Origin of the sequence: Rhodococcus sp. AG1013, assembly GCF_003350365.1 — a bacterium.
In the GTDB taxonomy this organism is placed as follows: Bacteria; Actinomycetota; Actinomycetes; order Mycobacteriales; family Mycobacteriaceae; genus Prescottella.
In genome coordinates this window covers 56,166-113,836 of the sequence record NZ_QQAT01000010.1, presented here as the reverse complement: position 1 = coordinate 113,836, position 57,671 = coordinate 56,166, and the positions used below count along the sequence as shown (strand labels likewise).

At 69.4% G+C, this 57,671-nt stretch carries 38 protein-coding genes and 2 pseudogenes (1 of these 40 only partly in view); 20 read left to right on the top strand and 20 right to left on the bottom strand.

From position 1 onward, the window contains the following. On the top strand, nucleotides 1-14,067 hold the 3' portion of the coding sequence (locus DEU38_RS14440; protein ID WP_397484716.1) for a non-ribosomal peptide synthase/polyketide synthase. Its footprint begins 10,470 nt before the window's first position; 14,067 of the gene's 24,537 nt are visible here — the last part of the coding sequence; its start codon lies off the left edge, out of view; its stop codon occupies nucleotides 14,065-14,067. Between the two features lie 174 nt (nucleotides 14,068-14,241). On the opposite strand, the gene DEU38_RS14435 is transcribed toward DEU38_RS14440, so the two are convergent. Then, nucleotides 14,242-15,846, bottom strand: a complete 1,605-nt coding sequence (locus tag DEU38_RS14435; protein WP_114722094.1) for an acyl--CoA ligase family protein — start codon at nucleotides 15,844-15,846, stop codon at nucleotides 14,242-14,244. 147 nt (nucleotides 15,847-15,993) lie between these two features. On the opposite strand from DEU38_RS14435, the gene DEU38_RS14430 reads away from it, so the two are divergent. Continuing rightward, nucleotides 15,994-16,845, top strand: a complete 852-nt coding sequence (locus tag DEU38_RS14430) for a LuxR C-terminal-related transcriptional regulator (protein ID WP_114722166.1) — start codon at nucleotides 15,994-15,996, stop codon at nucleotides 16,843-16,845. Here DEU38_RS14430 and DEU38_RS14425 read toward each other — a convergent pair. After that, nucleotides 16,835-18,115, bottom strand: coding sequence for an MFS transporter (locus DEU38_RS14425; RefSeq protein WP_258557906.1), 1,281 nt, complete (start codon nucleotides 18,113-18,115; stop codon nucleotides 16,835-16,837). The two genes, DEU38_RS14430 and DEU38_RS14425, sit on opposite strands and share 11 nt — an antisense overlap. A gap of 74 nt (nucleotides 18,116-18,189) precedes the next feature. Here DEU38_RS14425 and DEU38_RS14420 point away from each other — a divergent pair, with 74 nt between their 5' ends. The 6 genes and pseudogenes from DEU38_RS14420 (at nucleotide 18,190) to ligD (ending at nucleotide 23,719) form a co-directional block, all read left to right on the top strand. Beyond that, entirely contained in the window at nucleotides 18,190-18,897 is a 708-nt protein-coding gene (locus DEU38_RS14420) for a FadR/GntR family transcriptional regulator (RefSeq protein ID WP_114722164.1), read from the top strand. Beyond that, nucleotides 18,898-19,357, top strand: a pseudogene (locus DEU38_RS14415) (gamma carbonic anhydrase family protein). It begins immediately after the preceding gene. Nucleotides 19,358-19,594: 237 nt separating this feature from the next. After that, a complete protein-coding gene (locus DEU38_RS14410; RefSeq protein WP_114722093.1) occupies nucleotides 19,595-20,755 on the top strand; it encodes a magnesium and cobalt transport protein CorA in 1,161 nt (386 codons plus the stop codon). Nucleotides 20,756-21,004: 249 nt separating this feature from the next. After that, a complete protein-coding gene (locus tag DEU38_RS14405; protein WP_114722163.1) occupies nucleotides 21,005-21,532 on the top strand; it encodes an OsmC family protein in 528 nt (175 codons plus the stop codon). A 63-nt stretch (nucleotides 21,533-21,595) separates the two neighbouring features. Next, nucleotides 21,596-22,669: an ATP-dependent DNA ligase gene (locus DEU38_RS14400; protein WP_114722162.1), complete on the top strand. Its 1,074-nt coding sequence runs from the start codon at nucleotides 21,596-21,598 to the stop codon at nucleotides 22,667-22,669. A 3-nt stretch (nucleotides 22,670-22,672) separates the two neighbouring features. Beyond that, nucleotides 22,673-23,719 (top strand): non-homologous end-joining DNA ligase, encoded by a 1,047-nt coding sequence (gene ligD, locus DEU38_RS14395; protein WP_114722092.1) that lies wholly within the window; start codon nucleotides 22,673-22,675, stop codon nucleotides 23,717-23,719. 32 nt (nucleotides 23,720-23,751) lie between these two features. Here ligD and DEU38_RS14390 read toward each other — a convergent pair whose 3' ends face one another. Continuing rightward, on the bottom strand, nucleotides 23,752-24,783 hold the full coding sequence (locus tag DEU38_RS14390; protein ID WP_114722091.1) for a phosphotransferase family protein: 1,032 nt from the start codon (nucleotides 24,781-24,783) through the stop codon (nucleotides 23,752-23,754). Further along, on the bottom strand, nucleotides 24,776-25,921 hold the full coding sequence (locus DEU38_RS14385) for a hypothetical protein (RefSeq protein ID WP_114722090.1): 1,146 nt from the start codon (nucleotides 25,919-25,921) through the stop codon (nucleotides 24,776-24,778). Before DEU38_RS14385 ends, DEU38_RS14390 begins: the two co-directional genes overlap by 8 nt. A 108-nt stretch (nucleotides 25,922-26,029) precedes the next feature. On the opposite strand from DEU38_RS14385, the gene DEU38_RS14380 reads away from it, so the two are divergent. After that, nucleotides 26,030-26,662 (top strand): TetR/AcrR family transcriptional regulator, encoded by a 633-nt coding sequence (locus DEU38_RS14380; protein WP_258557905.1) that lies wholly within the window; start codon nucleotides 26,030-26,032, stop codon nucleotides 26,660-26,662. An 86-nt stretch (nucleotides 26,663-26,748) separates the two neighbouring features. Here DEU38_RS14380 and DEU38_RS14375 read toward each other — a convergent pair whose 3' ends face one another. The 7 genes from DEU38_RS14375 to DEU38_RS14345 form a co-directional block, all read right to left on the bottom strand. After that, a complete protein-coding gene (locus tag DEU38_RS14375; protein ID WP_114722089.1) occupies nucleotides 26,749-27,000 on the bottom strand; it encodes a WhiB family transcriptional regulator in 252 nt (83 codons plus the stop codon). 25 nt (nucleotides 27,001-27,025) lie between these two features. After that, nucleotides 27,026-27,568, bottom strand: coding sequence for an HNH endonuclease (locus DEU38_RS14370; RefSeq protein ID WP_114722088.1), 543 nt, complete (start codon nucleotides 27,566-27,568; stop codon nucleotides 27,026-27,028). 402 nt (nucleotides 27,569-27,970) lie between these two features. Continuing rightward, nucleotides 27,971-30,574 (bottom strand): hypothetical protein, encoded by a 2,604-nt coding sequence (locus DEU38_RS14365; protein WP_114722087.1) that lies wholly within the window; start codon nucleotides 30,572-30,574, stop codon nucleotides 27,971-27,973. 21 nt (nucleotides 30,575-30,595) lie between these two features. Beyond that, nucleotides 30,596-31,432 carry an SMP-30/gluconolactonase/LRE family protein gene (locus DEU38_RS14360; protein ID WP_114722086.1) on the bottom strand — a complete coding sequence of 279 codons (837 nt, stop codon included), beginning with the start codon at nucleotides 31,430-31,432 and terminating at the stop codon, nucleotides 30,596-30,598. Then, entirely contained in the window at nucleotides 31,429-33,048 is a 1,620-nt protein-coding gene (locus DEU38_RS14355) for a class I adenylate-forming enzyme family protein (protein ID WP_114722085.1), read from the bottom strand. Before DEU38_RS14355 ends, DEU38_RS14360 begins: the two co-directional genes overlap by 4 nt. 34 nt (nucleotides 33,049-33,082) lie before the next feature. Next, nucleotides 33,083-35,326 (bottom strand): acyl-CoA dehydrogenase, encoded by a 2,244-nt coding sequence (locus DEU38_RS14350; protein WP_114722084.1) that lies wholly within the window; start codon nucleotides 35,324-35,326, stop codon nucleotides 33,083-33,085. Between the two features lie 42 nt (nucleotides 35,327-35,368). Then, a complete protein-coding gene (locus DEU38_RS14345) occupies nucleotides 35,369-35,974 on the bottom strand; it encodes a TetR/AcrR family transcriptional regulator (protein WP_254622661.1) in 606 nt (201 codons plus the stop codon). Nucleotides 35,975-36,099: 125 nt separating this feature from the next. On the opposite strand from DEU38_RS14345, the gene DEU38_RS14340 reads away from it, so the two are divergent. From DEU38_RS14340 to DEU38_RS14295, 10 genes are all read left to right on the top strand, one after another. Continuing rightward, nucleotides 36,100-37,593 carry an aldehyde dehydrogenase family protein gene (locus DEU38_RS14340; RefSeq protein WP_181818783.1) on the top strand — a complete coding sequence of 498 codons (1,494 nt, stop codon included), beginning with the start codon at nucleotides 36,100-36,102 and terminating at the stop codon, nucleotides 37,591-37,593. A 280-nt stretch (nucleotides 37,594-37,873) separates the two neighbouring features. Beyond that, nucleotides 37,874-39,022 (top strand): serine hydrolase, encoded by a 1,149-nt coding sequence (locus DEU38_RS14335; protein WP_254623049.1) that lies wholly within the window; start codon nucleotides 37,874-37,876, stop codon nucleotides 39,020-39,022. 13 nt (nucleotides 39,023-39,035) lie between these two features. Beyond that, complete coding sequence (locus DEU38_RS14330; protein WP_114722081.1) at nucleotides 39,036-39,242, top strand: dodecin; 207 nt, start codon at nucleotides 39,036-39,038, stop codon at nucleotides 39,240-39,242. A 132-nt stretch (nucleotides 39,243-39,374) separates the two neighbouring features. Continuing rightward, a complete protein-coding gene (locus DEU38_RS14325; RefSeq protein ID WP_181818782.1) occupies nucleotides 39,375-41,066 on the top strand; it encodes an FAD-dependent oxidoreductase in 1,692 nt (563 codons plus the stop codon). Nucleotides 41,067-41,179: 113 nt separating this feature from the next. Further along, a complete protein-coding gene (locus DEU38_RS14320; protein ID WP_114722079.1) occupies nucleotides 41,180-42,202 on the top strand; it encodes a L,D-transpeptidase family protein in 1,023 nt (340 codons plus the stop codon). 150 nt (nucleotides 42,203-42,352) lie between these two features. Next, nucleotides 42,353-43,285 carry a carbohydrate ABC transporter permease gene (locus DEU38_RS14315; RefSeq protein WP_114722078.1) on the top strand — a complete coding sequence of 311 codons (933 nt, stop codon included), beginning with the start codon at nucleotides 42,353-42,355 and terminating at the stop codon, nucleotides 43,283-43,285. Then, complete coding sequence (locus DEU38_RS14310) at nucleotides 43,282-44,184, top strand: carbohydrate ABC transporter permease (RefSeq protein WP_397484715.1); 903 nt, start codon at nucleotides 43,282-43,284, stop codon at nucleotides 44,182-44,184. The genes DEU38_RS14315 and DEU38_RS14310 overlap by 4 nt, the downstream gene beginning before the upstream one ends. A gap of 36 nt (nucleotides 44,185-44,220) precedes the next feature. Next, the gene (locus tag DEU38_RS14305; RefSeq protein ID WP_114722077.1) at nucleotides 44,221-45,552 is read left to right on the top strand and encodes an ABC transporter substrate-binding protein; all 1,332 of its coding nucleotides are present in this window, start codon (nucleotides 44,221-44,223) and stop codon (nucleotides 45,550-45,552) included. A 21-nt stretch (nucleotides 45,553-45,573) separates the two neighbouring features. Beyond that, nucleotides 45,574-46,668 carry an ABC transporter ATP-binding protein gene (locus DEU38_RS14300; protein ID WP_114722076.1) on the top strand — a complete coding sequence of 365 codons (1,095 nt, stop codon included), beginning with the start codon at nucleotides 45,574-45,576 and terminating at the stop codon, nucleotides 46,666-46,668. A gap of 22 nt (nucleotides 46,669-46,690) precedes the next feature. Next, nucleotides 46,691-47,017 carry a YnfA family protein gene (locus DEU38_RS14295; RefSeq protein ID WP_114722075.1) on the top strand — a complete coding sequence of 109 codons (327 nt, stop codon included), beginning with the start codon at nucleotides 46,691-46,693 and terminating at the stop codon, nucleotides 47,015-47,017. 64 nt (nucleotides 47,018-47,081) lie between these two features. Here the strand turns inward: DEU38_RS14295 and DEU38_RS14290 are convergent, their stop codons facing one another. The 8 genes and pseudogenes from DEU38_RS14290 to DEU38_RS14260 all read right to left on the bottom strand — a co-directional run bounded on the left by DEU38_RS14290 (nucleotide 47,082) and on the right by DEU38_RS14260 (nucleotide 56,478). Further along, nucleotides 47,082-49,040 (bottom strand): M13 family metallopeptidase, encoded by a 1,959-nt coding sequence (locus tag DEU38_RS14290; RefSeq protein WP_114722074.1) that lies wholly within the window; start codon nucleotides 49,038-49,040, stop codon nucleotides 47,082-47,084. A gap of 62 nt (nucleotides 49,041-49,102) precedes the next feature. Further along, nucleotides 49,103-50,034: pseudogene (locus tag DEU38_RS14285) on the bottom strand (intradiol ring-cleavage dioxygenase). 93 nt (nucleotides 50,035-50,127) lie between these two features. Then, a complete protein-coding gene (locus tag DEU38_RS14280) occupies nucleotides 50,128-51,060 on the bottom strand; it encodes a PaaI family thioesterase (protein ID WP_114722073.1) in 933 nt (310 codons plus the stop codon). 109 nt (nucleotides 51,061-51,169) lie between these two features. Then, entirely contained in the window at nucleotides 51,170-51,334 is a 165-nt protein-coding gene (locus DEU38_RS28480; RefSeq protein WP_181818781.1) for a hypothetical protein, read from the bottom strand. A 45-nt stretch (nucleotides 51,335-51,379) separates the two neighbouring features. Beyond that, nucleotides 51,380-52,144: a pirin-like bicupin family protein gene (locus DEU38_RS14275; RefSeq protein ID WP_114722072.1), complete on the bottom strand. Its 765-nt coding sequence runs from the start codon at nucleotides 52,142-52,144 to the stop codon at nucleotides 51,380-51,382. Between the two features lie 211 nt (nucleotides 52,145-52,355). Continuing rightward, on the bottom strand, nucleotides 52,356-53,321 hold the full coding sequence (locus DEU38_RS14270) for a pirin family protein (RefSeq protein WP_114722071.1): 966 nt from the start codon (nucleotides 53,319-53,321) through the stop codon (nucleotides 52,356-52,358). A 126-nt stretch (nucleotides 53,322-53,447) separates the two neighbouring features. Continuing rightward, a complete protein-coding gene (locus DEU38_RS14265) occupies nucleotides 53,448-55,904 on the bottom strand; it encodes a LuxR C-terminal-related transcriptional regulator (RefSeq protein ID WP_258557904.1) in 2,457 nt (818 codons plus the stop codon). A gap of 265 nt (nucleotides 55,905-56,169) precedes the next feature. After that, nucleotides 56,170-56,478, bottom strand: a complete 309-nt coding sequence (locus DEU38_RS14260) for a hypothetical protein (RefSeq protein ID WP_258557903.1) — start codon at nucleotides 56,476-56,478, stop codon at nucleotides 56,170-56,172. Nucleotides 56,479-56,483: 5 nt separating this feature from the next. On the opposite strand from DEU38_RS14260, the gene DEU38_RS28070 reads away from it, so the two are divergent. Further along, nucleotides 56,484-56,744, top strand: coding sequence for a hypothetical protein (locus tag DEU38_RS28070; protein WP_181818791.1), 261 nt, complete (start codon nucleotides 56,484-56,486; stop codon nucleotides 56,742-56,744). Here the strand turns inward: DEU38_RS28070 and DEU38_RS14255 are convergent. Beyond that, nucleotides 56,699-57,580: an alpha/beta fold hydrolase gene (locus tag DEU38_RS14255; protein ID WP_114722069.1), complete on the bottom strand. Its 882-nt coding sequence runs from the start codon at nucleotides 57,578-57,580 to the stop codon at nucleotides 56,699-56,701. The genes DEU38_RS28070 and DEU38_RS14255 overlap by 46 nt on opposite strands. Between the last annotated feature and the right edge of the window lie 91 nt (nucleotides 57,581-57,671).

Below are 57,671 nucleotides of genomic sequence, written 5' to 3'. Positions count from 1 at the left end.
ATGATCGGCCTGTTCATCAACACGGTGCCGGTGCGCGTCAGGCTCGATCCACGTGAAACCATCGGGGATCTGCTGGCCCGCGTGCAGGGCGAGCAGTCGGCGCTGCTGGACCATCACCACATCGGACTCGCCGACATCCAGCAGTCGGCCGGACCGGGCGCGGTGTTCGACACCCTCACGGTGTTCGAGTCGTATCCGGTGGACCGGTCGGCGCTCGAACACGGCACCGACATCGCGGGCCTGCGCGTCGTCGGGGTGGAGGGTCTCGATGCCACGCACTACCCGCTGACCGTGATGGCGGGTCTGACCGAGCGCCTCCAGGTGTCCCTGAAGCACCGCGTGGGCAGTGTCACCTCGGCCGAGGCCGAGTCCATCGGCGCGCGACTGCGATTCGCTCTCACGACGATCGCCCACGACGTCGCGCGTCCGGTCGCGGACATCGACCTGCTGTCCGGTCGGGAACGGGAGACGCGGGTGCCGGCGCGAGGCGGGCCCCCGCTGCCGCCGCGGTTGTTGCCGGATCTCCTGACCGCGGCCGTCCCGTGCCCCGTCGGCGCGCCGGACGCCGTCGCGGTGGACGCGAGCGACGGCCGCCTGACGTATCGGGACCTGGACCAACTGTCGAACCGATGGGCGCGCACGTTGATCGGTGCCGGGGCGTCGCAGGGCGCGGTGGTGGCGTGCGCGCTCCCTCGATCGGTGGAATCGGTGCTGGCGGTGTGGGCGGTGGCGAAGACCGGCGCGGCGTTCGTGCCCGTCGACCCGACCTACCCGCGCTCGCGTATCGAGCACATGGTCACCGACTCCGGGGCGAGCGTCGGTGTCACGGTTCGCGCCCACCGCGCGGAACTGCCGGACTCGGTGCGGTGGCTGGTCCTCGACGACCCGCCGGAGGGCGTTGCCGCGCAAACGATCTCCGCCGAGGAACGCTCACGCCCGATGCTCGTGGACGACGTCGCCTATCTGATCTACACGTCGGGGTCCACGGGCCGACCCAAGGGGGTGAGCGTCACCCACCGCGGACTGGCGAGCCTGCTGGCCGAGCAGCAGACGCGCTACCCGATCACCGCCGACGCGCGGTGCCTGCACATCTGCTCGCCGAGCTTCGACGTCTCCGTGCTCGAGATGTTGCAGGCCTTCGCGGCGGGGGCGACGCTCGTGGTGGCGCCGCCCGACGTCTACGGCGGCGACCCGCTCCGCGACCTGCTGCGCCGCGAGCGGATCACTCACGCGTGCATCACGCCGGCGGCCCTGGCGACCGTCGAACCCGAGCGCCTCGACCACCTCGATGTGCTGGTCGTCGCGGGCGATGCGGTGGGCCCGGAGTTGGTCGCGGACTGGGCGCCGGGGCGGATCATGCTCGACGGCTACGGACCGACGGAATCGACGGTGCTGTCCACGATCAGCGCACCGCTGGTCCCCGGCGCCGACATTCCCATCGGCACACCCGTTCGCGGTACCGACGCCATCGTGCTCGACGGGTTCCTGCGCCGGGTCCCGGCCGGGGTCCCGGGCGAGCTGTATCTGTCCGGGGCGGGCACGGCGCGCGGATACCACCGCCGGGAGGGACTGACCGCGACACGGTTCGTCGCGTGTCCGTTCGGACCGCCCGGCACCCGCATGTACCGCACCGGTGACGTCGTGCGCCGACGCCGGGACGGTGCGCTGGACTATCTGGGCCGCAGCGACTTCCAGATCAAGGTGCGCGGGTTCCGCGTCGAACTGGGCGAGATCGACGCCGTCCTCGTCACGCATCCCGCGGTGGCACACGCGGTGACGGCGGCGCACCGGCGCAGCGCCGGGGATCCGCTGCTGGTCTCGTACGTGGTGCCCGGTACGGGCGATGACATCGACGTGTCGGCGCTGACCGACTTCGCGGCCCAGCGGCTCCCGGGACATCTGCTGCCGAACGCTGTTGTGGTCCTCGACGAGATCCCGCTGACACCCGTCGGCAAGCTCGATCGCGACGCCCTCCCCGAACCCGACTTCACGTCGGCGGCGACGCGGTTCCGCGCCCCCAGCACACCGGCCGAGGAACACGTGGTGGCGGTCTTCTCGGAGGTCACCGACGTCGAGCGAGTCGGTGTGGACGACAACTTCTTCGCGCTCGGCGGCAACTCGCTCAGCGCGACCCGGGCGGTCGCGCGGATCAACCGGTCCCTCGGCTCGGGGCTCGACGTGCGGGACCTGTTCGAATGCGGCACCGCCGGCCGGCTCGCCGACCGCGCGGGCAGTGCCGCGGCCGACGACCGGCGGACGCTGCGCGCGGGCGTACGGCCCGAACGGATTCCGCTGTCGTGGGCACAGGAGCGGATGTGGTTCGTCAACCAGTTCGAGCCGGCGTCCGCCGCGTACAACGTGCCGATGGCGCTGCGGCTGTCGGGGACGATCGGCGTGGCCGCGCTGCGGTCCGCGCTCGTCGACGTCGTGGAGCGGCAGGAGCTGTTGCGGACGGTGTTCCCGGTGTCGGCGTCGGGGCCGACCCAGGTGACGGTGCCGGCCGACGACGTGGTGGGGACCCTCACTCCCCGGCTCGTCGCCGCCGAGGACGTGACGGCCCGGGTCGCTGATCTGGTGCGTGCTGGTTTCGATGTGGCGGAGCAGGTTCCGGTCCGAGTGACGCTGCTTCGGGTGGCGGACGACGTGCACGTGCTGGTCCTGGTGGTGCACCACATCGTCGCGGACGGGTTCTCGATCGGACCGCTGGCCCGCGACGTCGCGACCGCGTACGCGGCCCGGGTGACGGGCGAGGCACCGGCGTGGGATCGGTTGCCGATCCAGTACGCCGACTATGCCCTGTGGCAGCGAGAGGTCCTCGGGGCGCCCGACGAGCCTCAGTCGCGGCTCGCCCGGCAGGAGTCGTGGTGGCTCGAGCGGCTCAGCGGTGCGCCTCCCGTGTCGGCGTTGCCGCTCGACCGGCCCCGGGGTGTGCGCCGGTCGACGCACGGCGGGCGAGTCTCGTTCACGGTGGGGCCCGACATCCACCGCTTCCTGGTCGATATTGCACGGCAGCATGATTCGACCCTTTTCATGGTGGTGCACGCGGCGCTGGTGGCATTGCTGTCCCGGATCGGATCCGATCACGACGTGGTGGTCGGCACTCCCGTCGCGGGACGCGGCGAGGCCGAACTGGACGATGTGGTCGGCATGTTCGTCAACACCCTGCCGCTGCGCACCGAGGTCGATCCCGGGGCGTCGTTCGCGGATCTGCTCGACGTGGTCCGCGATGGCGATGTCGATGCGTTCGCGCACGCCGACGTGCCGTTCGAGCGTCTCGTCGAACGCATCGGCGCGGGACGCAGCACGTCGTACGCGCCGCTGTTCCAGGTGATGCTCGAGTTCCGCAACGTCGATCGACCACGAGTGCAGTTGCCGGGTCTCAGCGTCGAGGCGCTCGACGTGGACCCCGGCGAGGTGAAGTTCGATCTGCAGTTCGGGATCGGCGAGACCTCCGACGGCGGCGACGGGGCGGCCGGGCTGTCCGGTGAAATCCTGTACGCCTCGGACATCTTCGACCACTCGACGGTGGCGGGACTGGCCGATCTGACGGCCCGCCTGCTCGCAGCGGTCGCGGCCGACCCGGCGGGACCGGTCGGCGACCTCGACCTGACCGGTGCGCCCTCGCGAACCGCATCCGAGGACGCGGCGCCGATCGCGGCCGCAACGACACTCGCGGACCTGTTCGCGGCGTCCGCGGCCGCCACGCCGAACGCCGACGCGGTGGTCGCCGCCGCCCAGCGGATCAGCTACCGGGAACTCGACGAGCGTTCGAACCGACTGGCGCGGTGGCTGATCGATCGCGGAGTGGGGCCCGAATCGGTGGTGGCGGTCGTCATGGGCCGGACCGCGGACCTCGTCACGACCCTGGTGGGGATCGTGCGCGCCGGCGCAGCCTACCTCCCCGTGGACCCCGGATACCCCGCCGACCGGATCCGGTTCGTGATCGAGGACGCCGGGGCCGCGTGCGCGGTGGTGGACGAGGCGTTCCGCCGCGAGCGGGTGGACGTCGAGCTGCCCGACGACCTCCCGATCGTGTGCCTCGACGCGCCCGGCATCCGCGACGAGATCGACCGGCACCCGGCCGTGCCCGTCACCGACGACGACCGAACTCGCCCGCTGCACCCGGATTCGCCCGCGTATCTGATCTACACCTCGGGCTCGACGGGGCGACCCAAGGGCGTGACGGTGAGCCACCGCAACGTCGCGACGCTGCTGACCGGTGCCCGGGACGTCCTCGGGCTCGGGCCGGGTGACGTGTGGACGATGTTCCACTCGTTCGCGTTCGACTTCGCGGTGTGGGAACTGTGGGGCGCGATCGGATTCGGTGGCCGGGTGGTGGTCGTGGACTACCACACCGCGCGCGACCCGCACGCGCTGCTGCGACTGCTGCGGGACGAGTCCGTGACGGTGCTCAGCCAGACCCCGTCGGCCTTCTACCCGCTCGCGGACGCCGATGCGGATTCCGCGGGCGATCTCGCGCTGCGCCACGTGGTGTTCGGCGGCGAGGCGCTGGACGCGGCGCGGCTGTCCGACTGGATCGAGCGCCACGGCGACCGGACCCCCGCCCTGGTCAACATGTTCGGCATCACCGAGACGTGCGTGCACGTGACCTGGCAGCGGATCGACGCCGCGGCGGTGCGCGCCGACCGGGCGCAGCGTCCGCTGGGGTCGACGGTCGGTGTCGGGCTTCCCGGCGTCCGCGTCCGGGTGCTCGACGATCGTCTGCATCCCGTGCCGCCCGGCGTCGCCGGCGAACTGTACGTCTCCGGTCCGCAGGTGGCGCGGGGCTACCGCGGTCGTGCCGGTCTCACCGCGTCCCGCTTCGTCGCCGACCCGTTCGCGGCCGGACAGCGGATGTACCGCTCGGGCGACCGGGTTCGCCGAACCGCATCCGGGGCGCTCGAGTACCTGGGGCGCAGGGACTTCCAGGTGCAGCTGCGCGGGTTCCGGGTGGAGCCGGGTGAGGTGGAGTCGGCGTTGCTGGCGGTGCCGGGCGTGGCGACGGCCGTCGTGCTCGGCCGTGCCGAGGATGCCGGCGGTCTGAGGCTGTTCGGGTACGTGGTGCCCGAAGCCGGCCACGTGGTGGACCAGGAAGAGGTGCTCACGGCGGTCGGACAGCGGCTTCCGTCCTACATGGTGCCGGCCGCGATCACGGTGCTCGACGCGTTCCCGATGACGTTGAACGGCAAGGTCGATCGCGCCGCACTACCGGTTCCGGCACCGAGCGCGGGTGCAGGACGCGCACCCGCCACCGACGTCGAGCGGATTCTCGCAGGGTTGTTCGCGGAGATCCTCGGTATCGGATCGGTGGGCGCCGACGACTCCTTCTTCGGGCTCGGCGGCGACTCGATCATGTCGATCCAGCTGGTGGCCCGCGCCAAGTCCGCGGGAGTGACGCTGACGCCGCGGGACGTCTTCGAACGGCGCACCGTGACCGGTCTCGCCGAGGTGGCGGAGTTCGCCGAACGGGAGGGGCCGCCGCCGCTGCCGGAGCTTCCCGGTGCCGGGGTCGGCGACGTCGTCACCACTCCGATCGTGCACTGGCTCGCTGACCGGAGCGGGGACTTCGGCCGGTACTCGCAGTCGGTGCTGCTCGACATTCCGCCCGACATCGGAGCCGACGTCCTGGCCCGGGGCATGGGCGCGGTCCTCGACCGCCACGACATGCTGCGGTCCCGGCTGCGTCCCGACGAGCGATCCGGTACCGGCCGGCGGATCGAGGTGCGACCTCCCGGAGCGGTCGACGCAGGCGCGATCGTCCGGGTCGTTCCCGTCGATACGGTGTCCGGTGCCGGTTTCACCGAGGCCGCCCGCACCGCCCTGGACTCGGCGGCGGATCGACTGGACCCGCTGTCCGGCAGCATGATCCAGCTCGTGCGGTTCGCCGCGGCCGACGGCGCGCGGCTGCTGATCGTGGCTCACCACCTGGTGATCGACGGCGTGTCGTGGCGGGTCCTGGTCCCGGATCTGGCGGCGGCCTGCTCCGCGGTGGCGGCGGGCACCGATCCGGCTCTGCCACCGGTCGGGACGTCGATGCGGACGTGGGCGGACGGACTCGCGGCGGCCGCACCGTCTCGGGTGTCCGAGCTGGACCTGTGGAGATCGGCGACCGCCGCCGACGGGCGGTGCCCGGTCGGTCGCGACCTGGATCCGCACGTGGACGTCGCGTCCACGCTCGACCGCGTCGAGGTGGAACTGCCGGCCGACGTCACGCGCGCCCTCACGACCGCGGTGCCCGATCTCTTCCACGGATCGGTCGACGACGGGCTGCTCACCGCACTGGCCCTCGCGCTGGTCCAGTGGCGGCGCGAGCGCGGGGGTGACGGCGACACGGTCACCGTCGCTCTCGAAGGCCATGGCCGGGAGCAGCAGGTGGTGCCCGGTGCCGACCTGTCCCGGACCGTCGGCTGGTTCACGTCGCTGTACCCCGTGCGATTCGACCTCGCCGGGATCGACATCGACCGGGCGGCCGGCGGCGGCGATGCCATCGGCGCCGCGGTGAAGGCGGTCAAGGAGCAGCTGCGGGCAATTCCCGATCACGGCATCGGGTTCGGCATGCTCCGCTACCTGGACGACGCGACGGCGGCCGTACTCGCGCCGCGTCGTCTGCCGGACATCAGCTTCAACTACCTCGGCCGGTTCGACACCGGTACCCCCGATCGCGGCATCGGAACCTGGCTTCCCGTCGAGGATTCCGGCCTGCGTGGCGTCGTCGCTCCGGACCTGCCGGTGGTGTTCGCGATCGACGTCAACGCCGTCACGTTGTCCGGACCGGACGGACCTCGCCTGGCCGCGACGTGGGACTTCCCGCGGGGCGTCCTGACATCGGGCGAGGTGGAGCGGTTGGCGCAGCTGTGGAGCCGCGCGGCTCACGCGCTCGCCGCACACGCGCGCACACCCGGGGCGGGCGGATCGACCCCGTCCGACCTGGATCTGGTGGAACTGGGGCAACCGGCGATCGACCGTCTCGAACAGCGGTACCCGGGCCTGGCCGACGTGTGGCCGCTCTCGCCGATGCAGCGCGGCATGCTGTTTCACGCCGAACTGGCCGAGGAGTCCACGGACGCGTACCTGGTGCAGCTGATCCTGACCCTCGAGGGTGCGGTGGACGGACCCCGTCTGCGCCGCGCGAGCCGGACGCTGCTGGGCCGCCATCCGAACCTGCGGACGGCCTTCACGCGACTACCGAGCGGCGACGCGGTGCAGGTGGTGGGCAGCGGAGGAGAGGCGCGGTGGAGCGAGATCGACCTCTCCGTCCTCGGGGAGCGGGCCGCGGCCACACGTCTGACGGAGCTGCTGGACGAGGACCGCGCGACCCCGTTCGACGTCACGGTCGCTCCACTCGTGCGAATCATGTTGGTGCACATGCCCGGTGGCGCGCACCGGTTGGTGTTCACCAATCACCACATCCTGTTCGACGGATGGTCCACCCCGCTCCTGCTCGAGGAGCTCGTCACGCTGTACCTGACGGGCGGCGACGACGACGCGTTGCCGCGCCCGCGCCCGCACCGCGGCTACCTCCAATGGCTGGCCCGGCAGGACCGGGATGCCGCGGTCGACGCGTGGGTGCGCGCCGTCGCCGACGTCGACGACCCCACGCTGCTGCTGCCGGGCCGCGCCGCGGCCACCGAGGCGTACACCGAGTCGCGTGACCTCGCGTACCGACTCGACGCCGCGACGTCGGACCGGCTCCGGGAACTCACCAGGGCCCGTGGCGTCACGCTGAACACCGTCGTCCAGGCGTCGTGGGGGATCGTGCTGGGGCTGCTCACCGGACGTGACGACGTGGTCTTCGGGGCCACGGTGTCGGGCCGCCCGCCGCACGTCGCGGGCATCGAAACCATGATCGGGCTGTTCATCAACACGATTCCGGTCCGGGTCCGGCTGGATCCGTACGCGCGCCTCGGCGAGCTGCTGGACCGGGTCCAGGCCGCGCAGTCGGCGATGCTCGACCACCACCACGTCGGGCTGCCCGAGATCCAGCGCGCCGCCGGCCCGGGCTCGATCTTCGACACGCTCACGGTGTTCGAGTCGTACCCGGCCCGTGGTGCGGTGGCGGCGGACACCGACCTCGACGGGATGCGGCTGACCGATGTGGAGGCTCGCGATTCCGCACACTTCCCGCTGAGTGTCGTCGCGTCGGCGCCCGACCGGCTGCACGTGACGATGAAGTTCCGCCCGGACCTGGTCGACGGCGCGACGGTGGCCGGCATCGCCGCGCGGCTGTTGCGGGTGCTGCAGGCATTCGCGGAACTCGCCGACGATCCGCAGCGACGGCTCGCGGACCTCGACCTCCTGACCGGTGTCGAGCGTCGCGCCCTGGTCCCGGTGCGCGGCGGGCCGCGGTCCGAACTCCGCACGCTCCCCGAGATCCTCGACGCCGCCGCGGCCCGCGACCCGGAGGTGACCGCTCTCGTCAACGGCGGTCGCGAGGTCACCTACGGCGAGCTCGATTCGTGGTCCAACCGACTGGCGCGGACGCTGATCGCCCGCGGTGTCGGGCCGGAATCGCGGGTGGTGCTGGGGATACCGCGATCGATCGAGTCGGTGGTCGCGATGTGGGCGGTGGCGCGTGCGGGCGGCGCGTTCGTACCCGTCGATCCGGACTACCCGGCCGAGCGGGTCTCGGCCATGCTCGCCGACTCGGGCGCCGACATCGCCCTGACGACCACCAAGCACCGGGCGCGACTGCCCGACGGCCCGCGATGGCTGGTCCTCGACGACGAGGCGTTCGCGGCCGAGTGCGCCGACGCGTCCCCCGGTCCGGTCACCGACACCGACCGGACCGCGCCGCTGCGGCTCGACAGCCCCGCCTACCTGATCTACACGTCCGGATCCACGGGACGACCGAAGGCCGTCACCGTCACACACCGGGGCCTCGGCAACTATGCGGACGCGCAGCGGGACGTCAGCGGTGTGACCGCGGAGGCACGGACCCTGCACTTCTCGTCGCCCAGCTTCGACGTCTCGGTCCTCGAGTATCTGCTGTGCTTCGCGGTCGGCGCGACGATGGTGATCGTCCCGCGCACGGTCTACGGCGGCTCCGAACTGACCGCGGTGCTGCGGAAGCAGCGGGTGACGCACGCGTTCATCACCCCGGCCGCGCTCGCGTCGGTGGATCCGTCCGGGCTCGACGACCTCGAGTGCGTGCTGGTCGGCGGCGAGGCCTGGCCCCCGGAACTGGTGGACGACTGGCTGCCGCAGTGCCGCGTCCTGAACGTCTACGGCCCCACCGAGACCACGATCGTCGTCAACGGTGAGGAGTTCGTCGCGCACCAGGAGGCAGCACATTCCCTGGGCCGGCCCATCGCCGGGGTGACCGAGACGGTGCTCGATTCCCGCCTGCAGCCGGTCCCCGTCGGTGTCTCGGGCGACGTCTACATCGCCGGGCCCGGACTGGCCCGCGGTTACCATCGGCGCCCGGGACTGACGGCGGCCCGCTTCCTGCCCGACCTGTTCGGTGCGCCGGGCGAGCGGATGTACCGCACCGGGGACATCGGTGCGTGGACGGCCGACGGCAAGCTGGAGTATCGCGGGCGCAGCGACTTCCAGGTCAAGGTCCGCGGCTTCCGGATCGAGCTGGGCGAGATCGACGCCGTCCTGACGGGGCATCCCGATGTGCGGTTCGCGGCCACCCTCGGCCGCCGCGGGCCGGGCGGCGACACGGTGCTGGTGAGCTACGTCGTCGCGCACGACGGCCGCCGGATCGACATCGACGATCTGCGGGCGCGGCTGGCCGAGCGGGTACCGGAGTACATGGTGCCGACGGCGTTCGTCGTGCTCGACGACATCCCGCTCACCCCGGTCGGCAAGCTCGACCGCCGCGCGCTGCCCGAACCCGAGTTCGGTTTCACCACCACGGTGTTCCGCGCCCCGACCGATCCCGTCGAGGAGGCGATCACGGCGGTGTTCGCGGAGGTCCTCGGAGTCGACCGGGTGGGCACCGGCGACAGCTTCTTCGACATCGGGGGCAACTCGTTGTCCGCGACGCGGGCCGTGGCGCGACTCGACGAATCCCTCGGCATCGACCTCGGTGTGCGGGCGCTGTTCGAGGCACCCACGGCGGCCGCGCTCGCCGAGCGGATCGAACACGCCGACACCGGCCCCTCCGGTCGCCCGGTGCTCGAGGTGGCGCCGCGCCCGGCGGAGATCCCGCTGTCGGCGGCGCAGCAGCGCATGTGGTTCATCAACCAGTTCGACCCGTCGTCGCCCGCGTACAACGTGCCGCTGGCGGTGCGCCTGACCGGTGCCCTCGACGCGCCCGCGCTGAGAGCGGCGATCGACGACGTCCTGTCGCGGCACGAGTCGTTGCGCACGCGGTTCCCGGTCGGCGCCGCCGGGCCGATCCAGGACGTCCGTCCGGTCGCCGAGGTCGCGGTCGTTCTCGACCCGGTCGTGGTCGCGGGCGAGGCCGAACTGCAGGACCGCACCCGTGCCATGGTGTCCACGGGATTCGATGTGACCGAGCGGGTTCCGGTGGAGGGGGCGCTGCTCGAGGTGGGGTCCGACGTGCACGTGCTGGTTCTCGTGGCGCACCACATCGTGATCGACGGCTACTCGCTGGGGCCGTTGGCGCGTGATCTGATGCGTGCCTACGTCGCACGCACCGTCGGGCACGGTCCGGACTGGGATCCTCTGCCGGTGCAGTACGCCGACTACACGCTGTGGCAGCGGGCCCTTCTGGGCGCCGAGGACGATCCCGGATCGGTCCAGTCCCGGCAGCTCGGTTACTGGACCGAGACGCTGTCCGGGGCGCCCGACCTGCTGGGGCTGCCCACGGACCGACCGCGGCCGATTCAGCAGTCCTTCCGTGGCGACCGTGTCGAGTTCGCGCTCGACCCTGGGCTGCACCGACGACTCCTGACCTTCGCACGTGACCACGGAACAAGCCTGTTCATGACGATCCACGCGGCCCTCGCGGTGCTGCTCGCCCGGTTGGGTGACACCGATGACATCGTGGTGGGCACCCCCATCGCCGGGCGCGGCGAGCGCGCACTGGACGAGCTGGTGGGAATGTTCGTCGGAACACTCGCGCTGCGCACCAGGATCGCTGCACGGCAATCGTTCTCGGAGCTTCTGGCGACGGTCCGGGACATCGATCTCGGAGCCTTCGCACACGCCGACGTGCCGTTCGAGCGGGTGGTCGAGAAGCTCGATCCGGCCCGATCCACCGCGTACTCACCGCTGTTCCAGGTCGCGCTCGAGTTCCAGAATCTCGAGAGCGCCCGACTCGAGCTGTCCGGGCTGACGCTCGAGGGATTGTCGATCGGCGCCGGGATGGTCAAGGAGGACCTCGAGTTCGTGCTCGGTGAACTGCTCGACGGCGACGGTGCGCCCGCGGGGATCTCCGGGGGCATCGCGTTCGCGACCGATCTCTTCGACCGCGACACCGTGCAAGGCTTCGCCGAGCGTTTCGTGCGGATCCTCGAGACCGCGCTGGCAGATCCGGGCCGGCCCGTCGGTGACCTCGAGATCCTGCACCCGCACGAGCTGGCGGGGCTGGCCCCCGCGCGAGGCGGGCCGGATGCGCCGACGATCCTGCTCGCCGATCTGCTCGAGTCCGCGGCGCGAAACGCCGACGCCGTCGCGGTCGTGTGCGACGGCCGTGAAGTGACGTACCGGCAACTCGACGACGAGTCGAATCGGCTGGCCCGGCTCCTGATCGCCATGGGAGCGGGCCCGGAAACATATGTCGCGCTGGGGCTGTCACGTTCGGTGTCGTCGGTGCTCGCGGTGTGGGCAGTGGCGAGGACGGGTGCGGCGTTCGTGCCGGTGGACCCGGGCTACCCGACGGAGCGCATCGAGCGGATGCTCACCGATTCCGGTGCCGGAGTGGGTGTGACGGTGCGGTCGTGCCGGGAGCGACTGCCGGATTCGGTCGACTGGTTGGTCCTCGACGATCCCGAGGTCGCGGCCGCCGTCGCGGCCGAGTCGGCCACACCGATCTCCGACACCGAGCGGATCCACCCGCTTCGTGCCGATCACCCCGCGTACCTGATCTACACCTCGGGCTCGACCGGCACGCCGAAGGGTGTCGTGCTCACGCACCGGGGGCTGGCCAACCTGGCGGCCGAGGAGCGGGAACGCCTGGGCGTGACGCCGCAGGCGCGGACCCTGCACTTCGCGTCACCGAGCTTCGACGCGTCGGTGTTCGAGACGGTGATGGCCCTGAGCGCGGGCGCCGCGATGGTCGTCGTCCCCTCCGACGTGTACGGCGGCACCGAGTTCGCCTCGCTGCTCGAAACCGATCGGGTGACACACGGATTCGTCACACCGACCGCGCTGGCCTCGGTGGACCCCGTCGGGCTCGAGAGTCTGCGGACGCTCGTGGTGGCGGGGGAACCGTGCCCGCCGGAGTTGGTGATGCGCTGGGCTCCGGGACGCACGATGCTCAATGCGTACGGCCCCACCGAGACCACGATCATGGCGAACATCAGCGCACGGATGCGGCCGGGCGAGCCGGTCACGTTCGGCGGTCCGATCCGCGGTGTCACCGAGCTGGTCCTCGACCCGCGTCTGCACCCGGTCCCGCGCGGGGTCGTCGGCGAGTTGTACATCGCCGGCTCCGCGCTGGCCCGCGGTTACCACCGGCGGCCCGGGCTCACGGCCGGCCGCTTCGTCGCCGACCCGTTCGGTCGGAGCGGCGGGCGAATCTACCGCACCGGCGATCTCGTCCGATGGCGCGGGGACGGCACCCTCGAGTACATCGGGCGCAGCGACTTCCAGGTCAAGGTCCGCGGCTTCCGGATCGAGCCGGGCGAGGTCGACGCGGTGCTCACTGCGCAGCCGAACGTCGGATTCGCCGTCACGCTCGCGCGTCCCGGACCGGCCGGCAACACACTGCTGTGCTCGTACGTGCGCCCGGTCGAGAACGCCCACGTCGACGCCGACGATCTGCGCCGCGACGTGGGGCGTCACCTGCCCGCGCACATGGTTCCCGCGTCGGTGACCGTCCTCGACCGGATCCCACTGACACCGACGGGCAAACTCGACCGCACCGCGCTGCCGCCGCCCCAGTTCATGTCGCCGGCGACGGTGTTCCGCGAGCCGAGCGGCCCGATCGAGACGGCGGTGGTGGACACGTTCGCCGACGTCCTCGGCGTCGAGCGGATCGGGTTGGACGACAGCTTCTTCGATCTCGGCGGGACCTCGCTGCTCGCGACGAAGGTCGTCACCGAGCTGCGGACCCGCCTGGGACCCACCGTCGCGTTGCAGGCACTGTTCCTCGATCCGACGCCGGCGGGTCTCGCCGGACGGATCGCCGACACCACCTCCGGCGGGGTGGATGACGCCCTTCGCCCCCTGATCCCGCTGCGGGGCACGGGGTCCGGGCGCCCGCTGTTCTGTGTGCATCCCGGAATCGGGCTGTCGTGGGGGTATACGGGACTGGTGCAGTACCTGCCGTCGGAGCGGCCGGTCTTCGGACTGCAGTTGCCGGTGATCGCCGGCGGGCCGCAGTACGACTCGCTCGAGGAGCTGGCCGCGCGGTACGTCGACGAGATGACCGCCGTCGCGCCGGACGGGCCGTACGACCTGCTCGGCTGGTCGCTGGGCGGCGTGATCGCCCACGCGATGGCCGTCGAACTGCAGCGGCGGGGGAGGTCCGTCGCGGCGCTGGCGGTCATGGACGCCTATCCCGACGACGGTTCGGATCCCCTTCTCGGCCGGCTCGATCTGGCTGACCTGCTGCGCGGTCTGGGCTTCGAACTCCCGGCTTCGGAGCATGCGATCGACTATGCGGGCGCCGCGCGAATGCTCAACTCCCACTTCGGGACCGCCGATGCTGTCACTGCCGATCACCTCGAACGGATCAACGACGGATACGCCAACTCGCGGCTGCTGGTGCACCGATTCGTGCCCGGTGTGTTCGACGGAGACCTGTTGGTGTTCCCGGCGGCCCGCGGGCAGGACGGCGGCGGCGACCGGTCCGCGGGGGAGTGGAGGCCACTCGTCACCGGCGACATCGAGGAGTGCCCCGTCGACTGCGGGCACAACGACATGATCGAACCGGACTCGGTCGCGGTGATCGGTCCCGCGCTGGCGCGATATCTCGAGCGGCGGGGCTGACCGACTCGACCGGGACCGTAGGCCACCGAACGGGGGATCGCGCCGGACAGACAGAATTCCGTGGTCCGCCGTTTTGTACAAAACCTCGCACTCCGTACAGATTTTCTCCGCGGCACAGTGTGGTTCCCGGTCGAGTGGTGCCCCGCCGGGTGGACCGGCGGGGCACCACCCGTGTCAGCTGTGCGACTTCCGCAGCTCGAACTTGAGCACCTTGCCGGTCGGGGTGCGCGGCAGGTCGAGCGGGAAGACGATCTCCTCGGGCACCTTGTACCGCGCGAGCAGCGCGCGGGTGTGCTCGACGATCTCCTCGGCGGTCACCGTGTGTCCCGGCTTGACGATGACGAACGCCTTGGGTCGCTCGCCCCACTTCTCGTGCGGCACACCGACGACGGCGACATCCAGCACGGCGGGATGCGCGATGATCGCCTGCTCCACCTCGACCGTCGAGATGTTCTCGCCGCCCGAGATGACGATGTCCTTCGCGCGGTCCTTGAGCTGGATGTAGCCGTCCGGGTGCATGACGCCCAGGTCGCCGGTGTGGAACCAGCCCCCGGCAAACGCCTGCGCGGTGGCCTCCGGATCGCGGTAGTAGCCGAGCATGACGTTGTTGCCGCGCAACACGATCTCGCCCATCGTCTCGCCGTCGGCGGGCACGTCCGCCATGTTGTCGTCGACGATGCGGGCGTTCTCGGCCTGCAGCATGCCGACACCCTGCCGGGAGATCAGCGCGGCCCGCTCCTCGGGCGACCGGTCGTTCCACGACTCCTGGAATTCGCAGATCGTGTACGGCCCGTACACCTCCGTGAGGCCGTACACGTGCACGACGGTCACGCCGAGGGTCTCGAGCTGCGCGATGACGGTCGGCGACGGGGGAGCGCCGGCGGTCGTGATCCGCAGCGCGTCCACCGGGTGCGCCTGCTCGGCGCCGGCGATCGTGGTGCACACGGCGGGGGCGCCGCACAGGTTGGTGATTCCGAGGTCGTCGATCGCGTCCCAGATGGCGTCGGCACGCACCGCCCGCAGGCACACGTGGGTGCCGGCCGCGGCGGTCACGGCCCACGGCGTGCACCAGCCGTTGCAGTGGAACATCGGCAGCGTCCACAGGTACTTGGTGTTGCCGTCGAAGCCGTTGTGGAACGTCTCGCCGAGCGAGTTCAGGTAGGCGCCGCGGTGGGAGTACATGACGCCCTTGGGCTTTCCGGTGGTGCCGGACGTGTAGTTGATGGCGATGACCTGCTGCTCGTCGTCGACGCCCCAGCGGAGTGGCTCGTCGGACAGGCCGTCGCGGCTGCGCAGGAACTCGTCGTACTGCGCGGTCGTCACACCGGCGGGGACGTCGGGGCGCGGGATCGTCGAGTCCGGTATCTCGACGATCTCGGCGACGCTGCCGACGTTCTCCCGCACGGTGCGCACCGAGCCCACCAGCTCGGAGTCCACGAACAGGATCCGGGCCCCGGCGTGGTCGAGGATGTACTCGAGCTCGGGTCCGGCCAGTCGCGAGTTGAGGGCGATCAGCACACCGCCGGCCAGCGGCACCGCGAAGTGCGCCATCAGCATCTCGGGGGTGTTGGGGCACAGGTAGGCGACCCGGTCGCCCGGTTCGATGCGGCTGCGCAGCACCCGTGCGAGCTGCGCCACCTCGTTCGCGAACTCGCGATACGTGTAGCGGCGGTCCCCGTGGATGATCGCGGTCTTGTCGGGGAACACCGATGCCGAGCGGTCCAGGAAGCGCAGCGGACTGAGCGGTGTGTGGTTCGCCGAGGCGGACAGTTCGGACACGAGTACCTCCGTGGTGATCGCAAGTGACGGGCGTTACACACCGCCGGATCCGACGCTATGGGGCACAGTCCGGCGGCCGCTACCCTCTGAAGTGGGTATCCGCGGTGGGTGCCCGGAATTCCGACGAACAGCGCACCGAACGAACTGATGACCGACATCCTGAGGCCGAGCGACGAGGACGCGATCCGCGCCGAACTCCGATATCTGCGCACCAGCACGACGCTGCCGGTGCTGTTCGGAGGCATGGTCGACGGGCCCAGCATGCGGCTGTCGGGCTTCGTCGGGACCCGCGGTGCGATGCTGCGTGATCTCGTGATCGACACCGAATGCGGACTGGGCGGTCGGGTGATCGCCGAACAGCGGCCCGGTGCGGTCCAGGACTACGCGAACTCCCGGCACATCACCCACGACTACGACCACGAGGTGGCCAGCGAGGGGATCGAGTCGCTGCTCGCGGCGCCGGTCGTGGTGCGCGGGACCACCCGCGCCGCGGTGTACGGCGGCCTGCGCGCCAACCTGCCGATCGGTGACGTGATGGCCGAATCGGTGATGCGGTCGGCGCGCAAACTCGCCCACGAGATCGAGATCCGCGACGAGGTCGACCGCCGGGTCGCGATGATCGAGAATGCGCGCACGGCACCGGACGCGTACCGGGACCCGAAGATCTCGGCGGGCATCACCGAGAGTTACCTGGCTCTGCGGGCGATCGCGGACCGCCTCGACGACGACGCCCTCGGCGCCGAGGTCAGGGCGGTGGAAGGAAAGCTGCGCGGGCTCACCGTCGGGGCGACCGAGCCCGCGAGGGTGACGCTGTCGCCCCGCGAGTTCGAGGTACTCGTCCACGTCGCGCTCGGCTGCCGCAACGCGGAGATCGGCGAGCGGTTGGGTCTGCGCCTCGACACCGTCAAGAGCTACATGCGCAACATCATGACCAAGCTCGAGGTCCGCAGCCGGCACGAGGCCGTGGTCGAGGCACGGCGGCAGGGGCTCATCCCGTAGCGTCGTCGGACCGTCGGATCATGTTCAGCGCCAACGCGATCAGGCAGCTGACGGCGGCAACGAGGGAGAACTCGGCCACCGCGGTCGACATGCCCTGGTAGGTGACGAGGAGACCCGCGGCGATCGCGGGCACGCCGAGCCCGACATACGTGAGCGTGAAGAACGCGGCCAGGACCGCGCCACTGGACTCGCGGGCGTGCAGGGCGACCGCGGTACTGACGCGCTGCATGCCGCCGGTGAACGCCAGTCCGTGTCCGATGCCGACGCCGGCGGTCACGACGAGGAGCAGGGCCAGGCTCGGCACGCGGTCGACGACCGACAGCCCCAGCATCCCGGCACACATCAGGCCGAGGCCGAGGCGCTGGGCGACGAGGGGGTCGAGGCCACGCATGCCCAGCTGCGCCACCACCGAGCACGACATCACCAGCGCGGCCGTGGCCGCCCCGACCAGCAGGTTCGACATGCCGAGCATCTCCGCGATCCAGGACGGCACCACCGACTGGAACAGGCCCACCGCCGCCCACGCGATCGCGGCCGGGACCGTTGCCAGCAAGAAGACGGACCGGATCGCGCGTGGAATCCGTGGCATCTCGATCAGACGCCGCCGCGGTGGGTGCGGCGAGGCGGCCGACGGCTCGGCGCGTTCGGGTGTCGGCAGTACCAGCAGCGCGACGAGTCCCGGGATCAGCGCGAGTCCGAACAGTGTGTAGGGGAGGACGAGTGGATGCGGCAGGTACTCGGCGACGGCGCCGGCGATCAGGGGGCCGAGGGCCGCGCCGGCCGCCGTGCTCGCCGTCGCGGCACGGGCGGCCCGCACGGGGTTGTGGCCGGGCACGTGCTCGAGCAGTGCCGCCGTCCCGGCGGCCGAGCACGCACCCACGGAGAGGCCCTGCAGGATGCGGCCGACGAACAGCCACGCCGTCGACTCCGCGAACGCGAGGACGGCGATGCCCCCGAGGCCCGAGGCGAGTGCCGCGATCAGGACCGGACGGCGCCCGATCCGGTCCGACAACGGGCCGAAGAAGAAGAGCGCCGGCACGAGGGCGGCGGCGTAGACCGCGAAGATCGCCGTCTGCGTGACCGGGCTGAACCCGAACTCGGTGCGGTAGACGCCGTAGAGCGCGGTCGGCATGTTCGCCCCCACCAGCAGGATCACCAGCACGTACCCGAGCCCGTGGAAGTGCCGCGCCGGCCACCGTCGGGCGGATCTCGTCGCGCGGTCGGTCGGGTCGGTCACGGGCGGCGTTCGGAGGTCGGTGGCTGGGCGCACGAGGACATCCTACGTAGGACGTCCTATGTATGCTGGACGGGGAAGGTGTCCGCGGCTCGTGTGAGGATGAACCGGTGACGGTGGTGCAGAAGGAATCGGCGTATCAGCAGGCGCTCGACTGGATGCGTGCCCGGATCTCGACCGGAGACTGGCCGATGGACCAGCGCATCCCGACGGAGCCGGAGCTGGCGACCCTGCTCGGTGTCGGCCGCAACACGCTCCGCGAGGCGATCAAGTGCCTCACGTCCACCGGCATGCTCGAGATCCGTCGCGGGTCGGGCACGTTCGTCCGCGCCCGTACCGACATCGGTGGCCTGCTCACCCGCCAGGTCGCGGTATCCGAGATGCTCCACGTCTACGAGGTGCGCCGCGCGCTCGAGCTCGAGGCGGTGCGACTGGCGTGCCTGCGCCGCACCGACGACGACGTCCGACGCCTGCGCGAGGCACTCGACCTCCGGGATCGGACCGGACGCACCGGCGACGGCGCCGACTTTGCCGACGCGGATCTGGCCTTCCACGTCGCCGTCGTCGCGGCCGCCCACAACCCCGTGCTGGACGAGCTGTTCGCAGGCATCGCCGAGCCGCTGCGGGCCACCTACGACTTCACCGACGGCGTCCACGAACCCGCACTCGGCGCGGCCCACCACGAGCGGGTGGTCGAGGCCATCGAGCGACGCGACGAGTCACGCGCCGGGCACGGTGCCTGCGGCTACCTCGACCTGTTCGTCGCCGCGGTGCACGAGCGGCAGGCCGATGTGGCAGGTCCGTCGAACAGCGGGTAGATGCACTCGGGGACAGACATCCCCGAGACGAAAGGTGTTTGCCGCGTGGAGATCTACCGACTGGGCGACCTGGTTCCCGACATCCATCCCACCGCCTTCGTGCATCCCGACGTCGTGGTGGTCGGGGCCGTGACGATCGGCGCCGAGGCGTCCCGGTGCGGACTGCGTCGTCGGGCACAACGCGCACATCGAGGGCGCGGTGGTCGAGGACCGGTGCCTCATCGGATCGATGTCCACGAGCCTGCAGCGTGTGGTGGTGGGCACGGGCACCCTCGTCGGCGCGACCGCGCTGCTCACCGAGGGCACCGTCGTCCCGCCCCGATCGAGAGTGCTCGGCGCGCCGGCAACCGTTGCGCCGCATCCTGATCCGGACGCCTTTGCGGAGGGGCTGCGTCGCGGTGTCGCCACGTACGTGGCCAAAGCGGCGCGGTATCGGTCGGACATGGAGCGCATCGACTGACCGCTCCGGTTGTCGCGTCCGGTGCTGCCGGAGTAGGGTGTCGTCGTTCGGGTCGACCCGCGCCCGCGGATCTGCGGGGTTCGAGGAAGAGGAGGTGGGGCTAGTAATGAGTAGCCAACCTCCGAGTACCAGTTAAACAGGACAATCCACGCCATCCACTCCGATGGCGTTCGACTGGTGTCCGTGGGACCGCGATCGGCGGTCCGGATCGCGGACCTTCCCGAAAGCTGTATTCGTATGCGTGAAAAGCGTCCGATTCGCTCGATCCTCCCTCGCCGCGCCGCCGGTACCGCCGACGACGTGGTCTCGCCCGAGCATTCGATGGCACCGCGACACCCGGGGCAGACGCCACCGGCCGCGGCCCAATCCGGCGTCGTGGAGTCCAGCGTCGTCAACAGCGCGGTCTACCGCGACGGCCGCCGGATCTCCTCGCCGGCGACCCTCGCGGAAGCACTCGCGAGCCTGCCCGACGAGTCGTCGATGGCCTGGATCGGTCTCTACCGTCCGGACGACGCTCAACTGAACGCTGCGGCAAAGCAATTCGACCTGCACGAGCTCGCGGTCGAGGATGCGATCGTCGCGCACCAGCGGCCCAAGCTCGAGCGGTACGGCGACACGCTGTTCGTCGTGCTGCGCGCCGCGCGGTACCTCGACGAATCGGAGAGCGTCGACTTCGGCGAACTGCACATCTTCTGCGGCCCGACGTTCGTGCTCACCGTCCGGCACAGCGAGTCCCCGGACCTGTCGGCCGTCCGGGACCGCATGGAGGGCGACCCGGAACTGCTCAAGCTGGGGCCCGAGGCGGTGCTGTACGCGATCCTCGACGCCGTGGTCGACGGCTACGCGCCCGTCGTCGCGGGTCTGCAGAACGACATCGACGAGATCGAGACCGAGGTCTTCAGCGGCGACCCCATGGTGTCCCGGCGTATCTACGAACTCTCCCGAGAGGTGGTCGAGTTCCAGCGCGCCACCAAGCCGCTGCTCGGCATGCTGCGCGCACTGTCCGCGGGCTTCGACAAGTACAACACCGACGAGGAACTGCAGAAGTACCTGCGGGACGTGACCGACCACGCGACGACGGTGGTCGAACGGGTCGACGGCTTCCGGGAGTTGCTCGGCAGCATCCTCGCGCTGAACGCGACGCTGGTCTCGCAGGCGCAGAACGAAGAGATGCGCAACATGACCGAGGCCAGCTACGCGCAGAACGAGGAGATCAAGAAGGTCTCGGCGTGGGCAGCAATCCTGTTCGCGCCCACCCTGATCGGCACCGTGTACGGCATGAACTTCGACAACATGCCCGAATTGCACTGGGCCGGCGGGTATCCGTTCGCGTTGATGCTCATGGTGCTCACCTGTACCGGGCTGTACACGATCTTCAAGCGTCGCGGCTGGCTGTAGACCGGGCCGGGCGGTCCGGCTACAGTCTCAGGCGTGACCTCACTTCGCGCGATCGACTCCGGTGAGCTGCTGACGCGGCGCCGCCATGTCGATTTCGCGCACGTGTGTACGTCCGGGTGTCGGCGGGTCTGATCCGACCCGCCCCCGGCGCGAGTGTCTCGCCGCCGGGATCACTTCACGCGCGCCGTCATCGCACGCGCCGTGATCACGCACTCGGCATTCACACACACGAACGATGGGATCTCACCCGTGACCACTGCATCCGTTTCACACCTGTCCTCGATCGTCTCCGCCACCGCCGACGCGGTCTCCCGGGACGCAGCGAAGGCGAACGTCGTCTTCCGCGCGTCGGCCCGGGCCCACGACGCCGTTGCCAGCACCGTCTCGCTCGGTAAGTACACGGTCGAGGTGGACGAGCCGCCGGCGCTCGGCGGCGAGAACACCGCCCCCAACCCGGTGGAGTACTACCTGGCCTCGCTGCTGTCGTGCCACGTCGTGACGTACCGGTTCTGGGCCGAGAAGCTCGGTATCCGGGTCGACGACATCACCGCCCGCGCCGAGGGCGACCTCGACGTGCGGGGCTTCTTCGGGTTCGACGAGACCGTGCGGCCCGGCTTCGGCGAGGTCCGCGTCGTCGTGAACGTCACCGGCCCGGAGTCGCGGGAGCGCTACCTCGAACTGCACGAGGCGGCCGAGGCACACTGCCCCGTCCTGGACCTGACGCGTAACCCCACTCCGGTCACCTCGGTCCTCGAGACGCCCGCCGCAAACGGCTGATCGGGGGCACCGGCCGCGGCGAACAGCGCGCGAACAGCGGGTGCGGGTGTCACTATGGACGCCGTGGACCTGCCTATCGCACCACCGCTGCAGCCGATGCTGGCCAAGGCCGCGTCCGGAGTGCCCGAACAACCGGCCGGTGAATCCGTCTGGTCGTACGAGCCCAAATGGGACGGATTCCGCGCCATCGTGTTCCGCGACGGCGACGACGTGGTGCTCGGCTCGCGTGGCGGCAAGGACCTGGCCCGGTACTTCCCCGAGATGGTCGAGGCGGTGCGGGCCGAACTGCCGCCACGCTGCGTCGTCGACGGCGAGCTGGTGGTCCCCCGGGAGATCGGCGGCCGGACCCGGCTGGACTGGGGCTCGCTCTCCGAGCGCATCCACCCGGCCGACAGCCGGGTGGAGCTGCTCGCGGAGCAGACCCCGGCGCAGTTCATCGGATTCGATCTACTGGCGCTCGGCGACGACGACTTCACCGCGCGCCCGTTCGCCGAACGCCGCAACGCACTGCTCGATGCGGTCGGCGGTGGACCGAGCTGTCACGTCACGGCGGCCACCCTCGACAGTGCCACCGCGCAGCGCTGGTTCGAGACGTTCGAGGGAGCGGGACTCGACGGCGTCGTCGCCAAGAGGCTCGACGGCCACTATCTGCCGAACAAGCGGGAGATGGTGAAGGTCAAGCACTCTCGAACCGCCGACGTCGTCGCGATCGGCTACCGGCCGCACAAGAGTCAGCCGGGCATAGGGTCGATCCTGTTGGGGCTGTACGACGGCGGCGAGTTGCACATGGTCGGCGGCGCGTCGGCCTTCACCGCGAAGCGTCGCGTCGAGCTGCTCGCCGAACTCGAACCGTTGCGGGTCGGCGACGACGTCGTGGCCGAGGGGGAGGCCACCCGCTGGCGCTCGAGCGCCGACCGCAGCTGGATTCCGCTCCGCCCCGAGCGCGTCCTCGAGGTGGCGTACGACCAGATGGAGGGCGGGCTCGGCGAACGCGGCAGCCAGGCCGGGGTGCGGTTCCGGCACGCGGCGCGGTTCCTGCGGTGGCGCCCCGACCGGGCGCCGGAGTCGTGCACGTTCGAGCAACTCGAGGTTCCGCTCCGCTACGACCTCGCCGACGTCCTGACAGGGGAGGGCTGAACCATGGCTGCCACCAAGCGTTCTCCGGCAGAGGAGCTCGACGTCGACGGCGTGGCCGTCCGGCTGTCGAATCCGGACAAGATCTACTACCCGCGGCTCGGCGCGGAAGGCGGCACCAAGCGGCACCTCGTCGAGTACTACCGCAGGGTCGCGACGGGCGGGGAGTTGCTGCGCGCGCTGAGGGACCGGCCGACCCACATCCAGCGCTTCCCGGATGGCGTCGAGGGCGAGGAGATCTACCAGAAGCGGGTGCCGGCGAAACGGCCCGAGCATGTCGACTCGTGCGAGGTGACGTTCCCGTCGGGCCGCACCGCGGACGTGCTGCGGGTGCGCAGCGCCGCCGACATCGTGTGGGCCGCGAACCTCGGCACCGTCGCGTTCCACCCGTGGGCGGTGCGCTGCCCGGACGTCGAGCATCCCGACGAGTTGCGGATCGACCTGGACCCGCAGCCCGGCACCGACTTCGACGACGCCCGTCGCGTCGCGCTCGACGTCCTGCATCCGCTTCTCGATGAACTGGGCCTGATCGGGTTCCCGAAGACGTCGGGCGGACGCGGACTGCACGTGTACATCCGGATCGAACAGCGGTGGGACTTCGTGGAGGTACGGCGCGCCGGAATCGCGTTGTGCCGGGAGGTCGAGCGGCGCAGCGGCGACCGGGCGACCACGAAGTGGTGGAAGGAGGAACGCGGCAGGCGCATCTTCCTCGATTTCAATCAGAACGCCCGGGACAAGACCGTCGCGTCCGCGTACTCGGCCCGCCGCACCCCGATCGGGACGGTGTCCACCCCGGTGACGTGGGACGAACTGGCGTCCGTCGAGCCCGACGACTTCACCATCGCGACGGTGCCGGCGTTGCTCGCGGGTCGCGGTGACCCGATGGCGACGCTGGACGACGTCGCCCATTCGCTCGACGGGCTGCTCGAGATGGCCGAGCGTGACCTCGCGGCCGGGCTGGGTGACATGCCGTACCCGCCGAACTATCCGAAGATGCCGGGCGAGCCCAAGCGGGTGCAGCCGAGCCGCGACCGGGACCTGAAGAAGGACTGACCGGCCGGGCTCGACCTACTCGCCGGGGACCGTCAGTCGGCGTTCAGCAGTTGTTCGAGGCGCGCCATGCAGAACCCGGTGATGCTCACGTTGTCGCCGAGGTTCAGATGGGTGGACAGACGCAACAGGGGCACGGACAGCAGCACCGCCGCGAGCACCTCGTTGAACAGCAGGTTCTGCACCTTCCAGCCGGTCAGTTGCTCGTAGCGGGCGATGGTCTCCTCCCGCGTCGGGGTGCCGGGCAGGCTCGGGTGTCCCTCGTACTCGCTGCACGCCCAGTCCAGGAACAGCACCCAGGCCAGGTCGGCCTCGTGGTCACCCAGATACGCCATCTCCCAGTCGAGTACGCCGGCGACCGACAGGTCCGGCGTGTACAGGATGTTCGACATGCGGGCGTCGCCCCAGACCAACGTCACGTGCTCCGGGTCGTAGAGATTGGCTCCGAGCCAGGTCAGTGCCTTCTCCATCACCGGCGGCAGTTCCGGTGCCGCCCAGCGCACGGCCCAGTCGAGGTAGTTCACGATCTGCTCGACCGGCTTGTCCCCGAACTTGGGCATCGCCAGGAACCCGAGCCGGAGCTCCTCGGGGTCCAGGAGATGCACCCGCGCCATCGTCTCCACGCACTCCCACCACATCTTCGCCCGACCCTGCTCGTCGGCCTCGAAGTAGTTGCCGGCGGTGTGGTACGAGGGGAAGTCGCTGGGCGCCTCGGCATTTCCGATGCGGTCCATCACGTAGTACGGGGTGCCGAGCGGGTTGTCGCCGGCGTCGATCCACCGGACGGCGGGGACCGGGAGATCGGTCGGTGCGAGCCGCTCCGAGACCAGGTACTGGCGCCGGAGGTCGTAGTCGGGGAACAGCGAGACCTCGGGCGGGCGTCGGAAGACGTACCCGGCCGACTCGTGCTCGGCACCTTCGAGGTCGAACAGGTAGGTCTCGGTGGAGAACCCGCGCTCGGTGCGCATCCAGTTGACGATCTTCGCGTTCTGCGCGCCCGGAATGCGCTGCCGGACAATGGGCTCGAGGGCCGCCGCCAGGTCTTCCGCGGCGACGCGCTCAGCCATTGTTCGCACCGGATCGGTTGGCGCTCCAGTCGGTGTAGCCGTAGCGCGGATTCACGCCCATGAACACCATCTCGACCAGCCCGTGCCCGACCTTGTCGCCCATCCGGACCTCGCAGAGCGTCTCGCTGAGCATGCTGACCTTGCGGATCTCGTCGACGTCGGTGATGTCGACGTCGAAGCTGTCACTGAAGTCCTTGCCGCGGTACATGCCCGACGCGTAGCCGTTGTACTCGTCGTAGCCGGCCAGGCCCGGCCAGAAGTCGCATACCGGATTGACCTCGATGACGTCGGTGCTGCGGTCGGCGCGGTGCACGGTGAACGTGCCGGACTTGACGACGCGGAGGTCGTCGCGGAAATCCAGGTCGTGCTCGACGTCGATGATCGGCAGCGGGTCCTTGCCCGAGTCGATCGGGAACAGCACCTCGCCCTCGAACTGCCAGCGCTCTCCGGTGTGCGTCTCGCGCTGCGCGAAGTGCACCACCTCGTCCTCGAACTGGAAGATGCCCATGTAGTAGAAGACGCCGGCGGGCACCTCCGAGGGCTGCATGTTGCCGCCCTCGGGCAGGCTGCCGCCACCGCCGCCGTGGCGCACGCCCCAGGAGTGGTCGCGGCCGAACCACCAGTTGTCGGGGTCGATCTCGATGCGCTCGCCGTCGATCTCGATCCAGCCGGTGATGGTGCCGTTCTGGTAGAAGCGGCGGGCGTCCTCGCGGACCCGGCCACGGCTGCGGTGGAAGGCTGCGGTCTGCTCGTACACCGGGAAGTCGCCAGTGAAGTCGAGCTGCAGGCTCAGGCCGTGCTCGTTGGACTCGACGGTGGAGCGCACCTTGCGCAACGGCTCGACGATCTCGTACGTGTACGGCCCGACGCTCCACGCGTTCAGGGCGCCGGTCTGCGGGTTCAGCTCGGTGGACATGCGGACGACGCGGGCCCGTTCGCCCTTGCGGGTGACCATCGCGTAGGCGTCGAGAACGTTGCGGTTCGGGTACTTCGCCAGGCCGGTCATGATGCTGATCTCGCCGGACTTGTCGAAGCCGTACATCACGATGCGCTCGGTCCAGCGCAGGTCGCTCTGCGAGACGTGGTCGAGGGTGGTGGGGAGCTGGTGGATGAGCAGTTCGTCGTGCGGGGTGATCATCGGGAGTCGTCCTTTCGGTGGATGGCTGGCTGACCTACCCGGAATCTATTACGGAGCGCTCTGCAACGTAATAGATTCGGCGAAACTCGTCCGGTACTGTCCGGTTGTGTGAAGACGAGCAGCGATCGCCGGCCCGGAGTGGTCGGTGTGGGCCGGCCCCGGGACCCTCAAGTCGACCGGTCCATTCTCGCTGCAACCAGGGAAGTGCTCGTGGAGAGCGGGTACCAGAAGACCACGATCACCGCGATCGCCCGACGCGCGAAGGTTGGTACGTCGGCGATCTACCGCCGCTGGGCCACGAAGGAATCGATCGTCGAGGATGCCGTCTTCGGGGGGCCCGACGCCACGCTGCCCGCGGCCACCGCGAGCCTGCGTGACGACCTGCTGGCGTGGACCAGGCTGTTCCTCAATCAGATCGCCGAACCTGCTGCCCGCGCAGCCATTCCGGGCCTGCTCTCCGCCTATCTCCACGATCACGGGGCGTACGAGCGTCTGATACTCAGCGCCGAGGATCCGGTACGCGTGACTCTCGCGGAACGCGTGGCCGCCGAGTTCCCCGACCGGTCCGCCGACGAGACGGCCGCGGCGGCGGACGCCGCCTTCGACCTGTTGGTCTCCGCCACCATCGTGCGCGGCCTCACCAACGGACTCGTCGACGCCGATGCGTTCTGTGCCCGCACCGCCGACTCGTTGGTCCTGCTGGTCTCGGTCGACCGCAGCGAGTTCGACTCGGTTTCGTAGTTCTGCGCGGTTTGTAGACTGCGTCCCAGGTGTGGTGCTTCGGCGGACTCGGCTCACTGGTGTCCCGTCGTGAAATGCCCTCCGGCTTACCGGATCAGCTTGCCGCGGAGGTACTCGTGTCCGCCCCACACACCGGACTGGCGGGTGCCGGCGGCGTACTCGCCGCAGGCCGCGGCGATCGGGCAGCGGGCGCAGACGAGGGCGGCGTAGTCGAAGGGCTCGCTCGGGTCCGGGAACCAGCGGTCGGGGTGACGATCACCCCGGCAGGCGGCCTCGTCCCAGTCGGTGCTTCCGTCGGTGGCCGGCAGCAGCTCGGCCAAGGTCATCATGATGGTCATCGGTTGTGCCTCCTTTCAAGACGATTCACGGTGTCGGGGCCAGGTCGCGCCAGATCGCGCGCTGCCGTTTGACGTCATCCCGCGGAGCTCGGGGGATCCACAGCAGCGGCATGTCGGCCTCCTCCGGTGTCCGGTCGGTCTTGCGGCCGTTGCAGTCCGCGCAGGCGGCGACGAGATTGCCGTAGGTGTCGCCGCCGCCACGACTGCGCGGGTAAACGTGGTCGACGGTGTTCGCGCCCCGGCCACCGCAGTACGCGCACCGGTGGTGGTCGCGCGCCAGGATCGCTGGGAACGTTGCTCGGGTGTCGTCGTCGACGCCCGGCCGCGGCGGCGTGTGAACGTACTCGAGCAGCTGGATCGTGCGCGGCAGTGGGATCGCGATGTGCTGGGAACGCACCAGGAACCGCGGGGTGTGTTCGACCAAGGTGACGGCGAGTTCCGCGGCGAGCGTCACAACCGCGCGGGCGGCGGGTACGAGGTCGAAGTCCTCGTAGGTGGCGTTGAGCACGCGCACACGGGTGTTCATCCAGGTTCGGGTGGTGACGGCGGTGGTGGATGGGCGGGCCATGGCAATCGACAACCTCGTTCTCTCCCAGGGGGAGTGGCGGGTTCTCGGGGTGCGAACGGCCCGTGGTGGCCGGTCGGCCGGCAGGTCACCTCATGGCGACCGAGGTTTCGGGGCAGGTGCGCCCCGAGAGGAGGGGCGTCAGGGGACGCTGAATCCGGCTGTGTTGCCGGGGTTTTCGGCAGTCCGATCCAGGATTCGGATCATCGGCTGCGACATGCGCTGCGGGTATGAGGTGGTGTGCATCCGAGTGTTCCCCTTCCTGGTCGTGTGGCCGGCCGCCCAGTGTGCCACGGTTCAGGGGAGGGCGCTGGGGAATTTTTACAGATGGCCGGTGCAGCTCGGATGGGACCTCCGCGGGTCCGGCACTCTGCGGGCCGGCGCTGTACCACGAGCTGAATGCGCTCACTGACGTGCGCGTCTGGCTGCGCGGGCTGCCGTCTTGGCGGATCTTGTGATGCTCGCGAGTTCGTCTCGGGCGAATCCGAGGTGATGGGCGGATCGCATCCAGGTGTAGAGGTCCGACGCGGCACGATACTCGCGGAGTTGCGTGTAGCAGGCCGCCAGATCGAAGGCAGACTTGCGGCCTCGTTCGGCGATCTCGGCGTCCGGGAAGGCGCCCGCGATGTCGAGGATCAGTCGGTGGGCGTGGATCGACTCGGGTAGGCGTCCGAGACCGGTCAGGAGTAGCGCTTTGTTGCGCAGTGTCTTGACGCGGCGGAGCCGGCGTTCGGCGGAGTCGACGGACAGGTCGTGGATCCGGAGGACGTGGTCGTAGGCGGCGATCGCGGCGACCGGGTCGCCCAGTCCGTCGACCATGACGGCGCGGTTGTAGGCGGCCACCTCGCGGGCGTTCACGATGTCGCCGTCGGTCGCTCCGCCGGCGAGCCGTTCGAGCGCCTCGTAGGCCTCGATCGCTGCATGCTCCTCGCCGAGCCGGCCGAGCGCAATGCCGAGTCGCAGGTGACCGCGTGCGTGCACCCGGCGTGCCCGGGTGTCGAGACCGGGACGGCGCAGGGCCGCGCTGCGTGCCACGGCAACGAGCTCCTCCCACCGCCCGGCGTCGAGCAGCAGACCTCCGAGCACGTCCAACGCCGCGAGCCCGAGCATGACGGTGTTCTCGTCGGGGTCCGCGCCGGTGTCGGCCGCAATCGCCGCGAGGATCCTTTCGGCCTCCGCGGGTTTCCCGTCGTCGACCGCCCTGTCGGCCTCGTACAGGCGTTCGCGCAGATCGCGGTAGCGGGCCTCTCCCGCCGAGGCGGGGACCGCATCGGTGGGGGAGGAGATCGCGAGGATCCGTTGATTCTCGGTCGCGAGTTCGACAGTGTCGCGGACGTCCGGGTCGTCGCTGTCGGCGTGGGCGGCCACCAGCCCCTGCAGCAGGGTCGCCGCCATCTCGCGTTCGCCTCGTTCTGCCGCGCGTGTCGACTGAGTGAGGCGGCGCCGGGCGTCCAGGCGGCGGATGCGCACGTCCGGATCGTTGGCAAACAGGTCCGCGAAACGATTCAGGGCACTATCGATCTCGGTGGAATCGAGCCCGGGTGACTGCCACACGGAGAAGAGTGAGTTGGCCGCCCACAGGCGCACGTCGGCGTCGGTGTCGGGGGCCGCGCGATCCACGGTGTCGTTGATGACGCGACGAGACGCGACGAGCTCGCCTGCCTCCCGCAGTAGACGTCCTCGCCAGTACATCGCCTGGGCGATCGCGGCCGGGACTCCGGGCACACCGGCGGCAGTTGCGTAGCGGTGCGGCACCTTCGCCAGCGCAGCGAGTGCGTCGTCGCGACGTCCGATGTCGGCGAGACGAAGTGCCCGGTCGACCATCGCCAGGGCGAGCGGCACGACGAGACGCTCGTCGTGCTCGTGCCCAGGGAATCGCGCATCGAGCTGTTCATAGAGTCGCACGGCACTCTCGGGGTCCCCGAGGCGCGAGGTCAACTCGGCGAGCCGTGACGCCACGCGAACCCGTGCCGCCGTCGTGGCCGGACTCGTGTCGGTGGCGAACGCGTGGTCGGTGTGGGCGAGGACCTGTCGATCGGCCGCGGTCCCCGCGTCCTCGCGAACACGCCTGAGTACCCACCACAGGATCGCCTCACGCGCATCCTCGGACGCACAGGTGGCATACCGGTCCACCAGTGTGGCGGAGTGCTCGACGGCGGCGAGGTCGCGCTCGGTGTCGGGAAGCCGCTCGAGCACCCGGTCGAGATGCCGGGCCTGTTCGGTGACCGTCTCGAAGCCGGGCTCGACGGGCAGATCCAGGGCGCGCAGGCCGTGGGCAATCGCCGTCGCCGCCGGTACCCCGCGGCCGATCTCGTCGTCGACCAGACGGAGAGATGCGGCATGCAGGAGCGCCCGCGCCGAGGGGAGAGACTCGGACTCGGCGATGACGCGGTGCATCAGCGCGATCGTGGACTCCACGTCATCGTCGCTGTCGTAGCGGATCTGCGCCGCCTGATAGAGCGCTGCAATACGCAAGTGACGCAACCGCTCGTCGGATTCCGCGGTGAGCGTGAGCGCCAGCGTCTCGAGTCCGACCGCCACCTGATGGCGATCTCGTCCGAGGTGCCGTCGCAAGATCTCGGCGGTGTACATCGCCTCCCCTCGTGCCTGCCGCACACCGAGCGGTTGATCCTCCCCGATGTGACGCGATGCGAACGACTCCGCCGCTCGCATCACATCGACCAGCACGATCGCATCATCGGGCTCGTACAGGTGGACCCACTCGATCGCCTCGAGCTCAGCGAACGCGCGCGCCTCCCGGACGGCGTCGGCGTCGAAGCCGTCCGTGAGTTCGGCCATCCTCGCGATACGCCGCTCGACGGCATCGCGTGGTCCGGACGGCGCCTCGATCCGGACGATCATCCCGGTCGCCTCAGCCACCGCTATCGCCTCCACGTCCTGAGCGGCAAACCTCTGCGCGTCCAGCGCCAGAGTCAGGATTTCGTGCGCGAGCTCCTGATCACCTGCCGCCAGCAGCTCGCGCGCACGGCGCACGGCGTCACGAACCATCTTCGATCCTTCCCAGGCGGATCACCGAGTGCGTCGACTCGGTCGGCGGCGGGTGAGCCTGAGGACGGCCCCCGCGCCGGCCGCGGTGACGAAGAATTCGTCCGTGTCAGGGTGTCCGCGACAGACATTGGTGGGCATGCTGCCCTTGGGCAGCGGGTGGCTTGCCTCGACGGTGCCGTCCGGGCCGACGACGTCGATCCGGTCGCCGCTCGTGGTCGCGACCCAGAGACGATCGGAGGCATCGACCGCAAACCCGTCCGGGTTCGCATCGGGCAGGGTCCGTAGAAGGGCTCCACCCTCCGGATGATTACCCACGACATCGTATTTCGTGATGTCGGCGCTGACGGTCTCCGTCAGATAGAGGTGCGTTCGATCGGTGTCGAATCCGATGCCGTTCACGAAGATCGGCCCCTCGATGAGCAGTTCGCTGTCCCCGCTGACGATGTCGACGGCCCAGACCCGACCGGGCAGTGCCCGATCGGGTCGGGAGAAGTCGAACTGTTCGCGCGAGTCGGTGACCCACAGCCGCCCGTCCGGTCCGAAGACCAGGTCGTTGGGTGCCCCCATCCCCTTCGCCAGGTACCCCACCTCGCCATCGCGGATCACCTGGACCCCAGGTTCGGCGGTGCTCTGGGCGGCCCAGATCCCACCGTTCTGGGCGACATAGAGTGCGCCGTCGGGGCCGATCGCGAGGCCGTTCGGGCCGCCTCCCACCCGGTGCTCGACCACGATGGTTCCGTCCCGATCGAGCACGATCACCGATCCGCGACTCATGGACACCACGGCCACCCGGTCGTCGGGCAGATAGACCGGGCCCTCGGTGAAACCGAGGCCGTCGGCGATCAGTTCGACGGTCATACCCTCGACTCGACCTGTGCGCGGATGACCTTCCCGGTGGCGTTGCGCGGTAGATCCTCCGTGCTGAGCGTCCAACGGGTCGGCACCTTGTAGCGCGCCAGTGCGGCGCCGGTGAACTCCGTCAACTCGGCCTCGGTGACGGTACTGCGATCCGAGACCACGACGATGGCCGCGACTTCCTGCCCCAGGTCGTCGTGATCGACCCCGAGCACCACACACTCGCGGATCTCGGGATGCAGGGCGAGCCGATTCTCGATCTCGGCGGGGTAGACGTTCTCGCCGCCACGGAGGATCAGATCCGAACGCCGACTCGACACGCTCAGGTATTCGCCGTCCATGGTGCCGAGATCTCCGGTGCGGTACCAGCCGTGCGGGGCGGTCGCCTGCTCGGTCGCCTCGGGATTCTTCCAGTACCCGAGCATGATTCCCGGCCCGCGCAGACAGATCTCGCCTTCGACGCCGTCGGGGACCCGGTTGCCGTCGGCGTCACGAACCTCGACCTGCATCGTCAGGATGGGACGCCCGACGGTTGCGGGATCGGCGAGCAGTTCCGCGGGGGACGCGATCGTCGCAGCAGTGGAGGACTCGGTCATTCCGTAGCTGGTGCCGAGTGATCGGCCCGCCTCGGGCAGCGCTGCACGCAACTTCTCCCGCAGCGCCTGCGACGAGGGCGCACTGTTCACCGTGACCGTGCGCAACGACGACAGGTCGTACCGACTCAGGTCACCCTCGAGAATCCGCGAGAGCATCGTCGGGACGGCGCCCCAGTTCGTGACACGCTCCTGTTCGATCAGACCGAGAACCGTGTCGGCGTCGAACCGCCCCTGGTGGATCACCGCGGTGTCGCCGACAACGAGACGCACCACCGCGAGGTTGTGCAGCGCGGCGATGTGGAACAGCGGCGTCGCCAGGAGGAACCTGCGATTCGCCGGCGCCGCACCGAGTTCGGTGGCGACCGCGTCGTTGAGAAGATGGAACCAGAGCGCCGTGAGGACATTGCGATGCGAGTGCGTCGCGCCCTTCGGGTGTCCCGTGGTGCCGCTGGTGAACAGGATTACCGCCGGATCGTCTTCGGCGGCAACGTGATCGGGCAGGCGATCCGTGGCGTGAGCGGCGAAGATCGGGTCCAGGTCGGTCTCGACCGACAGTGTCGGCACACCGCTGTCACCGACGCGATCCATCCGAATGCGATCCGCGACGAGAACCTTGGGTTCGGTCAGTTCGAGGGCATGAGCCATCTCCGGCCCGGTCCACAGCGAGTTCATGCCGACAGCGACGGCGCCGAGCGAGACGGCGGCCCAGAAGGTGACAATCCACTCCGGGCTGTTGGCGGCGCAGATCGCCACCCGGTCGCCGGGGCGTACGTCGTACTCGGTGCGAAGCGCCGCGGCCAGCGCGGCGACGCGACACCGGTGCTCTTCGAACGTGAGTCGGCTCTCCCGCGTCACCAGGTAGTCGCGGTTCCCGAACTTCGCTGATGCGTGCAGCAGTTCGCCGAGCGAGCGGTGCCGACGGGTGTAGACGGGAAGCGGCTGACCGAGCACGTCCTCGATCCCGATCTCGAACGGTTGGCCGGGAGCGGTGAGTCGGGCGACGATGTCATCGCGGGTTGTCATCGGTAGAGCTCCTTCCAGAACGGCGAAACAGCGATCAGCGCGGGAGTCCCAGCACGCGTTGTGCGATGACGTTGAGCTGGATCTCGATGGTGCCGCCGCCGATCAGGACGGCCGGGACTCCCAGGTAGTCCTGAACATACGGCTCTTCCGGGCTGCCCACACAACCGAGCGGGCCGAGCAACGCGACCAGCGCGCGGGAGCCTTCGCGTTGGGCGATCGCGTGGAACACCTTCTGCACGCTGGTCGCCGACCCGGTGGCGTCCTCGGACCCGTGCAGCCGTTGCAGCACGGTCTTCAGGTTCATCGCTCCCACCGAGAGCTCGCGTGCGGTGTTGCGGCCGAGCACTCGGACAACCTCGTCCCGGCTGCTGCCGTACTCGCCCCCGTCGAGCAACCGGCGGACCATGTCCGCGGAACCGTGGCCGAACTTGGCGGTCCCCATCTTGAGTCGCTCGTTCGACAAGGTGGTGACGGCCAACCGCCATCCGTCACCGGGGCCGGCGACGACACAGTCGTCGGACACGAACACCTCGTCGAGGAAGACCTCGTTGAACTCCCAGATTCCCGTGACCTGGCGAAGCGGACGCACGTCGACGCCCGTGCTGTTCATGTCGACGAGGAAATAGGTCAGGCCGGCGTGCTTGGGTACGTCCGAGTCGGTCCGTGCGAGGCACACGCCCCAGTCCGCCTCCCGCGCCTGCGAGTTCCACACCTTCTGTCCCGAGAGCACCCAACCCCCGTCGACCTTGCGGGCCCGGGTGGACAGGCCCGCGAGATCCGATCCGGCGCCCGGCTCGGAAAACAGCTGACACCAGACGAGTTCACCTCGCAGGGTCGCGGGCACGAACCGCTTCTGCTGCTCTTCGCTGCCGTGCGCGATGAGGGTGGGAAGCACCCACTCCGCAATTCCCGTGTCGGGCTGGGCAAGTCCGCGCCGGGCGAACTCGTCGGCGATCACCGCCTGCTCCACCGGGCCCGCATCGAGGCCGTACGGCTCCGGGTAGTGGGGCGCGGTCAGGCCTTCGGCAGCCAGTCGGGCCCGGCGGGCGCCGCCACGGGACGGTGCCCACCCTTCCGTCGGAATCTCGTCCTCGGGAAGTCCGAGAACGTCGTCGAGCACACCCGAGACCCGTGCCCGCACCTCCGGTAGCGAGTCCGCGTCGATGAACGAGAAGTCGCGCCGAGCGTGCAGTGCGGCTTCTCCCAGTCGAGTCGACCAGGCGTCCTCGGTACCCACCGCGGAGGCGACGGAGACCGCTCGCCGCCAGTACAGGTGCGCGTCGTGCTCCCAGGTGAACCCGATACCGCCGAGCAGGCTGATGCAGTCGAGTGCCTGGTCGACGCCCGCCGGGGCTGCGGTGAGCGCCGCCTGCGCCGCAACGAGACGCCGCTGGTCGGAAGCGCTGTCGGCGGCACGGGCCGCATCCCACACGGCCGCGCAGGCGACCTGGGAGCGGACCAGCATCAGTGCGGCCTTGTGCTGGACTGCCTGGAAGCTGCCGACCGGGCGCCCGAACTGGTGGCGGGCGCGTACGTACTCGACGGCCGTTTCCAGGCACCACGCGGCGATCCCGCTGGCCTCCGCTCCCAACAGTGAGGCGACGACGAGATCGACCCGGTCCGGGTCGAGTCCGGACAGGGCCCGGCCGTGGCCGATCCGGTGACCGGCGAGTTCGAGCCGTCCCACGGATCGCGTCAGATCGACGGCCTCGCAGGATGCCACCTTCGCCGTGGTCGTGGACCCGTCGAGTTCGGTTCGGTCGAGCCAGAACCACAGGTCCTCGCCGGGTGTGTCCGCCAGCGCGGCACGCACGAGGACTCGGTCGGCGCCCGGCAGCCCCAGCGTGGGATCGGAGGTCCCCTCGACCTCCCACCCCCCGTCCACAGCCCTGGCCGTCAGCCGGTTCCCGGCGACGAGAGCGCCGGTGGCGCCGCCGTCGAAGGCGGCGAGCAGATCGTCGGCACCGGTCGAGGCCGTCGACGCTGTGGCACTGGCGAGCACGGTGGGAACGTACGGTCCGGGGAACAGGGCCCTGCCGAACTCCTCGACCACGACGGTCAGCGCCGGCAGCCCGCAATCCGAGCCGCCCACGGACTCCGGAAGATGCATGTTGTGCAGGCCCTGTCGCACCACCGCATCCCACACCGGGTCCGGGCCGGTACCGGTGGAGAAGGCGTCGAACTGGTTGCGGGTACTGGCAATCGGCGCGGTGCGGCGGGCAAAGGCCGCGACCGAGTCTGCAAGAGCGCGCTGATCGTCATCGATCGGTAGTGCCATCGAGTTCTCCTGGAGTAGGTGGCCCGTCAGGTGCCGGTGGTGCTAGCTGGTGCCCGCCGATTCGGTTGCGTGCGCCGCCAGGACGTACAGGGCGTCGGCGAGCGAATCGACGAAGGTATCGGCGCCCTCGGCGCCTTGCATGAGTCCGCGCATCATCGTGGTGCCCGACATCAGGTCGAACAGGAACATCGGGTCCGCCCCCGGGGCTATCTCCCCGCGGGTGACCGCCCCTTCGAGTAGGTCGGAGAAGGCCTTGCGTACGGGGGCTCCGATGGCGAGGAGGCGTCTGCGCGCGTCCTCGGACCGCGAGTCGGCCAACAGGCCCGGGACGCCGGCACGGGCCGCCGGACGCGCAGCGCGGGCCAGGAAGATGCGCACCCACGTGGCCAGATCGGCCCGCAGGTCCCCGGTCTCCTCGGGTAGCGGATGCCCGCCGGTGCCGTGCACGGCCTCCTCGATCAGCGCCTCACGGGACGGCCACCGTCGATAGATGGCGGGCGTGTTCACTTCGGAGGCTCGGGCGATCGCGGAGATCGTCGTCTGCTGATAGCCGACCGTCGCCAGCAGGCGACGGGTCGCGGCGAGCACGGCTTGGTCCTTGCCCGGGTCGCGAGGACGCCCTGCGCGGGCGGAAATCTCAGACTTCACTATTACATAGTAACCCGTTACGTTAATCGTGAGGCCGTTTCGAATCGCCCGATCCGAGGGGTCCTACCCGGTTTCTTCTCGTCCGGTGCTCGCGCTGCTGCGGGTGAATGCACAAGGAGTGCACGATGAACAATCGAGACACGACCAGATTCCCCGCACCGCGCGAGGACGGCGACAGGTTCGGTCGGGTGGCGTACCAGCGCGAGACGGGCCGCGTCTCGACGATTCTCACGCAAGCCCGGGTGTGCCCCGGGCCGCAGGCTCGGGTCTGCGTCAACCCGGCCACCCTGGAATCGATCGGTAGTGTCCAGATCGCCACGGCCCGACAGATCGACGGCCTGGTCTCGCGGGCGCAGCGCGCTTTCGCGACATGGCGCGGTGACCGCGACGCGCGACAGAAGCTTCTCGCGATCTGCTCGCGCGAACTCTTCGCTGTCGCGGACGCCGTCGCACCCTTGCTCACGATGGAACACGGCAAGCCCCTCGACGAGTCCGCCGGTGAGATCCGCGCGGCCGCGAAGTTCCTTGCCGACACGGCCCGGATCGATTGGGATGACGACGCTCCCGTGTGCGCCGGCCGAAACCGCACGGCGGTCATCGAATACAGGCCGGTCGGAGTCGTCGCGGTACTGATCCCGTGGGACCTGCCGATCCTCCGTATGGTCGCGAAGATTGCCCCCGCCCTGGTTGCCGGCAACACGGTCATCGTCGAGACGCCGCCCACCGTGGCACTGTCCGTCACGCGAGTGGTCGATGTCCTCGAGGCCGTGCTGCCGGACGGGGTCCTCGGCACATCCGTCGGCTACGACGACACCGGAAGCTCTCTTGTGGGTCATCCCGGGATCGGCCGAGTCTCCTATGTGGGCTCCCGAGGAGGTGCCCGGAAGATCATCAGCAAGGCCGCTCGGTTTCTGACGCCCGTCGCGACGACGACCGGGGGCGGCGGTGCGGCGGTGGTTCTCCCGGATGCGCACGTCGACGCGACAGCAACCGCATTGGCGGGCAGCGCATTCCTCAATGCGGGGCAGACTCTCGGTGGCCCCGGGCGCGCGTACGTGCCGACAGAGATGGTGGATGCGTTCTGCGAGGCGCTCTCGGAAAACATGCGCATGCTGACGGTCGGCGACGGGTCGAGCCCGGAGACGTCGATCGGTCCGCTCCACAGTGCGCGTCAGTTGAGGGTGGTCGAGGACTTCCTCGCCCGGTCCGTGGCCGCGGGGTCGACTCTCGTCCACGGCGGCGGGCGGGGCACCGACCTCCCCGGGCACTTCCTCGAACCGACGCTGCTGCGTGAGATCCGCGATGCGGGTGTCCCGGGTGCCGCGGTCGAGACGGCGGCCGCGGGGCCGGTGTTCACCGTCGTCGGCTTCGACGACCTCGACCGGGTCCTCGGGTGGATCGGCGAACCACCACACGCTCTCAGCGCATCGGTATGGGGGACCGACATCGACCGAGCGGCCAAGGTCGCCGAACGTGTCGATGCCCAATCCGTGTCGGTGAATCGACACGAGGTCACCGACGCGACATCGCCGTTCGAAATGGTGGCAGCGAGCGGATTCGGAATGATCGGTGGCCGCGCCGTCGACGAGTTCCTGCAGTTCCGTGTGATCAACCATTGAGACCCGGGCACAAGGTGAGGACAGCAGATATGGACCAATTCGAGCGTTTGACCAGGACGTTTTCGAGCCCCGCTTATCTCGAATGTCTGTTTCTCCGCGCGGCGGCCTCTTCCGCCCGTAGGCTGCGCCAATCACAATGGTGTGAGGAGTGGGATCGGAGGTCGCGATGACGATCCAGGTGGAGCGTGGAAGCGGATCGCGCGCGGCGGTGGGAGCCCCCGAACGCGTCCCGGTGGCGCCGGCAGCAGGCACGCCGGCAACCGCGCACGCACGCACCGAGATGGTGGTGGACCCGCGGTTCCTGCCGCTCGCCGACCGCTTCTTCTCGATGTACCGCCAGCCCCACAACGGTGGCGGTGCGCTGGTCGCCTACGTGCACGGCGAGAAGGTCCTCGACATCTGGGCCGGCTACGCGGACCGGGATCGTCGCTGGAACCGGGACACCGTCTCGCTGTCCTTCTCCACCGGCAAGGGTGTCGCGAGCACGGTCACGCACCGGTTGGCCGAGCGGGGCATCGTCGACTACGACGCCCCCGTCGCCACGTACTGGCCGGAGTTCGCGGCGGCGGGTAAGGAAGCGATCACCATCCGCGACGTGCTGACCCACCGCACCGGTCTGCACAAGGTCCGTGGACTGGTGCCCGGCCGCCTCGGTCTGCTCGACTACGACACCGTCGTCGAGGCACTCGCCGCGGCGGCACCGGATCCGCGTCGTCTGCGCGGGCCCGGCTACCACGCCGTGACGTTCGGATGGCTGGTCGCGGAGACGGTCTCGCGCGCCACCGGCAAACCGTTCGTCGACATCGTCCGCGAGGAGATCGCCGAACCCCTCGGGATCGACGAGTTCTGGTACCAGGTCCCGCAGGCCCAGAGGCCGCGGATCGCGAAGCTGTTCCCGCACATCAACCCCGGCGGACTGGACTGGCAGCTCACGGCGTCGGTCCTGTCCCGGGTGGGTCCCCTGCGGGGACTCGCCGAGGCCGCGATGCCGGACGGCTTCGACGAGCTCGTGCGGAACCCCGCGGTGCACGACGCCGTCATGCCCGGATGGAACGGCGTGTTCAGCGCCCGATCCCTCGCCCGGATGTACGCGGCCATCGCGAACGGAGGCGTCATCGACGGCGCCCGGTTCCTGAAGCCCGAGACCCTCGAACAGATGGGGGCCGTGCAGACCCGGGACCGCGACTACGTGCTCGGCGTCAAGCTCGGCTGGCGCCTGGGCTACCACCCTCCGATCCTGGCCAGTCGCACGCAGCCCACCCGCGGCCTCGGTCACTACGGGGTGGGCGGATCGGGCGCGTACGCGGACCCCGAGACCGGTCTGGCCTTGGCGTTCGTGACCAACAGACTCGGCAACGCGGTCTCCGCGCTCGGAGATCTGCGACTGGCCAAGCTGGGCGCCGAGGCACAGGCGATCATGCGTTCGTGAAGGAGGACTGGCGATGAGCAATCACGTCTACCGGGTGATCGAGATCGTCGGATCGTCGCCCGACGGTGTCGACGCGGCGATCGCGAACGCCGTCGGTCGCGCGCACGAGACGATGCGCAATCTCGAATGGTTCGAGGTCGTCGAGACCCGCGGTCACATCGAGGGCGGGGTCGTCGCGCACACGCAGGTGACGCTCAAGGTCGGTTTCCGGCTGGAATGAACTCGAGCGACCCCGGGGGCACGCCCGATCGTTTTCCGGTACAACGGAGCCTCGACCCAAACTGAAACACGTTATAGTCTTGGGTCGAGATCGAGAGATTTCGGTCCGGGCACTCACAGGTAGGGAAGAACTGTGGCTTATGTGATTACGCAGGCATGCTGCAACGACGCATCGTGTGTGGACGTCTGTCCCGTCAACTGCATTCATCCGACTCCGGACGAGCCGGAGTTCGCCACGACGGAGATGCTCTACATCGATCCGCAGACGTGCATCGACTGCGGCGCGTGTGTCGACGAGTGCCCCGTCGACGCGATCTTCGGTGAGAACGAGCTCAGCGAGGCGCACGCGCTGTACCCGGAGATCAACGCCGCGTACTTCGAGAAGCACCCCATCGGTCCGGACTGGCCGGAGCTGACCCAGCCCAAGTCGCTGGACCCGGCGCTGGGGACGCTGCGCGTCGCGATCGTCGGTTCCGGTCCCGCCGCCTGCTACGCCGCGATCGAACTCACCGCCCGCCCGCGCGTCGAGGTCGACATGTTCGACCGCCTGCCCACCCCCTACGGCCTCGTCCGTGCCGGCGTCGCCCCCGACCATCCGGGCACCAAGGGTGTCGCGGACGTCTTCCGGTCGGCGATGAGCAAGCGCACCGTGCAGTGCCATTTCAACGTCGAGGTCGGGCAGCACGTCAGCCACGACGAACTCCTCGCGCACCACCACGCCGTCATCTACGCGGTGGGCGCGGCCAGCGACCGTCGTCTCGGGGTCCCCGGTGAGGACCTGCCCGGTTCGCACGCCGCCACCGAGTTCGTCGCCTGGTACAACGGCCACCCCGACTACGCGAACCACACGTTCGACCTGTCGGGTGAGCGTGCGGTCATCATCGGCAACGGCAACGTCGCGCTGGACGTCGCCCGCATCCTCGTCACCGATCCGGACGAGCTGGCCAAGACAGACATGGCGGAGCATGCCGTGGAGGCGCTGCGGCACAGCAACATTCGCGAGGTCGTCATCGTCGGCCGTCGTGGACCCGCGCAGGCCGCGTACACCAACCCCGAGCTGATCGCACTCGGCCAGATGGCCGACGTCGACATCGTCGTGGACCCGGACGAGGCGATCCTGGACGCCGCCAGCCGGGCGTGGGTCGACGGGCCGGACTCCGAGCCGTCCGAGAAGCTGAAGGTACGTCAGGTCGAGGAGTTCGCGAAGCGGACCACCTCCGACGGTCGCAAGCGGATCGTGCTGCGGTACCTGGCCTCGCCCGCGGAGATCAGCGGCGACGGCCGTGTCGAGGAGTTGCGCCTGGTGCGCAACGAACTGGTCGCCGACGATGCCGGCAAGCTGTCCGCGCACGCGACCGACCGGACCGAGACACTGTCGACCGGTCTGGTGCTGCGGTCCATCGGCTACAAGGGCCTGCCCGTCGCCGACCTGCCGTTCGACGAGCGCCGCGGCGTCGTTCCGAACGAGAACGGTCGCGTCATCGACCCGGAGACCGGTACGCCGATCCCCGGCGTCTATGTCGCGGGCTGGATCAAGCGCGGACCCACCGGCGTCATCGGCACCAACAAGCACTGCTCCGCGGCCACCGTGGAGATGCTGGTGTCGGACTTCTCCGCCGGACTGCTCGGGCAGCCCGGCAGCGACCGCGAGCAGCTCGGTGAGCTGATCGGCGGGCGCCAGCCCGACGTCATCGACTTCCAGGGCTGGCAGCGTATCGACAAGAAGGAACGCGCGCTCGGAGCGGAGAGCGGACGTTCCCGCACCAAGATCGTCGATCTGGCCGCGATGCTCGACGCCGCCCGCGGCGAGGGTGCGGCCGGCTGACGGCGGGTCGGTGTTGTCGGTGACCGCCCGATATGTCTAAATAAGATGTATCGGGCGTCCGCCGATCGCGGTGGCGCCCGTGACACGGTGTCGTCGAACGAGGGGATGGGCGCATGACCGGGAAGTCGATCGCAGGACACGGTTCGAGGACCCGGCGCTGGTTCGCCCGGGCCGCAGCCCTCGTCGTGGGAGCGACCGCAGCAGGTGCCGCGCTGGTGGGGCCGGCGCAGGCCGCGCCGCTGTTCCCCGGCGGACCCGAGATCCCGGGATTCCAGATGCCGACCTTCGAGCTGCCGCGGGTGGAGCTGCCCCAGATCCCGACGCCGCCTCTGCAGCTCCCGCCCGGATTCGACCTGCCGCCGGAGGTGCGGGCGGCGCTGCCCCCGGGCTCGCTCATGCCGGCCACGCCCGCGCTCGCCCCGATCGGTCCGGCGAACTTCTCGGCGCCGTCGCTCAATCCCGCACCGGGTGAGGTGGTGGGCATCGCGCAACCGATCATCATCCGGCTCAACGAGGTCGTCGGCGACCGCGCCGTCGCCGAGCGGGCCATCCGGGTCACCACGAATCCGCCGGTTGCCGGACACTTCTACTGGATCAACGACAGCCAGGTGCGGTGGAAGCCGGAACAGTTCTGGCCGGCGAACATCCAGGTGAGCGTCGACGCCGGTGATTCGCACTCGACGTTCTCGATCGGCGACGCCCTGGTCACCGTCGCGGACGACAACACCAAGCAGATCACGGTCACCCGCAACGGTGAGGTGGTCAAGACGATGCCGACGTCGCTCGGCAAGCCCGGTCACGAGACGCCGAACGGCACGTACATCGTGGGCGAGAAGTTCCGCGACATGTACATGGACTCGTCCACGTACGGTGTGCCGATCGACGCCCCCGAGGGCTACCGCACGTACGTCGAGTACGCGACCCGAATCTCCTACAGCGGCATCTTCGTTCACGCGGCGCCGTGGTCGGTGCAACAGCAGGGACACAGCAATGTCAGCCACGGCTGCCTCAACGTCAGCACCGAGGACGGCAAGTGGTTCTACGAGAACGCGAAGAAGGGTGACCCGGTGATCGTGCAGAACACCGCCGGCGGCATCCTCAGTGGCAGCGACGGACTGGGTGACTGGAACCGCTGACCCGACCGGACCCGAAGGCGCTGCGCGAGAACCACTCGCGCAGCGCCTTTTTCGTGCGCAAATAGTTGCGATTCCGATCGCCTCGCGACGTTCAGATCCCATCTCGCGCGCATTCACCGGCCATTCGCAGTCGGCGGTAACACTGCTGCGGTGACATCGAGTCCGGAGAGAACCCTGCCGCAGCCACCGGGCCGCGGACTGCTCGGCCGCCCGTGGCGTGACTACGCACTCTTCGCGGTCCTGGTGGGACCCAACCTGGTGCTGCTGGCGGTGTTCACGTACCGGCCACTGATGGACAACATCCGGCTCTCGTTCTTCGACTGGAACATCTCGGATCCGGTGGCGACCTTCATCGGGTTCGAGAACTACCGGGAATGGTGGAGCCGCGACGACACCTGGCAGATCGTCACCAACACGGTCGTGTTCACCCTGGCGACGGTGGTCGGATCGATGGTGCTCGGCCTGGCGCTGGCGCTGCTGCTCGACCGCAAGCTCGTGGGGCGCAACCTGGTTCGCTCGGCGATCTTCGCGCCGTTCGTGATCTCGGGTGCCGCGATCGGCGTCGCGTTCCAGTTCGTGTTCGATCCCAACTTCGGCCTCGTCCAGGACCTGCTGCACCGCATCGGGTTCACCTCGGTGCCGGACTTCTACCAGGAGCCCGGCTGGGCGCTGTTCATGGTGACGGTCACGTACATGTGGAAGAACCTCGGCTACACGTTCGTCATCTACCTGGCCGCGCTGCAGGGCCTTCGTCCCGAGCTGTCGGAGGCCGCCGAGATCGACGGCGCGAGCGGATGGACCCGATTCCGCCGAGTCCTGTTGCCCCAGTTGCGACCCACCACCTTCTTCCTGTCGATCACGGTGATGCTCAATTCCCTGCAGGTGTTCGACATCATCAACGTGATGACCCGCGGAGGCCCGCTCGGGACCGGAACGACCACGATGGTCTACCAGGTCTACAACGAGTCGTTCCGCAACTTCCGGGCCGGTTACGGTGCGACCGTCGCGACCGTCATGTTCCTCGTCCTGCTCGCCGTCACCGTCTACCAGGTGCGCGTGATGGATCGGGGTGAGCGGTCGTGACCGCGCTCGAGGAGCATGTGGTCGCCCCGTCGCTGCCGACGGAGATCGTCGCCCCGGCCGCGCGGGCACAGCGTCGTCGCGAACGCGTGCTGACCACCCTCGGGTACGCGGCGATGGTGTGTGCACTCGTCATGGTGGCGCTGCCACTGTTCTGGATCGTCATGACGTCGTTCAAGGAACGGCCGGACATCTACACCCAGCCGGTCACGTGGTGGCCCAGCACGTTCCATCCCGAGAACTACCGGGAGGCGCTCACGTCGGTGCCGTTCACGACGTTCCTGCGCAACTCGGTGATCATCACGACCGCGCTGGCGGCGATCAAGTTCGTGCTCGGTGTCCTCAGCGCGTACGGGCTGGTGTTCCTGCGGTTCCCGGGTAAGAACTTCGTGTTCCTGGCGATCATCGCGGCGCTCATGGTGCCCAACCAGATCACGGTGATCTCGAACTACGCGCTGGTCGCGGAGTGGGGGTGGCGGAACACCTTCCAGGGCATCATCGTTCCCCTCGCCGGCGTCGCCTTCGGGACGTTCCTGATGCGCAACCACTTCCTGTCGATTCCGTCGGAGATCATCGAGGCGGCGCGGATGGACGGCGCGGGGCACGTCCGGTTGCTGTGGCGGGTGGTGCTGCCGGTGTCGGGGCCGACGATGGTCGCGTTCGCGATCATCACCGTCGTCAACGAGTGGAACGAGTATCTCTGGCCGTTCCTCATGTCCGACGACGCCTCGGTCGCCCCGCTGCCGATCGGGCTGACCCAGCTGCAGAACAACGACGGGCTCACCAACTGGGGACCGGTCATGGCCGCCACCGTGCTGGCCATGCTGCCGATCCTCGTGATCTTCCTTCTGCTGCAACGACACATGATCAAGGGCCTCACCTCCGGTGCGGTCAAGGGCTGACGATATTTCGGACCAGGCATGGAAAGGCACGAAGACATGGCACACATCAACCGTCGCGGATTCCTCGGACTGACCGGGGCACTCGCGGCCGGGGCCGCCCTCACCGCGTGCGCGGGTTCGGGATCGGGTTCCGGCTCGTCGGATTCGAGCGCGTCCGGGTCGGGCGGGACGAACACGATCACGTTCTGGTCCAACCATCCCGGCAAGTCGCAGGACGTGGAGCGGGAACTGATCAAGCGCTTCGAGGCGAAGTACCCCGACCTGAAGGTCGATCTCGTGGACGGCGGCAAGAACTACGAGGAGGTCTCGCAGAAGTTCAACGCCGCACTGTCGGGCGGTGCGCTTCCGGACGTCGTCGTGCTGTCCGACGTCTGGTGGTTCAACTACGCGCTGACCGGGGCGATCGAGCCGCTCGATCCGCTGTTCGGCGAGGTGGGCGTGAACACGTCCGACTACGTCGACTCGCTGCTCGCCGACTACCTGTTCCAGGGCAAGCACTACGCGCTGCCGTACGCCCGTTCCACCCCGATCTTCTACTACAACAAGCAGATCTGGTCGCAGGCCGGGCTGCCCGACCGCGGTCCCGCGACGTGGCAGGAGTTCGACCAGTGGGGCCCCGAACTGCAGCGTGTGGTGGGTGGCGGCAAGCTCGCGCACGGGTGGGGCGACGCCAAGAACTACCTGGGCTGGACGTACGAGGGCCCGATCTGGACCTTCGGTGGTGCCTACTCCGATCAGTGGACGCTGAAGTTCGACGATCCCAGGACGATCGAGGCCGGGAACTTCCTGCGCGACATGGTCTTCGGCAAGAAGTATGCAGCGGTGTCGAGTGACATCGCGAACGAGTTCGCCGCCGGGATCCTCGCCTCGACGATCGCGTCGACCGGTGACCTGTCGGGCATCAAGAAGACCGCGGCGTTCGACTTCGGCACCGCGTTCCTGCCGGCGTCCAACGGCCGACCCGGCTGCCCCACGGGCGGTGCCGGGCTGGCGATCCCGTCGCGCATCTCCGACGACCGGAAGAAGAACGCGCTGAAGTTCATCGACTTCATCACCAACACCGAGAACACGGCGTACTTCTCGCAGAACGTCGGCTACATGCCGGTGCGCAAGTCGTCCGTGGAGGAGCCGTCGATGAAGGCGTTCCTCGATGCGAACCCCAACTCGCGCACGGCCGTCGAACAGTTGGCGCACACGCGGTCGCAGGACTACGCCCGCGTGTTCGTCCCGGGTGGCGACCAGGTCATCGGCACCGGACTCGAGCAGATCGCGCTGCAGAACGCCGACGTGAAGTCCACGTTCGCGTCCGTCGCAGCGCAGCTGCAGCAGACGATCGACCGGCAGATCGCCCCGAAGCTGCCCCAGTAGCAGGACGACAGAAGGAAGACCATGGCACACGTGCAGTTCTCGGCGGTCACCCACCGCTACCCGGGCGGCGAGCGGCCCGCAGTGGACCGACTCGACCTCGACATCGCCGACGGCGAGTTCGTCGTCCTCGTCGGACCGTCCGGGTGCGGAAAATCCACGAGCCTGCGGATGCTCGCCGGTCTCGAATCCGTCGAGACGGGCCACATCCGCATCGGCGGTGCGGACGTGACGGGGCTGGCGCCGAAAGCGCGCGATGTCGCCATGGTCTTCCAGAACTATGCGCTCTACCCGAACATGACCGTCGCCGAGAACATGGGCTTCGCGCTGCGCAACGCCGGGGTGAACAAGACCGAGCGCACCGCGCGCGTCCTCGAAGCCGCGCGGATGCTCGAACTCGAGCCGCTGCTGGGCCGCAAGCCCGCCAAGCTGTCGGGCGGGCAGCGGCAGCGCGTCGCGATGGGGCGGGCGATCGTCCGGCACCCGGCGGTGTTCTGCATGGACGAGCCGCTGTCCAATCTCGACGCGAAGCTCCGGGTGAGCACCCGCGCCCAGATCTCCGGGCTGCAGCGCCGGCTGGGTACGACGACCGTCTACGTCACCCACGACCAGGTCGAGGCGATGACGATGGGCGATCGGGTGGCGGTGATGTGCGACGGCCGACTGCAGCAGATCGCCCGCCCGCGCGAGCTGTACGACGATCCGGTCAACACGTTCGTCGCCGGTTTCATCGGATCACCCGGGATGAGTCTGCTCGAGGCGCCGGTCGAGGGGACCACCGCGGTGCTCGGGGATCTGCGCGTGCCGCTGCCGGCGTCGGCGCGAGGGGAGGACCGCGTCGTCGTCGGGGTGCGCCCGGAGTCGTGGACCCTGGTGGGGGAGTGGCGCAAGGGCTCGCTCACGGTGGTCGCGGAGTTGTTCGAGGAACTCGGCGCCGAATCGTTCGTCCACGCGGTGAACGCCGACCCCACTGACGAGACCTGGTCCAGCAAGGGCGGACGGGTCGTCGTCCGCGTGGACCGGAAGGTGTCGGTGAGCGCCGGCGAGCGGCTGCATCTGCTGCCGAAGCTCGACGAGATCCGGTTCTTCTCGGCGTACTCGGGCGAGCGGCTGCGCTGACGGCTCGCGCATAATCCGTCCCATGACCGTGACCCGTTCGATCCTGCTGTTCGTCCTGGCCGCGCTGTTCGAGATCGGCGGCGCCTGGCTGGTGTGGCAGGGGATCCGCGAGCATCGCGGCTGGTTGTGGGTGGGCGCCGGCATTGTGGCGCTCGGCATCTACGGACTCGTCGCGACGCTGCAGCCCGACGCCAACTTCGGGCGCATCCTGGCCGCATACGGCGGCGTGTTCGTCGCCGGGTCGCTGCTGTGGGCGGTGGTGATGGACGGGTTCCGCCCCGACCGGTACGACATCATCGGCGCGGCGATCTGCCTGTGCGGCGTCGGCGTGATCATGTACGCGCGGTAGCCGCTGCGCGCCCGTGCGCCTTTCTGGTCGGTCCACCAGAAAGGCGCACAGGCGGCGAAGCCGCCTACCAGATCTTGACGCGCTTGTCCGGATCCAGGTACAGCTCGTCACCGGGCTTGACGTCGAACGCCTCGTGGAAGCTGTCCAGGTTGCGGATCACGCCGTTGCAGCGGAACTCCGGCGGCGAGTGCGGATCGACGGCCAGCCGTCGGATCGCTTCCTCGTTGCGGGCCTTGGTCCGCCACACCTGCGCCCAGCCGAAGAACACGCGCTGCAGGCCGGTGAGCTCGTCGAGCACGGGGGCGTCGGCGCCCTCGGTCGCGATCCGGTAGGCCGCGAGCGCGATCGACAGACCGCCGAGGTCGCCGATGTTCTCGCCGATCGTGAACTCGCCGTTGACGTGATGGCCGGGCAGGTCCTTGGGCTCGAACTCGTTGTATTGCTCGATGAGTGCCTTGGTGCGCTTGCCGAACTCGGTGCGGTCGTCGTCGGTCCACCAGTCGACCATGTTGCCGTCGCCGTCGTACTTGGCGCCCTGGTCGTCGAAGCCGTGGCCGATCTCGTGTCCGATGACGGCGCCGATGCCACCGTAGTTGGCGGCGTCGTCGGCGTCGGCGTCGAAGAACGGCGGCTGCAGAATCGCTGCGGGGAAGACGATCTCGTTCATGCCCGGGTTGTAGTACGCGTTGACCGTCTGCGGCGTCATGAACCACTCGTCGCGGTCCACGGGGCCGCCGAGCTTGGCGATGTCGCGGTCGTGGTCCGCGGCGTACCCGCTGCGATAGTTGCCCACCAGATCCGCCGGGTCGATCTCGACGGCCGAGTAGTCCCGCCACTTGTCCGGGTAGCCGATCTTCGGGGTGAACTTCTCGAGCTTCGCCAGCGCGGCCTGCCGGGTCTGCGGGCTCATCCACTCGAGGTCGGAGATGTTGCGGCGGTACGCCTCCTGCAGGTTCGCGACCAACTCCTGCATCCGGGCCTTGGACTCCGGCGGGAAGTGCCGCTCGACGTACAGCTTGCCGACCGCCTCGCCGAGGAGGTCCTGTACCAGCGAGACGCCGCGCTTCCAACGCTCACGATTCTCCTGCGTGCCGCTGAGCGTCTTGCCGTAGAACGCGAAGTCCTCCGCCACGATGGCCTCGGTCAGGTACGGGGCCCGCGAGTGCAGGACGCGCCACGTGGCCCACGCCTTCCAGTCCTCGATCGGCTGCGACGTCCACAGCTCGGTGAGCGCCTCGACGAAGCTGGGCTGGCGGACGACGATCTCGGCCAGCTGCTCGGGGGTGGCCTCGAGGCCGGAAATCCAGGCGGCCCAGTCGAATCCGCCGTGCCGGGACTGCAGGTCGCTGCGCGTGACGAGGTTGTAGCTGAGCTCGGCGTCGCGGCGCTTGACGACGTCCCAGTGTCCGGCCGCGAGCTTGGTCTCGAGGTCGAAGACGCGCTGCGCGTCGTACTCGACACCGGCGAGTTCGAACATCTTCCGGATGTGCGCGCGGTACGCGTCGCGCACCTCGGCGTAGTTGTCCTCGCGGTAGTACGACTCGTCGGGCAGCCCGATCCCGGACTGTGTGAAGTGCACCAGGTAGCGGGCCGAGTTCTTGGCATCGGTGTCGACGTACTGGCCGATCGCGCCGCCGACACCCGTGCGCTGCAGGCGTCCGACGATCCCGGCGAGCTCGCTCAGGTTCGCGGCGTTCGCGACGGAGGCCAGTTCGTCGGCGATCGGGGCGATCCCGGCCGCCTCGGCGGCGTCGGCGTCCATGAAGCTCGAGTACAGGTCACCGATCTTCTGCGCGTCGGTGCCGGGCGCCGCGCCGGACGCGGACGCCTCCTGGATCAGCGTCCGCACGTCCTCCTCCGCCTTGTCGTACAGCGTGCGGAACGCGCCGTCCACCGCCCGGTCGGCGGGGATCTCGTACTCGTCCAGCCACTTGCCGTTGACGTGCACGAACAGGTCGTCCTGCGGGCGGGTGCCCGGGTCGAGATGGGTGAGGTCGATGCCGGAATGCTGCGCAGTCGTCATCGCTCCATCTTTACACCGACCGCGAGCGCGTGGCCGGTCCTGCCGGAGGCGGGGCGAGGGGATCAGGCGTCGATACCGAGGTTGATCGCGGCGAGGACCCGATCGGACTGCCGCGACGTGGCCATCAGACCGGCCTCGTCGAAGATGCCGTCGGAGGCGTTGCGGGTGTCGCGACCGGTGTGGTCGGCGTACGGCGAGACGGTGGAGAGGATCTCGTCGGTGAAGGTGTCGTCGAAGAACAGCTGCGTGGTGAGCACCGTTTTCTTGTCGATGTGCACCTTGAGGTGGATGTGCACGGTCCGGCCCGTGTACCAGCCGGGGAAGACGGTCGTGAACTGGACGATCCCGTCGGCATCGGTGGTCTGGGCGCCGCGCAGGTAGGTGCCGTCGTCGGTGGTGGTGGCCTCCTGATCGCCGACGCTGTACGAGCCGTCGGACGTCTCGCCGGAACCGCCCATGCCCATACCGCCGCCCGGGCCGCCCTGCGGCGGCCGGCCCATGCCGCCACCCATGCCGCCACCCATGCCGCCGCCCTGGTTGGCGGCCTGCGAGCCGGACTCGAAACCGGAGTAGACGCCGCCGGCGTCGCAGTGCCAGATCTCGACGACGGCGTTCGCGACACCGGCCGCGCTGCCGTCCGGGCTGCAGTTCGTCAGATCCTGGACGCGCATCGCGAGGTTCAGCTCCAACCCGGACGATCCTCACGGATGTCGTTGCGGATGGAGTCGACGTCGAACCAGTACGGGCCCTGCGTCTCCTCGACCGCCATGACGCACCGCGGTGCCTGGTCGAGCAGCGCCAGCAACTGGGCGTCGACAGTGCCGCCCGACGCGGCAGCGGTCGCGGGGGCGGTCGCGGGGGCGGTGGCAGAGGAGCCGGAGCCGCCGCCGTTACTGCACGCGGCGATCAGCCCGCCCAGGCTGATCGTCCCGCCCAGGGCGAGCGCCCGTCGCCGGCTGATCCGTTGGCGGCTCAGTTCCACGTCTTTGTTCACTCGAGATCCTCCTCGCTGCGGTTGCTTCGAGGATCATCGTGCGTCGGACGACTGCCGTGAGGCTGGATACCAGCTGGGAGTCGGCTGTGAGCGTTACAGCAGCTGCGCGCTCGCGGCGGCCCGGATCAGGACCTGGCCCGAGTCGTCGACCAGCCGGGACTCGATGAGCGCCAGCCGTCGCCCGGCGCGGACTACCTCCGCCTCGGCCCGGATGTCGGGGCCGTCGGTGGCGGGGGAGCGGACGAAGTCGATGCGCAGGTCCAGGATCCGGTACTGCTGGTCGATCGCGGTGAGAGTCTGGGCGACAAGGCCGTTGACCAGGTCGGCCGCGGTGATCAGGATGCCGCCCTGGATCGAACCCAGGTAGTTGCTCATCCAGTCCCGCGGCGCGAACGTCGCGGTGAGGCTGCCCCGCTCGACGTCGGTGAGGCGGACGTCGAGCAGCCCGGCGAGGGGGCCGCGCGCGATCCGCTCCGATGCGATGCCGTCGACGATGTCCAGGCCGGCACGTCCGGCCAGTTCGTCCGGTGCCGCGCACGGCTCGGATGCGGGCACGGGGAGGCGTTCGCCGCTCAGCACCGCGTCGGCGTTCGCGCGGGGGCGCGTGACGAAGACGCCGCGCGACTGCAGGACGGCGACGGTGTTGCCGTCGCCGTCGCGCATGGCGCCGGCCGCGAGTCCGATGCCGGCGTCGACGTCGAGGTTGACGACGTCACCGGTCGAGACGACCATTCCGTGGGCCGGCATCGGCGCGGCCAGCGTCGCGGAGATCTGCGAGAGCACCATGCCGGCGTCGGAGGGCATCGAGTTGCCCAGCGCGCCGCCGGGGCAGGCGTCGGCGAGCACACCGACCGAGCCGAGAATCGTCTGCCCGCGGTGGTCGTGAAAGCGGGCGCCGACTTCCTGGGCAAGCACGAGATGCCCGGGCCGGATCTCCCGCGCCCCGACTCCCATGAACAGGTTGAGCCGGTCGACCCGCTCGGGGGCGGGCTTGCGGGTGTGGAGGTCGTCGGCTGTCGCGGTCATCGGTCCTGTGTACCACCAACGCTCGACGGTGCCGAACCGCTATCCCACCTGCGCGCTCGCGCGAGCCGACACGAGCAGGCTGCCGTCGGCGTCGTGAGCCGGGTTTCGATCAGGGCCAGACGCCGTCCCGCCCGGACCACCTCGGACGTGACGGTGATGTCGGGGCCGTCGGGCCGTAGTGCGTCTCCTGCCCCGCCGAGTCCCAGACCTCGCCGGTGGTGATGCCGGTCCCGGTCTCGAGATCGAGGTGGGTGGTGCGGGCCACCGGTGTCATACCCTCCTCGTCACCAGGCCGGAGGCATGCGGGACCGTCGGAATCTCAGCCGCCGAGACGGGCGTGCATCTCCCACACCAGGATCTCCGCGCCGATCTCGGAGGAGATCGTCTGCCCGCCGGACGAGCTGAGCCGGACGGCGTCACCCTCGTAGAGCGTCCCGACGCCCTCCATCTCCGCGGTGCCCTGCGCCACGAACACGTGCACGAAGGGCGCCTCCGGGATCCGTACCGCCTTGCCCGGCTGGAGGCGGGCGGCGTGCAGCGACGCGTACTTGTTCTTGATGCGGATCGCCGCGTGGTCCCGATGCTGCGGCATGCCCGACGCCACCGGTACCAGCCCGCCGGACAGCAGTTCGTCGTCGATCTCGAGCTGTTCGTACCCGGGGGTGATCCCGGGCTCGTCGGGCGCGACCCACATCTGGACGAAGTGCACCGGCTCGGTGTGCTCGTCACCCTGCAGCCGCCACGAGTCGTTCTTCTCCGAGTGCAGGATTCCCGTGCCCGCGCTCATCCGCTGGGCGAGGCCGGGATAGATGACGCCGGAGTGGCCGATGGAGTCCTGATGCACCAGCGATCCCCGCAGCACCCAGGTGACGATCTCCATGTCCTTGTGGGGGTGGGTGTCGAAGCCCTGCCCAGGCTGGACGATGTCGTCGTTGTTCACCAGCAGCAGTCCGTGATGGGTGTTGTCCGGGTCGTAGTGATGGCCGAACGAGAACGAGTGCTTCGAGTCCAACCACTGGATCCGGGTCTTCAGGCGGTCGCCCGAGCGGTGGACGTCGATGTGGGGCGTGGTGAGAGCTGGCATGCGGTCCTCCTCGGTGACAGTCGCGTTCGGGGCTTTCGCGCTGTCGCGTCACCAGCGTACGAAGTGGAACCCGTCGGCGCCGAATCAGTGGTGTCGAATCGGTCTCGGAGTGTTCACGGACGAGTGACGGGCGAACCGATCACGACGGCGAGGAAATCGCCGTCATTCGTGATCGGTTGCCCGCCAGTCGTTTTGGTGTCGGTCTGTCGACTCAGCCGAGTGATTCGTGCGCGGCGGGGATCGAGCCGAGTCGACCGGCCTGGAAATCCTCGAACGCCTGCATGACCTCTGCCTTGGTGTTCATGACGAACGGACCGGCCATCGCGATGGGTTCGCGGATGGGCTGGCCACCGAGAACGAACACCTCCAACGCCTCGGTGCGCGAGTCCTGGGTGCCGGCCGCCGCGATCGTGATCGAGTCCCCGCGGCCGAAGACCGCGGTCTGGCCGGACGAGATCGGTCGGCGATCGGCGCCGACGTATCCGTCGCCCGCGAGCACGTAGACGATCGCGTTGAAGTCGCGGTTCCACGGCAGGGTGACGCTCGCGCCCGGTGCGACGGTCGTGTGCGACAGCGCGATCGGGGTGTACGTCGAACCCGGGCCCTGGTGCCCGGCGATCTCGCCCGCGATGACCCGGATCAGTGCGCCGCCGTCGTGACTCGAGAGGAGCGCGACCTTGCTGCCGGTGATGTCCTGGTAGCGGGGCGCGGCCATCTTGTTGCTCTTGGGGAGGTTGACCCACAGCTGCACGCCGTGGAACAGGCCGCCGCTCATCACGAGGTGTTCGGGCGGGGTCTCGATGTGGAGGATGCCGCCGCCGGCGGTCATCCACTGGGTGTCGCCGCCGCCGATGGTGCCGCCACCCCCGTTGGAGTCCTGGTGCTCCATGATCCCGTCGATCATGTAGGTGACGGTCTCGAAGCCGCGGTGCGGGTGCCACGGGGTGCCCTTGGGCTCGCCCGGTGCGTAGTCGACCTCGCCCATCTGGTCCATGTGGATGAACGGGTCGAGGTGGGCCAGGTCGATCCCGGCGAATGCGCGGCGGACGGGGAAGCCCTCGCCCTCGTATCCGACCGGAGCGGTGGCGATGCCCAGAACGGGACGGTCGACCGCAGTCGGGTCGGCCGCCTCGATGCGGGGCAGCGCGAGGATGTTGTCGACGGTCACGGCAGGCATGGAGCCCTCCTCGGATCTATTAGTTGAGGATTCAACTAGTTCACCGTAGCTCAACACCGCACGAACGGATCTATTCCCCACCCGGTCGGGGCGTAGCGAAGATCGGCCCCGAGACCAGCCCCTGGGTCAGCCTGCCGTGCCGGGTGGGGGACCGATGAGCCCGAGCCGGGCCGCTGTGAGGAGCGCGTCGGCCCGCGAATGGACGCCCAGTTTGCGGTAGACGCTCCGCAGCTGCGTCTTGACGGTGTTCTGAGAGACGAACAGCGTGGTGGCGATTTCGGCGACCGACGACGTGGACGCCAGGACGTTCAGCACCGCGGACTCGCGGTCGCTCAGATCCACCAACCGGATTCGGTCCGGGAAGACCCCCGACTCCGGAGGCGGAACCGCAGCCAGCCATTTCTCCGGCAGCGCCACGCCCAGCGTCGACATCTGCGCGATGCGACCGACCGGCAGGGACGCGAACGGTCGGACCAACCCGGTCTGGTCGAACAGTGCGACGGCCCGCTGCAGCATCGCCTGGGCCTGGGGCTCGTGCGACAACTCGAGATGTGCAGCGGCTTGGACCAGGGCCGACTCCATCCGGATCCGCGGATGGGCACAGTCCGTGACCGTCGGCCGCACGCAGTCGGCCAGTGCCGCTGCCGGGTGTCCGCTCGAGAGGTTCATGCGTGCACGGGCCATCGACGTCCACGGTCCTCGGCCGGGTGTCTTCTCGACGGTCCGCCACGCCTCGTTGCCTCGCCCCAGCGCCGAGTAGAGGTCGGCCTCGGTCGCCGTGAGCAGCGCCGCCGCGATCGATCCCGGAGTGAACCACCGCTCGTAGACCGCGCTCGCCCGGTGCATCCGGTCGAGTCCCGCTCCGGCCTGCCCGCTCACGAGTTCCAGCTGGCAGTGCGCGTACAGCGCGAATGCCCACAGCTCCTCGTCGTCCGGCAGGTCGCCCAGTTCGGCGAGGATCTTGGCGGCGACGTCGAGCTCCATCCGGTCCAGGGCGACCAGCACGCCTGCTACGAGCCCGCCGACCCGAACCATCGCGGTGACCCAGGCCGCGGCGTCCTCGTGTCGGCGTTCCCGCTCGAGCCAGGTCTCGGCGTGGCCCAACTCGCCGATCAGGGCGTAGTTGAGTGCGAGGCTTCCGGCGGCGTTGCGGGCGACGAAGTCGGTTCCGGCCGGACGGTTGCTGTTGTAGGCACGGCGGAGTTCGGCCGAGGATCGGGAAAGGTCGCCGTGCAACTGCTGCGTGATACCCCACTGCAGCCGCAGCAGGGGAAGGAACGCGGATACCGTGTCGGGCTGCAACTCGAGCGCGCGATCACCGAGTTCCGACATGCGCACGGTCAGCTCGGACGCCTGCGTGAAATTGCCGGCGATCCGCAGGATGAACGACTGCACGCTGCTCACCGCGAGCACGTCCGCGATCGCCGGGCCGCGCGCCGCCGTATCGACATCGACGGTCGGCGGCGCGAGATCGGGCAGCTGCGCCGAGTCGGCGCCGAACCGCAGGAACAGCTCCCGGCCCGCTCGGATCGTGAGGTCGTCGGCGGCCGCGTGTTCGGGCAGCGCCGCCAGGCTTTCGCGGACCAGGCGGAAGTGCCGCGAGATCAGCACCACCCAGTTGGCCTTGAGAATCGACACCGCCTGGTCCCAGTCCCGCCCCTCGACGGTGTAGACGAGTGCCTGAGCGACATCGTCCTGCTGAAGGAACCATCGAGCCAGGTCGCTCGATGCGCGCAGCGGACCTTCCGGGGCCTCGTTGCGGACATCGCGCATCAGGGACTCCCGGATCGGCGGTGGGTACTGCCACTCGGTGTCCTTCGGCCACGGCAGGCGGACCAGCACGCCGGCTGCTTCGAGTTCCCGAAGCATGTCGGGGGCGGTGTGGTCCGCGGTCAGCATCGCGGCGATCTCGGCGGTGAGGGTTTTCGCCGCCGACGTCGTGAGCATGAAGTCCCGCAGTTCCGAGAGCTCCTCGTCGCGCAGGATCTCCCGATCGACAAAGCGGTCGATCGATCGTTCGAGGGCGCTCAGGGCGAGTTCTCGGCTCTGCTCGAAGTCGATGCCGAACGGGCGGACGACGGCCACGGCGGCCTGCACGAGGGGCGGGAAGCCCCCGGTGAGGTCCTGCACCATCGCCAGAAGGTGCGGTGCCGCTTCGGTGCCGTGCGCACACAGCACCGCACGTGATTCGTCGAGCGTGAACAGCAGATCGGTGGGTGAGATCGCGACATGGTCGACGTCGAGCATCGCGTCGCTGAAGACGCACGAATCCCGCGTCGTCGCGACGACGTGCAACCGCGGATCCAGGTCGAGGAGTCCGAGAATGCGGAGTTCGGCCGCCGGATCATGCAGACGATCGATGTCGTCGAGGACGAGTACGACGGGGTCGGAGGCCGCCGCGGGAGTGGATTCGAGTGCCGCGTCGACGCGGGCCGCCACGGTGTTCCAGTAGTCGTCCGGTGCGGTGTGTGGTGCGGGGGTGTCCATCATCACGATCGGCCCCGACGGGCGCTGCGCGGATGCGATCCAGGTCGTCGCGAAGGCGGTCTTCCCTGCGCCGCGGGGCCCACGAACAACGGTCAAGGCGGGTAGTTCCGATATCAGCGCGAACAGCCGAGGGCGATCGAGCAGGAATCTTCGTGCACGGTCGCGCTGTCGGCCCGGACTCGGTTGTTCGTATTGCGGTCCCACTCACACACCCCCAGTCGTCCACCGACATTCGTCGATGGTCGGAATCGTGCCCCCACGAAACCCTGAACGTGCACGTGACCACAATTCGAGGCCACGTGCACGTCAAGTAAATACTTCCACAACCCTCCGGGTGCAGGCGGGGAATCGCCGACGCGGTTCAGGAGGTGTGAGGGACCTGTTCGGGGGACTCGATCGCGGTCAGCAACACGCCCTTGGTCTCGCGGGTGAAGAAGGCTGCAAGCGCGACGCACAGGGCGAGCGTGACGACATGCCACGTGAAGAGGTCGGGGGTGCCACGGGACGTCAGCCACGAATTGAGATACGGCGCGGTGCCGCCGAAAATCGCGGCCGCGAGCGAGACCGCGATGCCGATGCCCGCGGCGCGCGACTTGGTCGCGAACAGTTCCGCGAACCATGCGACCTGTGTGCCGGCGGCGAAGGCCTGGAGGCAAGAACATCTCGGCACCGCAGGTGGGGCAGGAAGTCGAGACCCATCCCGCCGTCTCCAAGGAGCTCCACCCCGAGCATCTCGTGGTCGTGGACGAGCTTCCGCGGTCGTCCGGCGGGAAGCTCGCGAAGGGCGTCGAGCAGTGTGCGTGCGCCGACGAACCCGGTGAGTACTACCGGTCCGAATTGCTCAGGGACTGTGCCGAATCCGACGCACTCGAGGCGACGTCGCGGGGCTGTCACACGACCGCCGAGAGCCGTGTCGTGGACGGTGCGGCCGCGTAGTGGTCGCCGGCCCGGGCGACGAGCCGGACCAGCGCGTGCGCGACGTCGGCGGCCTGGTCCAGGATCACCGAATGCCCCGCGTCGTCCAGTCGCACCAGTTCGGCGGACGGTAGATCGGCCGCGATCGCCACCGAATGTTCGAACGGTGTCAGCAGATCGGCCGTGCCGCCGAGCACGAGCGACGGGATGGTGCGCAGCGCCGCGAGGGAACCGGACTCGTCCAGTCCGACGAACGACCGGAGGAATCCGTACATCGTCACGACCGATGTCTGGTTGTCGAGGGTGTGCGTCAGGACGCGTTGCATCAGCCGGGGCACCCGTTCGACACCGAACTGGAACAGCGACATCACCGGGTGCCGCAGGAACCGGCCGAGCCCGGAGCGGGTGATATCGCTCGCGGCGGTCGACAGCAGGCCGACGCCCACGACGCGCGAGCCGACCGCGGCCGGGTTCTGACGGGTGTAGGCCAGCGCGGCCATGCCGCCCATCGAGTGACCCACCAGCACGACGGGCCCGGTCGGAACGGTCGCCCGGATCACCGCGTCGAGGTCGCGTCCCAGTTGGTCGATCGTGTACGTGTGGGCGGGCGCGCTGCCCGACGCGCCGTGGCCGCGGTGATCGTAGAAGACCATCCGGACCGACGGACCCCACTCGCGGACCAGGTGCGAGCGCAGTCGCGCCCACGAATGCGAGTGCAGGCAGTGCCCGTGCACGAACACCGCGGTCACCGGTGCGTCGGACGGCCCGTACTCACGTACCGCGAGCGCCACCCCGTCCTCGGACTGCACGATGTGCCGACGACCGTGGTCGGCGTCGGTGCTGCGCTTCGTGGTCATGACGCCCTCCCGGGTCGAGGTGGTGTGTATCTACCAATCTCGTGGGTGGGGCGCGGTGCGGACAGTGGCCCGGGGGATGGCGCGGACTCAC

Bases quoted from the DNA above. Each gene is read 5' to 3' on its own strand.
- DEU38_RS14355 (WP_114722085.1), bottom strand. From the start codon at position 33,048: ATGACAACCCGCGATGACATCGTCGCCCGACTCACCGCTCCCGGCCAA.
- DEU38_RS14410 (WP_114722093.1), top strand. From the start codon at position 19,595: ATGCGTGAAAAGCGTCCGATTCGCTCGATCCTCCCTCGCCGCGCCGCC.
- DEU38_RS14390 (WP_114722091.1), bottom strand. From the start codon at position 24,783: ATGGCTGAGCGCGTCGCCGCGGAAGACCTGGCGGCGGCCCTCGAGCCC.
- ligD (WP_114722092.1), top strand. From the start codon at position 22,673: ATGGCTGCCACCAAGCGTTCTCCGGCAGAGGAGCTCGACGTCGACGGC.
- DEU38_RS14340 (WP_181818783.1), top strand. From the start codon at position 36,100: ATGAACAATCGAGACACGACCAGATTCCCCGCACCGCGCGAGGACGGC.
- DEU38_RS14255 (WP_114722069.1), bottom strand. From the start codon at position 57,580: ATGACCACGAAGCGCAGCACCGACGCCGACCACGGTCGTCGGCACATC.
- DEU38_RS14365 (WP_114722087.1), bottom strand. From the start codon at position 30,574: ATGGTTCGTGACGCCGTGCGCCGTGCGCGCGAGCTGCTGGCGGCAGGT.
- DEU38_RS14305 (WP_114722077.1), top strand. From the start codon at position 44,221: ATGGCACACATCAACCGTCGCGGATTCCTCGGACTGACCGGGGCACTC.
- DEU38_RS14370 (WP_114722088.1), bottom strand. From the start codon at position 27,568: ATGGCCCGCCCATCCACCACCGCCGTCACCACCCGAACCTGGATGAAC.
- DEU38_RS14280 (WP_114722073.1), bottom strand. From the start codon at position 51,060: ATGACCGCGACAGCCGACGACCTCCACACCCGCAAGCCCGCCCCCGAG.
- DEU38_RS14320 (WP_114722079.1), top strand. From the start codon at position 41,180: ATGACCGGGAAGTCGATCGCAGGACACGGTTCGAGGACCCGGCGCTGG.
- DEU38_RS28480 (WP_181818781.1), bottom strand. From the start codon at position 51,334: ATGACACCGGTGGCCCGCACCACCCACCTCGATCTCGAGACCGGGACC.
- DEU38_RS14350 (WP_114722084.1), bottom strand. From the start codon at position 35,326: ATGGCACTACCGATCGATGACGATCAGCGCGCTCTTGCAGACTCGGTC.
- DEU38_RS14335 (WP_254623049.1), top strand. From the start codon at position 37,874: ATGGTGGTGGACCCGCGGTTCCTGCCGCTCGCCGACCGCTTCTTCTCG.
- DEU38_RS14275 (WP_114722072.1), bottom strand. From the start codon at position 52,144: ATGCCAGCTCTCACCACGCCCCACATCGACGTCCACCGCTCGGGCGAC.
- DEU38_RS14430 (WP_114722166.1), top strand. From the start codon at position 15,994: ATGACCGACATCCTGAGGCCGAGCGACGAGGACGCGATCCGCGCCGAA.
- DEU38_RS14270 (WP_114722071.1), bottom strand. From the start codon at position 53,321: ATGCCTGCCGTGACCGTCGACAACATCCTCGCGCTGCCCCGCATCGAG.
- DEU38_RS14295 (WP_114722075.1), top strand. From the start codon at position 46,691: ATGACCGTGACCCGTTCGATCCTGCTGTTCGTCCTGGCCGCGCTGTTC.
- DEU38_RS14330 (WP_114722081.1), top strand. From the start codon at position 39,036: ATGAGCAATCACGTCTACCGGGTGATCGAGATCGTCGGATCGTCGCCC.
- DEU38_RS14385 (WP_114722090.1), bottom strand. From the start codon at position 25,921: ATGATCACCCCGCACGACGAACTGCTCATCCACCAGCTCCCCACCACC.
- DEU38_RS14290 (WP_114722074.1), bottom strand. From the start codon at position 49,040: ATGACGACTGCGCAGCATTCCGGCATCGACCTCACCCATCTCGACCCG.
- DEU38_RS14375 (WP_114722089.1), bottom strand. From the start codon at position 27,000: ATGACCATCATGATGACCTTGGCCGAGCTGCTGCCGGCCACCGACGGA.
- DEU38_RS14360 (WP_114722086.1), bottom strand. From the start codon at position 31,432: ATGACCGTCGAACTGATCGCCGACGGCCTCGGTTTCACCGAGGGCCCG.
- DEU38_RS14300 (WP_114722076.1), top strand. From the start codon at position 45,574: ATGGCACACGTGCAGTTCTCGGCGGTCACCCACCGCTACCCGGGCGGC.